Source organism: Enterobacter sp. UPMP2060 (assembly GCF_053709655.1).
The window spans coordinates 115,344-171,301 of record NZ_JBSKJQ010000002.1; the positions used below are offsets into that span (position 1 = coordinate 115,344).

Below are 55,958 nucleotides of genomic sequence, written 5' to 3' on the forward strand. Positions count from 1 at the left end.
CGCATGTTTTTGCTGCGGGCGAAAATCAGCATCGCAATCACCAGCGACAGCGTGGCCCCCGCGCCGCCCATCCAGATCATGTCAAAAAACTGTTCGGTGATAATGTGAGGCGGCGTCGTGCCTGCCTGAATCGCGGCGATGTTGTCGGTCTGGTTCTCCATCCACAGCGGGCGAATGATGCCGTTGATCATCGAGCCGGAGTTAATGCCCACTGACCACAGAATGGTGATGCTGAACACCGTCATCAGCGCGCCAAAGTAAGAGGTGCCGTAGTGGCGCACCGGCGTGGCAACCACTTCGTAAATAAACTGGTGGATGGTGTTGTAGTGGGTGTTTTCAAAAACGATGCGGATACCCAGCACCAGAATCATCACCAGCAGGGCCGGGATCAGCGCGGCGAACGACTCCTGCACCGCCGGAGGCACGCCGTCCGGCATTTTGATCACCAGTTTTTTGCGCTTGAGCCAGCAGAACAGTTCCGTCCACAGCAGGGAACCGATCATCGCCACGAACAGCCCTTTGCTGCCAATCCACTCCACCGGAATGACGGTAATACCGCCGTTTTCCGCCACTTTGATAAAGGGCGTCAGGATGAGAAAGGCGACCAGCGCCAGGATACCGCAGGAAATGCGGTCTTCACCGTAGTGTTCCGCCAGGCGGAAGGCCACCAGGAAGCTGATGAACAGCGACATGGTGGAGAACACCGCGTTGAACGGGATTTCAATAATGGCGCTCCAGCTCTCACCAAAGGCCTGAGACATAAACTGCTGATAGGCTTGATTCGGGAACGACGAGATCACCAGCAGAATAGAGCCGACGATGATAAACGGCATGAATGACACGTAGGCGCCACGAATGGCCCCGAGATGACGCTGCTGGGCCGTTTTGGCCGCCAGCGGCATCAGTTTTGCTTCAAGAAATCCCAGAACATTGTTCATTGTGAACTCCGTACAAGATTGAGGGGTGTTGTTTGTGTTATGTCTGGGGATTATCAGTGAAGCGCGGCGAGCGAAAGGTGAAATCGGTCACAAAGCAATCGCTGGCGTAGTATAAATCTCATAAGATTGGTTCTGGAGGATTCTGCGATGGAAATTAAACTGCATGCTAATGCCACCACGACGCCGCGCATCCGTCGCTATCTACAGCAGTCAGATAAAAGCGACAGGGAGCTGGCTACCGAGCTGGGTATTTCGGTCACTACCGTCAGGCGCTGGCGCAACCGCGAGCAGGTTTCGGATAATCACACGACGCCAAAAGTGATACACAAAGCATTGAGACAGGAGCAGGTTGCGCTGGTCAATGCCCTGCGGGATAACACTGGCGCCCCGCTGGACGAACTGCTGCAGATGGTCAATAGCGAACTCGGGATCGCCGTGTCCCGCGCGACCCTGAACCGCTATCTCAAACCGGCTTCGATAAAGCAGAAGGGCGCGACGTTGCAGGGAAAAAAGGCGCTGAAGGCAGGTATCGTGCCGCAAAAACTCCTGTTACATCATCAGCCTCTGTCGCTGCATATGGACGATGGCGGGGAACTGCATCTGCTGTGGGCGCGTGAACCCGTGAGCGGCTGGTGCTACGCCCGGCTGTACGCGGGCATTTCTCCGCAGCTGCTGGCCCACTGGGCGAACGACGCGCTGGCAGCCTGTCCGGCTGATATTCAATCTGTTGAGACTTTTGGTTTTGAGGTGAAGCTTGAGGAGCGCAATGCCACCGTAACGGCGCATCCACAGCAATACCGCGTCGTTCAGGTTGATCTACCGCTATGTGAAATCATCCCACGTCTGAACAGTGAACCGGCAGGCGAGCTGTTGATCCAGCTGTGCGAATTTTACAACCGGGGAAAAGCGCAGAAAAAGCTGGGAGAGAGTACGCCGCAGGCCTTTCTGGAAGCGCTGCGGCATAAGGACTAGAGGATCTCGAGCACGTCTTCCGGCGGGCGTCCAATGCGCGCCTGGCCGTTCGCCACCACTATCGGGCGCTCAATCAGCTTTGGATTTTCAACCATCGCCTGGATCAGCTCAGCCTCGGTGAGACGGCTGTCATCCAGGTTAAGCGACTTATACAAATCTTCTTTCTGACGCATCAGCTCTCTTGCACTGCCCATTCCCAGCATGTGCAGCAGCTGGCGGAGGGTTTGCGCGTCAGGTGGGGTGTCGAGGTACAGCACCACTTCCGGCTCAACGCCGTTAGACTTCAGCAGGCTAAGGGTATCGCGGCTCTTGGAGCAGCGAGGGTTGTGATAAATTTTTACGGCGTCTGTCATGACGTGAATTCTCCTTTATTACATCTTTTCGTACGGCTTAAAGCGCTGCTGCAGGCCGCGCAGCTGATCGATACGCGCGTCGTAACGGGCCTGCTGGATGCTGCCGAGCTTGACCTGCGCGCTGGCGCTGCTGAGCGTGGAAATCGCCTGATCGAGGCGGCCCACCAGGGCAAAACCTTCGGCACGCGCCGCCAGCTCCTGATCGCGGTTGCCGAGCTGGGCTTCCGCCTGAGCGAGCAGATCCCAGCCGTTTTGATCGTCTTTATTGTTAAAGGTATAGCGGTTCAGAATGGTCGCCGCTTCGCCAGGCTGACCGCCCTGTAAGTAAGCGTTCGCCAGGTTAAGCTGCAGCACCGGGTTGGTACGGACGTCTTTCGCCCCCTTCAGACGGTTAATCGCATCGGCCGTTTTCTTCTGGCCCAGATCGATATCCGTCGACAGATCGAGGTACCACGGGTTGTTAGGGTCGGCAGCCAGAAGCGGTTGCAGCGCTTTGCGCGCCTCGTCGTATTTGCTGGCTTCCATCGCCTGGAGCGCCTGACCATACTGCGCGGCGTTTTTCTCACGCACGTTGCCTTTCGCCAGGGTATCCAGCAGATCGCTGGTGAGCTGGTTACGCCCGGAGTTGTACATCCCCAGCGTTCTCACCTTCGCCATGTAGAAATCCTGCGAAGACTGGACCACCACCGGACGCATCTGGTTGGCACGGTTACGCGCGTCCGACAGGCGACTTTCCGGCAGCGGGTGGGTCAGCAGAATTTCCGGCGGACGGGAAGAGTAACGCGCCTGATCGAGCAGTTTTTCGAGGAAGCTCGGCATGGCCTGCGGGTCAAAGCCCGAACGCTGCAGCACCTGAATCCCGATGCGGTCCGCTTCCTGTTCGTTTTGCTGGGTAAAGCTGATCATCCCCTGGCGCGTTCCCGCCAGCGTACCGGTCAGGGCCGCCATCCCGGCCTGCGGGCTGGCCATCGCCAGCAGAATGGAGCCCAGTGCGCCCACCCAGGTGAGGGGGGCGTTACGTTTCTGGTCTTCCATGGCGCGCGCCAGGTGACGCTGGGTGACGTGCGAAATTTCGTGCGCCATTACCGAGGCCAGCTGGCTTTCGTTGTCGGAATAACGGAATAACGCCGAATGCAGCACCACGTTTCCGCCAAAGAAGGCGAAGGCGTTGATTTCGTCATTATTGATTAAATAGAAATGGAAGGGCGTTTTTACCGAGTCGGCGTGCGAAACCAGACGCATCCCCAGCCCGTTAATGTACTGTACCAGCAAAGGATCGTTGATCAGCGGGGCGCTACCGCGCAGTTGGCGAACATAGTAATCCCCCATTTGCATCTCTTGCCCAATAGAGAGCGTGCTTCCTGCTGTGGTGCCCATGTCCGGCAATGAATCGGACGAGTCAGCAAAAGCGGGCAACACCTGACCGACCGTCACCGCGGCAATCAGTGTTGCAACCAGTGTTTTTCTCAACTGCCTGAACATAACCACTGTCCTGTATGTTGGATGTGCTAATTTGACCGATGAACCGGCATAACGTTCATCTCTGCTGCTCTGCGAGTGTAGCCGTGTTACAGCATGAAGAAAATCCCATTCATCAGGCTTTTGCGGATTGCGATCGGGATACAAAAAGCGAAAGTCTTTTTTGTGACAGTTAGATACAATTCACCGTCTCACTCCCGCCATTCGATTCAGGGAAGGGTTGTATGCTCGAAATGTTAATGCAGTGGTACCGGCGTCGGTTCAGCGACCCGGAAGCCATTGCTTTGTTGGTTATTCTGGTTGCCGGGTTCGGTATTCTGTTCTTCTTCAGCGGCCTGCTCGCGCCCCTGCTGGTGGCGATTGTGCTGGCATACCTGCTGGAGTGGCCGACGGCGCGCCTGGAACACATCGGCTGTTCCCGCCGCTGGGCGACCAGCATCGTGCTGGTGCTGTTTGTCGGCATCCTGCTGCTAATGGCCTTTGTGGTGATGCCGGTCGCCTGGCAGCAGGGAATTAACCTGATCCGCGACATGCCCGGCATGTTGAACAAGCTGTCTGATTTTGCCGCCACGCTGCCGCGCCGTTACCCGGCCCTGATGGATGCCGGGATTATTGACGCGATGGCCGAAAATATGCGCGCCCGCATCATGACGATGGGCGATTCGGTGGTGAAGTACTCTCTGGCCTCGCTGGTCGGACTGCTGACGCTGGCGGTTTACCTTGTGCTCGTGCCGCTGATGGTCTTCTTCCTGGTGAAAGATAAAGATCAAATGCTCAACGCCGTGCGCCGTATTCTGCCGCGCAACCGCGGGCTGGCAGGGCAGGTCTGGGAAGAGATGAACCAGCAGATCACAAACTACATTCGCGGCAAGGTGCTGGAGATGATTGTCGTGGGGGTAGCCACCTGGATTGGCTTCCTGATTTTCGGCCTGAACTACTCGCTGCTGCTGGCGGTGCTGGTGGGGCTGTCGGTCCTGATTCCGTATATCGGCGCGTTTGTGGTGACCATTCCGGTTGTTGGGGTCGCGCTGTTCCAGTTTGGGCTGGGGACAGAGTTCTGGAGCTGCTTTGCGGTGTACCTGATTATTCAGGGCCTGGACGGTAACCTGCTGGTACCGGTGCTGTTCTCCGAAGCGGTGAACCTGCATCCGCTGGTGATTATCTTATCCGTGGTGATTTTCGGCGGGCTGTGGGGATTCTGGGGCGTGTTCTTTGCGATTCCGCTGGCGACGCTGATTAAGGCCGTGGTCCACGCGTGGCCGGATGTGCCGGCGGTGGAAGAGAAGTAGTCTTTGTGCGGCCTGATGCCCTCACTCCGACCCTCTCCCACGGGGAGAGGGGGAAAACATTAAAAACGGCAACCTGGGTTGCCGTTTTGCTGTTTATCAGGCGCTTGCTTTCAGCCAGTTCAACACCACGTCGTGGTGGTTGCTGGTTTTGAAGTCGTCAAACACATGTTCAACTTTACCGTCAGCGTCAATCAGGAAGCTAATGCGGTGAATGCCGTCGTAGGTTTTACCCATAAACGTCTTCTCGCCCCAGACGCCGAACTGCTCGCACACCTGATGATCTTCATCAGAAAGCAGCGTGAAGTTCAGCAGCTCTTTTTCAGCAAATCGTGACAGCTTTTCTGGTTTATCCGTGCTGATACCCAGCACTTCCACACCGACTTTTTTCAACTCGTCCATGTTGTCGCGTAAGCCGCAGGCCTGTACGGTGCAGCCGGGGGTCATGGCTTTCGGGTAGAAATAGACCAGAACACGCTGTCCCTGGAAGTCGGTCAAATTTACTTGCTCGCCGTCTTGATCCGGTAAGCTAAATTTCGGTGCGATGTCACCGGCTTTCAGTGGGTTCATTACTCAACTCCATCCTGTTCGTGCTGCGAATAATTGACGACGCTTATACTGCCCTGCGCGTTTAATTCTGTACAGAGGGCTTTGAACGCTTGCTCGATATTTGACGCATCCTGTGAGGCAGGGCTGTGCGCGGTAATTTGAATAAACAGCACCGGAAGACCCTGGTCATCGCTTGTCTGCGTACGGGAAACCAGTTCGGCAATATTCATCTGATGATTGTCAAAAAGCGCGGTGAAACGCTCAATCAGATGGGGTGAATCAGGCACTTCAACCTGTACCCAGACGGTAGAAGGCAGTGCCGGACGCGGACGCGCAGTGGTGCGCTTCATGACAATCAGCAAATCCAGTTCGGCCCCCTTCAGCGGCAGGGTCGATTCAATCAACGTAATGGCGTTCCATGTCCCGGAAAGCAACATAATAAATGTGAACTCTTCGCCAAGCATCGCCAGACGGCTGTCTTCGATATTACAGCCGCAGCTGCTTACGTGACGGGTGATGGTGTTCACGATACCCGGCCTGTCGGCACCCAGCGCAGTGATAACCAGGTAATGTTGTGATGAGGTTGTCAAACCTGTTCTTCCTTTGCATGGTTAAGTCTTCCTAAGGAAAGCATAAAAAAAACATGCATACAACCGCCTGCGAGCCTCAGGTCGCTTGCTTTTATTACAGTTCCAAACGTAACATTGAGGCTCTTGTTCGCACAGAGGATGGCTCATGTTCACGGGAAGTATTGTCGCGCTTGTTACACCGATGGATGAAAAAGGTAATGTCTGCCGGTCAAGCATGAAGAAGCTCATTGATTACCATGTCGCCAACGGAACCTCGGCGATCGTTTCGGTAGGGACTACCGGTGAATCCGCAACGCTGAGCCACGACGAGCACGGCGATGTGGTGATGCTGACCCTGGAACTGGCGGACGGACGTATTCCGGTCATCGCGGGGACAGGGGCTAATGCAACCGCAGAAGCTATCAGCCTGACCAAACGTTTTAACGACAGCGGCATCGTGGGCTGTCTGACGGTGACCCCTTATTACAACCGTCCTACTCAGGAAGGTTTGTTCCAGCACTTCAAAGCCATCGCTGAACATACTGACTTGCCACAAATTCTGTATAATGTGCCGTCCCGTACCGGTTGCGATATGCTGCCGGAAACCGTTGGTCGTCTCTCGGAAGTAAAAAATATTATCGGTATTAAAGAGGCGACAGGGAACTTAAGCCGCGTTCATCAGATCAAAGAGCTGGTTTCAGACGACTTTATCCTGTTGAGTGGTGATGATGCGACCGCGCTGGACTTTATGCAGCTCGGTGGTCATGGCGTGATCTCCGTAACGTCAAACGTTGCGGCGCGCGATATGGCTGAAATGTGCAAACTGGCCGCAGCCGGTCACTTTGATGAAGCGCGCGTCATTAATCAGCGTCTGATGCCGCTGCACAATAAATTATTTGTCGAACCCAATCCGATCCCAGTGAAATGGGCATGTAAGGAGTTGGGGCTTGTAGCAACCGATACGCTGCGTCTGCCAATGACACCGATTACCGACCACGGTCGTGACATCGTCAGGGCGGCGCTGAAGCATGCCGGTTTGCTGTAGAGTTTAGGGAGATTTGATGGCTTATTCAGTACAGAAGTCGCGCCTGGCGAAGGTTGCGAGTGTTTCGCTTGTTATGCTGCTCGCTGCCTGTAGTTCAGATTCGCGCTACAAGCGCCAGGTGAGCGGTGATGAATCCTATCTGGATGCGACCCCGCTTGCTGAACTTCACGCACCGGCTGGTATGATCCTGCCGATTCAGAACGGCGATTATAATATTCCCGTGACCAACGGCAGCGGCCTGGTCGGTAAAGCGCTTGATATTCGTCCGCCAGCACAGCCTCTGGCGCTGGTGAGCGGGGCGCGTACCCAGTTCACCGGTGATACGGCGTCTCTGATGGTTGAGAGCGCGCGCGGTAGCACGCTGTGGCCGCAGGTTGTCAGCGTCATTCAGTCGAAGAACTACACCATCGATAAACGCGATGACGCCAGCCAGACGTTAACCACCGACTGGATCGAATGGAACCGTCTGGATGAAGACCAGCAGTACCGCGGTCGTTATCAAGTCTCCGTTAAACCACAGGGTTACCAGCAGGCGGTTAACGTTAAGTTGTTGAACCTGGAGCAGGCGGGTAAACCGGTTGCGGATGCCGCGTCCCTGCAGCGTTACAGCACCGAAATGCTGAACGTGATTGCCGCAGGTCTGGATAAGACCGCTACCGATGCCGCCAACGCCGCGCAGAGCCGCAACGGCGCGACCTTCGATGTGCAAAGCGGTGCGGATGATACCGGCCTGCCAATGCTGGTGGTGCGTGCACCGTTTAACCAGACCTGGCAGCGTCTGCCAGCGACGCTTGAAAAAGTGGGCATGAAAGTGAACGACAGCACGCGTTCAACCGGCAGCATGACGGCAACGTATAAGCCGCTCTCCGACAGCGCATGGCAGGAACTGGGCGCGAAAGATCCTCAGCTTGCCTCCGGTGACTACAAGATTCAGGTAGGCGACCTTGATAACCGCAGCAGTCTGCAGTTTATCGATCCAAAAGGTCATACGCTGACCCAGTCGCAGAACGATGCGCTGGTCGCTGTCTTCCAGGCAGCATTCAGCAAATAAATACGAGGGCTGGTGAATCCAGCCCTTTTTATTTTAGTGCTACGCAAACGTGTGCGTGGCATAATATCCCCAGTTTTGAACACAAATCATCACACCAGGAGTAATGAAGATGCAGAAGCAAGCTGAGTTGTATCGTGGCAAAGCGAAGACCGTATACAGCACGGAAAACCCGGATCTGTTGGTGCTCGAGTTCCGCAATGATACGTCAGCAGGGGATGGCGCACGCATTGAGCAGTTCGATCGTAAAGGCATGGTGAACAACAAGTTCAACCACTTCATTATGACCAAACTGGCCGAAGCGGGCATCCCGACCCAGATGGAAGCGTTGCTGTCCGATACGGAATGTCTGGTGAAAAAACTGGATATGGTTCCGGTTGAGTGCGTTATTCGTAACCGTGCGGCGGGCTCCCTGGTGAAGCGTCTGGGCATTGAAGAAGGTATCGAACTGAATCCACCGCTGTTCGACCTGTTCCTGAAAAACGATGCTATGCACGACCCGATGGTCAACGAATCCTACTGCGAAACCTTCGGCTGGGTGAGCAAAGAGAACCTGGCGCGTATGCAGGAGCTGACCTACAAAGCCAACGACGTGCTGAAAAAACTGTTTGATGACGCGGGCCTGATTCTCGTCGACTTCAAGCTGGAGTTTGGTCTGTTCAAAGGCGAAGTGGTGCTGGGCGATGAGTTCTCACCAGACGGTAGCCGCCTGTGGGATAAAGAAACCCTGGATAAAATGGACAAAGACCGTTTCCGTCAGAGCCTGGGTGGCCTGATTGAAGCGTACGAAGCGGTTGCTCACCGTTTAGGCGTTAAGCTCGACTAACTCCCTCACTTGCCAAAGGATGTTCCCATCCTTTGGCGTCTTACCTTTGTTTCCTATGGTAATCTTGCCGTTAACCGCCTACGATCATAGCTATTATAAATGGAATAGTTCGAGGTGGTTATGCGCTGGCAAGGGCGTCGTGAAAGTGACAATGTAGAAGACAGACGCAGTGATGGCGGCGGCGGTCCTTCAATGGGTGGGCCCGGCTTCCGGTTACCCAGCGGCAAGGGCGGTATCATCCTGCTGATTGTGGTTTTAGTCGCGGGTTACTACGGCGTTGACCTTACCGGGTTGATGACCGGTCAGCCGCTGCAGCAGCAGGAGCATTCTCAGCGCTCCATCAGCCCGAATGAAGATGAAGCGGCCAAATTTACCTCCGTTATTCTCGCCACAACAGAAGACACCTGGAGTCAGCTGTTTGAGAAGATGGGGCGTACCTACCAGCAGCCGAAGCTGGTGATGTACCGGGGGGCAACCCGCACCGGATGCGGTACCGGGCAATCTGTGATGGGGCCGTTCTACTGCCCGGCAGACGGCACCGTCTATATCGATCTCTCTTTTTACGATGACATGAAACGCAAGCTTGGCGCTGACGGTGATTTTGCCCAGGGCTACGTGATCGCGCATGAAGTCGGTCATCACGTGCAAAAACTGCTGGGGATTGAGCCCAAAGTGCGCCAGCTCCAGCAAAATGCGTCTCAGGCTGAAGTGAACCGCCTTTCCGTTAAAATGGAGCTGCAGGCGGACTGCTTCGCGGGCGTCTGGGGCCACAGCATGCAGCAGCAGGGCGTGCTGGAATCCGGCGATCTTGAAGAGGCGTTAAATGCCGCTCAGGCTATTGGTGACGACCGTCTTCAGCAGCAGAGCCAGGGACGCGTCGTGCCGGACAGCTTCACTCACGGTACCTCACAGCAGCGCTATAGCTGGTTCAAACGCGGCTTCGACAGCGGCGATCCGGCGCAGTGTAATACCTTCGGCAAAGCGATGTAATGCTGGAGTTTGAACAGCTGATAAGCGAGCTTGAGCGCACCGGCCATCGTCGGCTGGTGGTGCTCAGCGGTGAGGCGCAGTGGACGTTAACCCAGGCGCTTGCCCTGCGTGACGCCTTGCCCGGAGACTGGGTAAGGCTTGACGAACATCCTTCAAAAGCCATCAGCGGCCTGCTGGGACGCGAGTTCCGGCATGCCGTTTTTGACGCCAGCGCCGGGTTTGATGTCGCCGCGTTTGCCGCCCTGAGCGGAACGCTGAGCGCCGGAAGCCTTCTGGTGCTGCGGGTTCCGCCGCTCGATGCGTGGCCCGGGTTGCCAGACAGCGATTCACTGCGCTGGAGCGACGGCGCCGAAGCGATAGCCACGCCGCATTTTGTCCACCATTTCTGCCGGACGATTGACGCCGATCCCGACGCGATTGTCTGGCTTCAGGGCCGCGGGTTATCCCTTCCGCCTTTACCCGACGCGCCAGACTGGCAGCCTGCCAGCGGCGCCCCGCAGCGCGAGCAGGCTGAGATCCTGGATGTGCTGCTGGGGATGCCGGAGGGCATCGTGGCCGTCACCGCCGCGCGCGGGCGCGGAAAATCAGCCCTGGCGGGAATGCTGCTGAACCGCATTGCCGGCAGCGCCGTGGTTACCGCGCCGTCGAAGGGGGCGACGGATATCATCGCCCGCTTTGCCGGAGAGCGTTTTCATTTTATAGCCCCGGACGCGCTGCTTGCCTCTTCACGCCAGGCTGACTGGCTCATTGTCGATGAAGCCGCTGCGATCCCCGGTCCGCTGCTTGAAAAGTTAGCTGTCCGTTTCCCTCGCGTGCTGTTGACCACCACGGTGCAGGGATATGAGGGGACGGGCCGGGGATTCTTGCTTAAATTCTGCGGTCGGTTTGCCGGGCTGCAGCGCTACAGCTTATCTACACCGGTACGCTGGGCGGCGGGCTGCCCGCTTGAGCGGGTTGTTGCCAGCGCGCTGCTGTTTGACGATACGCTGATTGACCGACGCCCGGAAGGGGAGGTGCGTTTAACGTCCCTGACGCCGACGGCATGGAAAAGCCGCCCGGCGCTTGCAGCGGGCGTATACGAGCTTCTCTGCGCGGCGCATTATCGTACCTCGCCGCTCGATTTACGCCGCATGATGGACGCGCCCGGGCAGCAGTTTGCCGTTGCCGAAACGGACCCGGATATCGCCGGGGCGCTCTGGCTGGTGGAGGAGGGCGGGCTCTCCCCCGAGCTTAGCCGCGCCGTATGGGCAGGGTACCGGCGTCCGCGCGGTAACCTGGTGGCGCAGTCTCTTGCGGCGCACGGCGGCTCTCCGCTGGCGGCGACGCTGAGAGGACGACGGGTGACCCGCATTGCCGTACATCCTCACCGTCAGCGGGAAGGGATTGGCCAGGCGCTTGTTCGCGGCGCCAGCGGCGAAGACTATCTGTCGGTGAGCTTTGGTTATACCGATGAGCTGTGGCGTTTCTGGCAGCAATGTGGGTTTGTGCTGGTGCGGATGGGCAGCCATCGTGAAGCCAGCAGCGGCTGCTACACCGCGATGGCCTTGCTGCCCCAGAGCGAGGCCGGGCGTCAGCTGTGTGAACAGGCGCAGCGTCGTCTGAAGCGCGATGCGCGGGTGCTATCGGCCTGGAACGGTGAAAAGATCCCCGTGGAAGACGGCTGGGAAGCTACCCTTAATAATGACGACTGGCTGGAGCTGGCGGGGTTTGCTTTTGCTCATCGGGCGTTTTCAACCTCGGTTGCCGCACTGACGCGGCTGTTGTTAACCGTGGATATGCCGCTTCCGGCCCTGCGCGGGAAAATGGACGGAAAAACGGAAGACGTCGGGCGAAAAGCGTTGCTGGCAACGTTGCGAAATGAAACCGCGCAAGCGATTGAAAGTCTTGATTATCTCCGTAGCCAGCAGTTGAAAGAAGACATTTTGCAATGGCAATTTTTTCAATGACTTCTTCAGTAAAGTGGCATGGTCATTCACGTCGGGAGGCGTAGAATCCAGGTCATCTATTAAGGAGACCACCATGAAACACGACCATTTTGTTGTTCAAAGCCCTGACAAACCGGCTAAACAGTTACTGCTTCTGTTTCATGGCGTTGGCGATAATGCCGTCAATATGGGTCAGATTGGCAGTTGGTTTGCGCCCGTGTTTCCGGAGGCATTGATTGTCAGCATCGGTGGCGTAGAGCCATGTGGTCCGAACGGACGCCAGTGGTTCTCTGTTCAGGGCGTGACGGAAGAGAATCGTCAGGCTCGCATCGACGCCATCATGCCTACCTTTATCGACATCGTCCGCTACTGGCAGCAGCAGAGCGGCGTGGGTGCTGACGCGACCGCGCTGATTGGCTTCTCGCAGGGGTCAATCATGTCGCTGGAAAGCGTAAAAGCGCAGCCGGGTCTGACGTCACGCGTCATTGCGTTTAACGGCCGTTTTGCGACGTTACCGACAAGCGCGACCACGCAGACCACGATCCACCTGATCCACGGTGGTGAAGACCGGGTGATTGAGCTCTCGCATGCGGTTGCCGCTCAGGAAGCGCTGATTCGCGAAGGTGGGGACGTGACGCTGGATATTGTTGACGATCTGGGCCACGCGATTGACGACCGTAGCATGCAGTTCGCGCTCGATCGTTTGCGCTATACCGTACCAAAGCACTACTTTGATGAAGCGCTCAGCGGCGGCAAGCCGGATAACGATGATATTGTAGAGTTTATGTGAGGTTTCCCCCTCTCCCGGGGAGAGGGGAAACTTAACGATTACTTCTTCTGGTCCTTCTTCGGCCAGTCGTCGTCATCGTCCCACTTGTCGTTAAAATCACGGTGCGGGGGAAGATCCGGTTTGTTGGCGAGAAATTTTTTATGGTCAACGCGCTTAAGATCTTTAATCACGTTAAGCAATACGCCAACCAGAAAAACTAACACCAGAATCCACCAGTACTTTGAAAGCCAATCCATTCGCTATTCCTCTCAGAGCGTTCGTCAGGCGACGAGTTGCTCCATAATACGTTGATACATACGGGCCAGCAGTTGCAAATCTGCCGCATTAACACACTCATTGATTTTATGAATGGTTGCGTTCACTGGACCCAGTTCGACAACCTGGGCGCCCATACGGGCGATAAAGCGTCCGTCTGAGGTGCCACCCGTTGTCAGCAGCTGTGGCTTAATTTCATTATAGTGCTCGATGGCGTTCACCACCGCATCCACCAGCTTACCGCGCTGCGTCAGGAACGGCTGGCCGGAAAGCCACCACTCCACGGTGTAGCGCAGGTGATATTTTTCCAGCAGCGCGATAACGCGCGCCTTGATCATCTCATCGGTCAGTTCGGTGCTGAAGCGGAAGTTAAACTGGACGAAGTAATCACCCGGGATCACGTTGTTGCTGCCGGTCCCGGCCTTGACGTTCGCGATCTGCATGCTGGTTGGCGGGAAGAATTCGTTGCCTTTATCCCACTCGATGCCCACCAGCTCGCTCAGCATTGGCGCAGCGCGATGGACCGGGTTATCGGCCAGATGCGGGTATGCAACGTGCCCCTGAACGCCGTGAATGGTCAGGTTACAGGTCAGCGAGCCACGGCGCCCATTTTTGACAACATCACCCACCACTTCGGTACTGGACGGCTCACCGACCAGGCAGTAGTCGAGACGCTCGTTACGCGCCATCAGCGCTTCAACGACCTTCACGGTGCCGTTATGGGCGCTGGCTTCTTCGTCGGAGGTGATTAAAAACGCCAGACGGTTTTTGTGGTTTGGATGCTGAGCCACAAAGCGCTCTGCCGCCACGACCATCGCCGCCAGGGAGCCTTTCATGTCTGCCGCGCCGCGACCAAACAGCATGCCGTCGCGGATGGTCGGCTCAAACGGCGGGTTAATCCAGCGATCCGCGTCACCGGCGGGAACGACGTCAGTATGCCCGGCAAAGGCCAGCGTTTCACCCTGGCCGCGCCACGCCCAGAAGTTCTGGGTATCGCCAAAATCCATGCGTTCAACGGTAAAACCGATGGCACGCAGGCGCTCAATCATAAGTGCCTGACAACCTGCGTCGTCCGGGCTAAGGGAAGGACGGCGAATAAGCTGCTGAGTCAGCTCAATGACCGGGCATGACATAAACTACACCTCAACGAAAAAAGTCGGAATAAAGGGTTTCACTGAAACCCAGCAGCATAGGCTGCCCTGGCGCGCAGAGCAATGGGCGTTTGATAATTGCCGGCATGTCGAGCATCAGTTTTGCCGCGCTGTCGGCGTTGTTGATGCTGGCGCGCAGAGATTCATCCAGCTTACGCCAGGTGGTGCCGCGCGTGTTCAGCAGGGCTTCCCACCCCAGTTCGCCGATCGCGCTATGCAGAAATTCTGCATCAAGCCCGTCGGCTCGGTAATCGTGGAAACGGTACTCCACGCCGTTTGCTTCCAGCCAGCGACGGGCTTTTTTTATGGTGTCGCAATTTTTAATGCCGTACATCACAACCATGGTGAATCCTTTTGACCTAATGATGATTAAATGTTCAGTAAATTCGAAGATATATCCTTAAGTGGAATATAACACATTCAGGAATCGTCTGGATTTACGCTTCTTCTTAATTCAACTCACATCTGTACGCTGAATATTCTTTCACCCTTTAAGCATAGATGTCCATAAAGTTTAAATTTCGAATAAACTCAGCGGGTAAAATAAAACTCACCCGTTCGGAGGGTTATTTCAAAATATTGCCAGCCGTCACAAAAAATTGAGGCCTCTCCGTTCATATTTATCATAAATCCCCGCAGGACGTGGGGTACAATCACAGCAATTGGTTAAATAGTCTTCACAATGATGGTCCGTTTTTGTAGAATGCGCATAATAATAAGAGAGGTTGTTATGATTGAACGTGAACTGGGGAACTGGAAAGATTTTATCGAAGGCATGCTTCGTAAATGACATTCAGTAAGAATTGCAAGAGCACTAAAATAAGTAAAATAACCATAGTGTGAATTAATCACACAATAAAAAGGCGGCCGATAAAGCCGCCTTTTTTTATTTCAATCACTTACTCAGCGCGTTCCTTTAACGGGAAGCGACGACGCACCAGCACAAAGAACAACGGCACGAAGTAAATGGCCAGGATGGTTGCCGAAATCATGCCGCCCATCACCCCCGTCCCGACGGCATGCTGGCTGCTGGAGCCTGCACCCGTACTGGTTGCCATCGGCAGTACGCCAAAGACAAACGCCAGCGACGTCATCAGGATCGGGCGTAAGCGCTGACGGCAGGCGTGCAGCGTGGCGGCCATCAGCTCGTGGCCTTTGGCATTCATCTCGTTGGCAAATTCAACGATCAGAATGGCGTTTTTCGCCGATAGCCCAATCACGGTGAGCAGACCCACCTGGAAGTAAACATCGTTCTCGAGGCCGCGCATCCAGGTCGCCAGCAGCGCACCGATGACGCCAAGCGGCACGACCAGCATGACCGAGAACGGTACCGACCAGCTTTCATACAGTGCGGCTAGGCAGAGGAAGACCACCAGCAGAGAGAGCGCGTAAAGTGCGGGAGCCTGTGCCCCGGAGAGACGCTCCTGGTAGGACATGGCCGTCCACTCCAGACCAAAACCGGCGGGCAGCTGCTGGACCAGTTTTTCCATGGTATCCATAGCGGTACCGGTACTGACGCCCGGCGCAGCTTCCCCGACGATTTCAACCGCAGAGTAGCCGTTATAGCGCTCCAGACGCGGCGAACCGCTCTCCCAGTGCGAGGTGGCAAACGCGGAGAACGGCACCATGCCGCCAGCGTTATTCCTGACAAACCAGCGGTTTATATCATCCGGCAGCATGCGGAACGGCGCGGCGGACTGGACATACACTTTTTTCACGCGGCCGCGATCCATAAAGTCATTCACATAGCTCGAGCCCCACGCCGTTTGCAGGGTGTCGTTGATATCGTTGATCGAGACGCCCAGCGCCTGCGCCTTACGCTGATCGATATCCACCTGCAGCTGCGGGCTGTCGTCAAGACCGTTATGGCGAACGCGGGTCAGGTCAGGATCGTTGCCCGCCAGCGCTAACAGCTTATCGCGTGCCGCCATCAGCGCCGTGTGGCCCGCACCGGCGTGATCCTGCAGCTCCATATCAAACCCGGCGGAACTGCCCAGACCGCTTATCGCCGGCGGGCTGCTGGCGAAGACGCGCGCCTCTTTAATATGCGCAAAGGCTTTGGTCGCACGTTCAATAATGGCAAATGACGTTCCCGTTCGGGTATCGCGCTCGTCCCAGTCCTTCAGGCGGACGAACATGCGGGCGACGTTCTGCCCGTTTCCGCCTGGGCCAGAGCCCACGGTGGAGAAGACCGACACAACGTTATCTTTCTCTTTGGTGAAGAAGTACTGCTCCACTTTCTGGACCACTTTCAGCGTCTGCTGCTGCGTTGCGCCGCTCGGGAGCTGCACCGAGGTGGTGAACATGCCGCGGTCTTCCATCGGCAGAAAAGAGGTGGGGAGATGCATAAACAGCCAGACCATGCCGCCCAGCAGCACAACGTAAATCATCATCCAGCGCAGGCTGCGATGGAGCACGCCACCGACGGCAGATTCATACCGCGCGGCATTGCGGTTGAACATCCGGTTAAACCAGCCGAAGAACCCTTTTTGCCCGTGCTGCTCCCCTTTGTGCAGCGGTTTCAGAATGGTGGCGCACAGCGCGGGGGTGAGGATCAGCGCCACCAGCACGGAGAGCACCATCGCCGAGACGATGGTTATCGAGAACTGACGGTAAATCGCCCCGGTGGTGCCGCCAAAGAAGGCCATCGGGATAAAGACGGCCGACAGCACCATCGCGATACCGACCAGCGCCCCCTGAATTTGCCCCATGGATTTGCGCGTCGCCTGGCGCGGGGAGAGTCCTTCTTCGCTCATGATGCGTTCGACGTTTTCAACCACCACGATGGCATCATCCACCAGAAGGCCAATCGCCAGCACCATCGCAAACATCGTCAGGGTATTAATGCTGTACCCGAACGCGTAAAGCACCGCAAAGGTCCCCAGCAGCACCACGGGAACGGCAATGGTTGGGATCAGCGTCGCGCGGAAGTTTTGCAGGAACAGATACATCACCAGGAACACCAGCGCGATGGCTTCCAGCAGGGTCTTCACCACGTCCTCGATCGACGCTTTAACGAAGGAGGTGGTTTCGTAGGCGACTTTGTACTCCAGCCCGTGCGGGAAATACTGTGAAAGCTCGTCCAGACGGTCCAGCACCAGTTTCGCCGTGGCCATTTCGTTTGCGCCCGAGGCAAGCTTTATCCCCAGACCGGAGGCCTGATTGCCGTTAAAGCGGCTCAGGTAGTCATATTTTTCCGCCCCCATTTCCACCGTGGCGACATCGCCCAGACGCACTTCCGACCCATCCTGATTCACGCGCAGGGTGATGTTGCGGAACTGGTCCGGCGTCTGCAGCAGGGATTGCGAATTGATAGTGGCGTTCAGGGCCTGCTTATCGACGGACGGCGTTCCCCCCAGCTGCCCCACCGCAATCTGGGCGTTCTGGGCCTTGATGGCATTCGTCACGTCGGTTGCCGTCATCTGGACGCTGTTCAGCTTGTTGGGATCGAGCCAGATGCGCATAGAGTATTGTGAGCCATAGGCGTCGATATCCCCGACGCCGTTGATACGGCTGATGGGATCCTGAATATTACTGGCGACGTAGTCCGCAATGTCCTGTTTATCCATCGAGCCATCTGTCGAGACAAACGCGATGGTTAAAATGTTGGTATCACCGGTTTTACGCACGGTCACGCCCTGATTCTGCACCGCCTGGGGCAGCTTGCGCATGGCCGACTGCAGCTGGTTTTGCACCTGCTGCACCGCTTCGTCCGGGTCCGTGCCCGCCTTAAAGCTCAGGGTAACCGTCGCCTGGCCCGTGGCGCTACTTTGTGAGGACATGTACATCAGGTTATCCAGACCCGTCATGTTCTGCTCGATAACCTGCGTCACGGTGTTTTCCAGCGTTTGTGCGGAAGCGCCGGGGTAGTTTGCCGTTACGCGCACGTTAGGCGGTGCCAGATCGGGGTATTGCTCAACAGGAAGTGAAGTAATCGCCAGGACACCTGTCAGACACAACAGGATGGCAAGCACCCAGGCAAAAATGGGGCGATCGATGAAAAAATTCGCCATGAAAGAGTGACCTCGTTTTGCTGCACGTCATTATTGTTTATTGCCCGCATAACTTTAGCGGTAAGGCCCAGGCCAAACGTGGAGAAATAAAGGAGATAATGTAAATTATCATGCGCTTTTTCCCGCGCGTCCTCCTTTACCGTTATTTACCCGTTAACGGCGCGGGCGCCGGGAACGTCACGCTGACCAGCGTGCCGCCGTTTTGCGGCTGCGAGAAGTGCAGCATTCCTCCGAGCCGTTGCGCGCGTTCGCGCATAATGTTCAGGCCGTAATGGCCCGGCGGCTCGCTGGCTTCGCCAATCCCGATGCCGTTATCGCGAATGCTGACGCTGTGCGTACCGTCCACGGCGGTCACGCAGCTGACGGTGATCTCGCTGGCCTGCGCGTGCTTAATGGCGTTCAGCACGGCCTCACGCACGATCTGCAGCAAATGCACCTGCTTTTGCGCGTCCAGCGCCAGCGAGGAGAGGCGGCAGTCGAGATGCAGCTTCGCCTGCGTCTGGCTCTGCAGGACGTCGAGGGACTCCTGCAGCGCCGCGGGTAAGTTCGCGTGGTTCAGCGTCAGGCGGAAGGTGGTAAGCAGCTCGCGCAGCTGCTGCCAGGCATTGTTCAGCTCGCGGGAGAAGTCGGTGATGATGGTCTGCGCCGGGGTATTTTCCTCGGGCACGGCGCGTTTGAGCAGCGCAAGCTGAATGCGCAGATACGACAGCACCTGCGCCAGCGAATCGTGCAGCTCGCGTGCAATGGTGGCGCGCTCTTCCATCAGCAGCAGCTGCTGGTAATGTTTTTGCGCCTGGTTAAAGTACAGCCCGCGCCCGAGCATGGTCGCCACGCTTCTCATCAGCGGAAGGGGGACGCTGTCCGTCTCGCTTTGCCAGCGCAGCTCGCCGTAAAGGGTGTCCTGCATCAGTACCGGCAGGTGCTGCAGAGGAATGCCATGTGACTCCGTCCCTTCAGACAGCCGCCAGTCGTCGCTGGTGCGCAGTTCGAGATAATTCATCTGCGTATAGTCATGGACAATCTGCAGGATATGCCGAAAGCAGTGGCTGTCTATCTGGCCGGTATTCAGCGCCTGAGAGCATTTGAACAGCATGTCGAGCTGCTGGTGGGCTTCATGCAGATGCCGAGTCTTTTCCGCGACCGAGGCTTCGAGCGAACGGTAGAGCGTAGCCAGCTCGGCGGACATGTGGTTGAAGGCGCGGGAGAGTTGGCCCAGCTCGTTCGGCAGGGCGGTATCCGGCGCCGGGGTTGCAAATTCCCCTCGCTCAATCCGTTCGCTGGCCGCCACCAGATTGTTAAGCGGCAACACCACCTGGCGACGGATGCGTCGCAGGGTAAATAGCGTCAGGAGCAGGATCCCGAGGGCGCCCGCCAGCGAGAGCAGGGTCACCGTCTGAATTTTATGTTCGGTGTAGTGCTGGAGGGCGAGCACAAAGGCATCAATGCGGCCAACAAAATCCTCAATGTGGGTTTGATACCACGCGCTGTCGCCGCGGGCGATGTGTGCATCCATCTCCAGCCAGGCCACGTGCAGCTGCTGGTAGCGCGCTTTAACATTGTCCGGGACGTACCAGCGGTTCAGCTTCTGCAGGGCAGGCGCGCTCAGCGTCCGTTGCCAGCTGTCGCGATGCGCGGCAAGGGCAGGGCTGTTGCGCTGCATCTCGTAGCCCAGACGATAGCTCTGCATGCGCAGCGAACCCGCGATATTAATGGCTTCGGCGTCACGCTGGCTGCTGGCTAGCGTCAGCAGCGCGACGGTACTTGTCAGCACCGATAAGGCAATTATCGAAAAGAAAGCCCAGGCAAGGCTTCCGGAAACGGGTCGTTTAACGGTCACAGAACGGCTCTCTGAATAAAATTGATCTGCTACAGGTTCACTGTAAATAATTCGGCATTCCGGGCATTTGAACATTGCCCGATCGCGCCGTGATGCGTAAATACCATATTCATACAAAGAATAAGGTTATTGAACCAAAAACAGGTGTGGTTATGAATCGTTTTATTATGGCTAACAGCCAGCAGTGCATCGGGTGTCGCGCCTGCGAAGTGGCCTGCGTGATGGCGCACAACGATGAGCAGCACGTCCTGAGCGAGCGCCATTTTCATCCCCGCATTACGGTCCTGAGGTCCGGCGAGAAGAGTAGCCCCGTCACCTGCCATCACTGTGAAAATGCGCCCTGCGCGCAAAGCTGTCCGAACGGCGCCATCAGCAAATGCGATGACAGCGTACAGGTGAATCAACAAAAATGCATCGGCTGTAAGGCCTGCGTGGTGGCCTGCCCGTTTGGCACGATGGAGATTATCGTCACCCCGCTCGACAGCGGCGGCGTGAAGGCCTCGGCGAATAAATGCGATCTCTGTCTGACGCGGCCACACGGCCCGGCCTGTATCGAAAATTGCCCGGCAGATGTCCTCTCACTGGCGACGCCTGCTGTCCTTGATACTCTGGCGAAATCGCGCCGCCAGCGCACGGCCTGCCTGGAGGCGCAGCCCTGGCACGCGGAAGCCGTCAGAGAAGACGCTTCGCGCACCAAACTGCATCAGATGCAAACAACCCCGCCACGCGGCGAGCCCGACAAGCTGGCTGCCGCAGAACGCGTGAGCCATTTTAACGAAATTTACCTGCCGTTCCGGGACGAGCAGGCCGCCCGCGAGGCGTCGCGCTGCCTGAAATGCGGAGAGCACAGCATTTGCGAATGGACCTGCCCGCTGCATAACCACATCCCGCAGTGGATCGAGCGTATCAACGCGGGCGATATCGCCGGCGCGGTCGAGCTTTCACATCAGACCAACTGTTTACCTGAAATTACCGGCCGCGTCTGTCCGCAGGACCGATTATGCGAGGGTGCCTGCACAATACGTGAAGAGGCGGGATCCGTGACCATCGGTAACATTGAGCGCTATATCTCCGATCGGGCGCTGGCGATGGGCTGGCGGCCGGATATGTCCGCCGTCACGCCGACAGGTAAACGTGTTGCGATCGTCGGCGCGGGCCCCGCCGGGCTGGCGTGCGCCGACGTGCTGGCGCGCAGCGGCGCGAGTGTGACGGTCTATGACCGGCATCCGGAAATTGGCGGATTGCTGACCTTTGGCATCCCGGCATTCAAGCTGGACAAATCGCTGCTCGCGCGGCGCAGAGAGATATTTACCGCGATGGGGATCCGCTTCGAGCTGAACTGCGAGGTGGGCCAGGACGTGTCGATGTCGCAGTTAAAGCACGAGTACGACGTCCTGTTTATTGGCGTGGGAACCTACCGCTCGATGAAGGCGGGTATCCCGCATGAAGACGCGCCTGGGGTTTATGACGCGCTGCCTTTCCTTGTAGGTAACACGCGCCACGTTATGGGGCTGGAGTCGACGGCCAGCGAACCGTTTATCGATACCCAGGGCTTAAACGTGGTGGTGCTTGGCGGGGGCGATACCGCGATGGACTGCGTCCGCACCGCGTTACGCCACGGTGCGGCAAAGGTGACCTGCGCCTATCGTCGGGATGAGGCCAATATGCCTGGCTCGAAGAAAGAGGTGAAGAACGCCCGAGAAGAGGGTGCGGCGTTTGAATTTAACGTCCAGCCGGTTGAGCTGACGCTGGATCCGAACGGTAAGATCAACGGTATCCGGATGCTGCGTACCGAGCTCGGTGAACCGGACGCGCAGGGACGGCGTCGACCGGTTCCCGTGGCGGGCAGCGAGTTCGTGATGGCGGCTGATGCGGTCATCATGGCGTTTGGTTTTAACCCGCACGCGATGCCGTGGCTGCAGGCGCAGGGTGTCGAAACGGACGACCGGGGGCGGATCGTTGCCTCCGTCGAGAGCCGCTACCGTTACCAGACGACTAACCCACAAATCTTCGCCGGGGGCGATGCGGTACGCGGCGCGGATCTGGTGGTGACCGCAATGGCGGAAGGGCGACATGCGGCGCAGGGGATACTGGACTGGCTTGGGATTAACGCCCTAAAACATCATTAAACCGGCGGGCGACAAAGCGGGATTCACGGCGTAGTATAGGACGACTCATTGTGTTGTGGAGCCCGTATGACCCTGAAAATTGACGTTATCAAAGACAAAATTCTCTCTGAAAACTACTTTGTCCTGCGTAACATCACCTATGACCTTACGCGTAACAACGGTGAGGTGATCCGCCACAAGCGCGAGGTCTACGACCGCGGCAACGGGGCAACCATTCTGCTCTATAACCGTGAAAAGCAGAGCGTGGTGCTGATCCGTCAGTTCAGGGTGGCGACATGGGTTAATGGCAACCCTGACGGACGTCTGATTGAAACCTGCGCGGGCCTGCTCGATGATGATGAGCCGGAAGTTTGTATCCGCAAAGAGGCCGTGGAAGAGACCGGCTTCGAAGTGGGCGAGGTCAAAAAGGTCTTCGAGCTGTTTATGTCGCCGGGCGGCGTAACGGAAATTGTGCATTTCTTCATTGCGGAATACAGCGACGCGCAGCGCACTCACCGCGGCGGTGGCGTGGAGGATGAAGATATCGAAGTGCTGGAGCTTCCCTTTACCCGGGCGCTGGAGATGATGCGTTCAGGCGAAATCAGGGATGGTAAAGCGGTGATATTACTGCAGTATTTACAGACAACCGGGCTGATGAACACCACTTTCGAACGGATATAGCCTGTTTTTCGGGTATATCTGATAAATCCGATTGAGCAACCCCGGCGGGAACACGAAGATACTGCCCAGTTAAGCGTTTTCGTTCCGGGATTGTGTCATTCATGCGCTACAGCGTCTTTTTGTTTTACCTGTTTTGTGTGCTCCTCGCGCCGCAGGTGCGGGCTGCACCTGCCCAGCAAGCCTTCTCCGACTGGCAGGTAACCTGCAATAACCAGAATTTTTGCCTCGCACGCAACACGGGTGAACACCGTGGTCTGGTCATGACGCTCACCCGTAGCGCCGGGGCGAAAACGGACGCCACGCTGCGTATCGATCTCGGCGGCCTTGATACGCCCTCGGTAAAAGAGCCAGAGATTGCCCCCCGGCTGCTGCTGGATAACGTTCCCCTGAAGCTGGACAAACAGCGCTGGCAGCTCACGCCCTGGCATCTTAAAACGGACGATGCGGCCACCATCACCGCCTTTCTGAAAAACATCCAGGAAGGGAAGGCTCTGACCCTGCGCGACGGTAAGCAGGTTATTTCACTGACCGGGCTTAAGGCCGCGCTGCTGTTCATTGATGCGCAGCAAAAGCGCGTCGGCAGTGAAACCGCGTGGATCAAGAAAGGTGACGATCCGCCGTTAAGCGTTCCGCCTGCTCCTGCCCTTAAAAAGGTGGCGGTCGTCAACCCGACCCCGACGCCGCTCTCCCACGCCGAACTGAACGACCTGCTGGATTATGGCACCGGGCGGATGAACACCAGCCAGTGCTCGCTGGATCCTAACCGCCGGGAAGTACGCGTCACCGCGTTAACCGATGACAAAGCGCTGCTGATCGTCAGCTGCGAGGCGGGGGCCTATAACACGGTCGATCTGGCGTGGCTGGTATCGCGTAAAAAACCGTTCACCGCGCGCAGCGTCAGGCTGCGTCTGCCGTTTACGCCGTCAGGCGACGGGAGCGAAATGGAGTTGATGAACGCCAGCTTCGATGAAAAGACGCGCGAGCTGACAACGCTCGCGCTGGGGCGCGGTTTGGGCGATTGCGGGATCCAGACGCGCTGGCGTTTTGACGGCCAGCGCTTCCGCCTGGTGCGCTACGCCGAGGAGCCCAGCTGCGACAACTGGAACGGGCCAGATGCCTGGCCCACGCTGTGGATCACGCGGTAAAACACTACAGTACGCTCAGCGCCTTCTCCACCACGTTCTCAACGGTAAAGCCGAAGTACGGGAACAGCTTATCGGCAGGGGCGGACTCGCCGTAGCCCCGCATGCCGACAATCGCCCCTTTGAGCCCGACATATTTGTACCAGTAGTCGGCAATGCCGGCTTCCACCGCTACGCGAGCCGCGACGCTGGACGGCAGGACCGATTCCCGGTACGCCTCGTCCTGGGCGTCAAAAATATCCGTTGAGGGCAGGGACACCACGCGCACCGCGTGACCTTCGGCAGTCAGTTTCTCCGCCGCTTTCACCGTGATTTCCACCTCGGACCCGGTCGCAATCAGGATCACGTCCGGCTTGCCGCCGCTGTCCTTCAGGATGTAGCCGCCGCGGGCGATGTTTTTCACCTGCTCCGGGGTTCGCTCAATCTGCGCCAGGTTCTGGCGTGACAGGATCAGTGCCGTTGGGCCATTGTGGCGTTCTACCGCCAGCTTCCAGCCCACAGCCGCTTCGACCTGATCGCACGGACGCCAGGTGCTGAAGTTCGGCGTCAGACGCAGGCTTGCCAGCTGTTCAACCGCCTGGTGCGTAGGCCCGTCTTCCCCCAGCCCGATGGAGTCATGGGTGTAAACCATAATCTGCCGCGCCTTCATCAGTGCCGCCATGCGCGCCGCGTTGCGGGCGTACTCGACGAACATCAGGAAGGTGGCGGTGTACGGCACAAACCCGCCGTGATGGGCGATGCCGTTGGCAATGGCGGTCATCCCAAACTCGCGCACGCCGTAGTGGATGTAGTTCCCGGCAATGTCCTCTTTCAGCGATTTTGAGCCCGACCAGATAGTCAGGTTACTGGGCGCCAGATCCGCCGAGCCGCCGAGCAGTTCGGGCAGAAGAGGGCCGATTGCGTTCAGGGTATTTTGCGACGCCTTGCGGGTGGCGATTTTCGCCGGGTTGGACTGCAGGTTTTCAATCAGCGCCTGGGTTCTATCGTCCCAGTCCTCCGGCAGGCCACCGCTCATGCGGCGGGAAAACTCGGCGGCGAGATCCGGGTGCGCTTTTTTGTAGGCGGCAAACTTCTCGTTCCAGGACTGCTGGGCCTTTTCACCCGTCTCACGGGCATCCCAGGCTCTGTAGATCTCTTTCGGGATCTCAAACGGTGGATGTTTCCACCCCAGCTTTTGCCGGGTCAGCGCGATTTCCTCCTCGCCCAGCGCCGCGCCGTGCGCCTCCTCTTTGCCCGCCTTATTCGGCGAGCCGAAGCCGATGACCGTACGGCAGATAATCAGGGACGGTTTATCCTTCACGCTCTGCGCTTCCTGAATCGCTTTTTTCACCGCCTCAGGATCGTGGCCGTCGATCTCGTGCACCACGTGCCAGTGGTAGGCTTCAAAGCGTTTTGCCGTGTCGTCGGTAAACCAGCCTTCGGTCTCCCCGTCGATGGAGATGCCGTTGTGATCGTAGAAGCCAATCAGCTTGCCGAGCCCCAGCGTGCCCGCCAGGGAGCAGACCTCATGGGAAATCCCCTCCATCAGGCAGCCGTCACCCATAAACACGTAGGTGTAGTGGTCGACAATCTCGCGGTCCGGCTGGTTAAACTGTGCCGCCAGCGTGCGTTCAGCAATCGCCAGCCCGACCGCATTGGCCAGCCCCTGACCGAGTGGTCCGGTCGTCGTTTCCACCCCCGGGGTATAGCCAATTTCCGGGTGCCCCGGCGTTTTGGAGTGCAGCTGGCGGAAGTTTTTCAGCTCCTCAAGCGGCAGATCGTAGCCGGAAAGGTGCAGCAGGCTGTAGAGCAGCATTGAGGCGTGACCGTTGGAGAGAATAAAGCGGTCGCGATCGTACCAGGTCGGGTCATTGGGGTTGTGCTTCAGAAAGTCGTTCCACAGCACTTCGGCAATATCAGCCATGCCCATCGGCGCGCCGGGGTGGCCGGAATTGGCTTTTTGCACGGCATCCATGCTGAGGGCGCGAATGGCATTGGCTAGCTCTTTACGGGACATAGTTCACTCCGTGGCAAGGTTAAAGTTTGGCGGCGAGAAGATCTTCAAGTTTGCGCTGGTCGACGGCGAACTGGCGGATGCCGTCCGCCAGTTTTTCCACGGCCATGGCGTCCTGATTGTGCTCCCAACGGAACTCCGCTTCGGTCATGGCTTTCGGTTTTGGCAGAACGGTGGAGGTCGGCACCAGCTTGCGGATCACCGTTTCTTCTTTGTCCTGTAGCTCCTGAAGCAGGTTAGGGGAGATGGTCAGACGGTCGCAGCCTGCCAGGGCGAGGATCTGCTCGGTACGGCGGAAGCTGGCCCCCATCACGATGGTTTCATAGCGGTGCTGTTTGTAGTAGTCGTAGATATTACGGACCGATTTCACGCCCGGATCCTCATCCACCACGTACGGATCCATCGGCTGTTTCGCCTGATACCAGTCGTAGATGCGCCCGACAAACGGCGAGACGAGGAACACGCCCGCTTCAGCGCAGGCGCGCGCCTGGGCAAACGAGAACAGCAGGGTCAGGTTGCAGTGGATGCCTTCTTTTTCCAGCACCTCTGCCGCACGGATGCCTTCCCAGGTGGAGGCCAGCTTGATCAGAATGCGTGATTTATCGATCCCCTGCTCCTCGTACAGTTCCACCAGGCGACGCGCCTTATTAATGCTCTTTTCTTTATCGAACGAGAGGCGGGCGTCGACTTCGGTCGAGACGCGGCCCGGGATGCTTTTAAGAATTTCCGCACCAAAATTAACCGCCAGCTTGTCGCTGGCTTCGGCGACCTGCTGCTCCTGCGTTTTCCCGCGCTGTTTACCGTAGGCAATGGCGTCATCAATCAGATGACTAAAATGGGCGAGCCCTGCAGCTTTGAGCAGTAGCGAAGGGTTAGTGGTCGCGTCCTCCGGCTGATAGTGGCGAATCGATTCGATATCGCCGCTGTCTGCAACCACGGTGGTGAATTTTTTGATGCCGTCTAGCTGGTTCATAAATAATTACTCCTTGGAAATAAAAGAGTTAGATGAGTGCGTTAGTTCACACTTCTGGAAAAATCATGATGGACTTAACAAAAAAGCATAGCAGACGGGGGAGGCATTGCTTTTGAGACGGGTAACATGGCTGTTATAAATTGATAACAATTTTTAATGTGTGATGGTGAGAGTTTGGCTGCCTTCAAAGTTTAGGAGGCGGCCTGAGGCGATACTAGGCGGCACACCAGGGTGTGCATCAGGATCGCTTACGTCACCCTTTTGACCGATACGTGAAAGGAAAAATAAGATGGATGAGCAGTTGAAACAGAGTGCCCTCGATTTTCACGAGTTCCCTGTCCCGGGCAAAATCCAGGTCTCCCCAACCAAGCCGCTGGCAACCCAGCGCGATCTGGCGCTGGCCTATTCGCCGGGCGTCGCAGCCCCGTGTCTGGAAATCGAAAAAGACCCGCTGGCGGCCTACAAATACACCGCGCGCGGCAACCTTGTCGCCGTGATCTCTAACGGCACGGCGGTGCTGGGGCTGGGCAACATCGGCGCGCTGGCCGGTAAGCCGGTGATGGAAGGGAAGGGGGTACTGTTCAAGAAATTCGCCGGTATCGACGTGTTCGATATCGAGGTGGATGAACTCGATCCTGACAAATTCATCAACGTGGTGGCCGCGCTGGAGCCGACATTCGGCGGGATCAACCTGGAAGACATCAAAGCGCCGGAATGTTTCTATATCGAGCAGAAGCTGCGCGAGCGTATGAACATTCCCGTGTTCCATGATGACCAGCACGGAACCGCGATTATCAGCACCGCCGCGATCCTCAACGGCCTGCGCGTGGTAGAGAAAAATCTCTCCGACGTGCGCATGGTGGTCTCTGGCGCAGGCGCCGCGGCCATCGCCTGTATGAACCTGCTGGTGGCGCTGGGTATGCAGAAACACAACATTGTGGTCTGCGACTCCAAGGGCGTTATCTATAAAGACCGCGAGCCGAACATGGCGGAAACCAAAGCGGCGTACGCGGTCGACGACGACGGTAAGCGCACCCTGGACGACGTGATCGACGGCGCGGATATCTTCCTCGGCTGCTCGGGTCCGAAAGTACTAACCCAGGAGATGGTGAAGAAGATGGCGCGTGCGCCAATGATCCTGGCCCTGGCGAACCCGGAACCGGAAATCCTGCCGCCGCTGGCGAAAGCGGTGCGCGAAGACGCCATCATCTGTACCGGCCGTTCGGACTACCCGAACCAGGTCAACAACGTGCTCTGCTTCCCGTTCATCTTCCGCGGTGCGCTGGACGTCGGCGCAACGGCGATCAACGAAGAGATGAAGCTTGCCGCCGTTCACGCCATCGCGGAGCTGGCGCACGCCGAGCAGAGCGAAGTGGTTGCGTCCGCGTACGGCGATCAGGATCTGAGCTTTGGTCCGGACTACATCATTCCAAAACCGTTCGACCCGCGTCTGATTGTTAAGATTGCACCAGCGGTGGCCAAAGCGGCGATGGACTCCGGCGTGGCGATGCGTCCGATTCATGATTTTGACGCGTACGTCGATAAGCTCACCGAGTTTGTCTATAAAACGAACCTGTTCATGAAGCCGATCTTCTCCCAGGCGCGCGCCGACGCGAAGCGCGTGGTGCTGGCGGAAGGGGAAGAGGCGCGCGTGCTGCACGCCACCCAGGAGCTGATCACCTTAGGCCTGGCGAAGCCGATCCTGATTGGTCGTCCGAGCGTGATTGAAATGCGTATCCAGAAGCTGGGCCTGCAGATTAAGCCGGGCGTCGACTTCGAGATCGTTAACAACGAATCCGATCCGCGCTTCAAAGAGTACTGGAGCGAATACTACGCGATCATGAAGCGCCGGGGGATCACCCAGGAACAGGCGCAGAAAGCGGTGATCAGCAACACGACGGTGATCGGCGCGATCATGGTGCATCGCGGCGAGGCGGATGCGCTGATCTGCGGCACAATTGGCGATTACCACGAGCACTTCAGCGTGGTGCAGGAGATCTTCGGCTATCGCGACGGCGTCCATACCGCCGGGGCGATGAACGCGCTGCTGCTGCCAAGCGGCAACACCTTTATTGCGGACACCTACGTTAACGACGATCCGACCCCGGACGAGCTGGCGGAAATCACGGTGATGGCCGCCGAGACCGTGCGTCGCTTTGGTATCGAGCCGAAGGTGGCGCTGCTGTCGCACTCTAACTTTGGTTCGTCTAAATCCGCGGCGGCCTGCAAAATGCGTCAGACGCTGGAGCTGGTGCGCGAGCGTGCGCCGGAGCTGATGATTGACGGGGAAATGCACGGCGATGCCGCGCTGGTGGAAAGCATCCGTAACGAACGTATGCCGGACAGCCCGCTGAAGGGATCGGCCAACATTCTGATTATGCCGAACGTGGAAGCGGCGCGTATCAGCTATAACCTGCTGCGCGTCTCCAGCTCTGAAGGGGTGACCGTAGGGCCGGTACTGATGGGCGTGGCGAAACCGGTGCACGTGTTAACGCCGATTGCCTCTGTGCGTCGTATCGTGAATATGGTGGCGCTGGCGGTGGTTGAGGCGCAGACGCAGCCGCTGTAATTTTTACCCTCTCCCAAAGGGAGAGGGCATAAGGGCTACACCCAGTCCCGAACCTGAATAAACTCACGCAAGGCAGCCTCCGGGCTGCCTTCTTTTGGCTCGTAGCAGTACTCCCAGCGCACCAGCGGCGGCATCGACATCAGAATCGACTCCGTGCGCCCCCCGGTCTGCAGACCGAACAGCGTCCCGCGATCCCACACCAGATTGAACTCCACGTAGCGCCCGCGGCGGTAAAGCTGGAACTCGCGCTCGCGCACGCCGTAGTCGGTATTTTTACGGCGCTCGACGATGGGCAGATAAGCGTCGGTATACCCTTCGCCTACCGCGCGCATAAAGCTGAACGCGGTATCAAAATCAGGCGCGTTGAGATCGTCAAAGAACAGCCCGCCGATGCCGCGCTGCTCGTCGCGGTGCTTCAGGTAAAAGTAGTCATCGCACCACTTTTTAAATTTCGGGTAGACGTCTTCGCCAAACGGTAGGCAAAGATCCCGCGCGGTGGTGTGCCAGTGCACGGCATCTTCTTCGAAGCCGTAGTATGGCGTTAAATCGAAACCGCCGCCGAACCACCAGACCGGGTCGGCGCCCGGTTTTTCCGCAATGAAAAAGCGCACGTTGGCGTGGCTCGTCGGCACGAACGGGTTGTGCGGGTGCACTACCAGCGAAACGCCCATCGCCTCGAAGCTACGGCCCGCCAGTTCAGGACGATGCGCCGTCGCAGATGCGGGCATGGCGTCGCCGTGAACGTGGGAAAAATTCACGCCTGCCTGTTCGAAGATGCCGCCGTTTCGCAGCACGCGGCTGCGCCCGCCGCCTCCGGCCTCGCGCTGCCAGTTATCTTCCTGAAATTCACCGCCGTCTGCGGCAGCCAGTTTCTGGCAGATCTCATCCTGCAGCTGCAGCAGGAAGGTTTTGACCAGTTGAGCATCGGGTTTCATCAACGTTTCCTGGAGTGCGCTTTTTGGTTATCGAACCAGTTGAAGTAACTGATAATGCCGGAGGCGATAGCGTTGGCGATCTTCTGACGAAACGCCGTGGTGCCGAGGAGCCGCTCTTCTTCCGGGTTGGTAATAAAGGACGTTTCCACCAGCACGGACGGGATGGACGGCGATTTCAGGACCACGAACGCCGCCTGCTCGGTGCCTTTGCTGTGCAGACGATGCACCGGCTTAATCTTCTTCAGAATATGCGAGCCGAGCGTCAGGCTGTTTTTAATCGTATCCGTCTGCACGAGGTCGAACAGCACCTGCTGTAGCAGATGATCTTTGTCGGTGGCTTTTTTCCCGGCGACTTCATCCGCGCGGTTTTCGCGGTCGGAGAGGTATTTTGCCATGGCGCTACTGGCGCCACGGTTAGAGAGTGCAAACACCGAGGCGCCGGCCGCAGAAGGGTTGGTAAAGCCGTCGGCGTGAATCGACATAAACAGATCTGCACCGTGCTGGTGGGCGATCTCAACGCGGTCATACAGCGGAATAAAGGTGTCGCCAGAGCGCGTCAGACGGGCGTCAATGCCGTTGCTGCGTAAAATTGCGCGCACATTTTTTGCAATTGCCAGCACGACGTGTTTTTCTTTTGACCCGTTTTTGCCGATGGCGCCGGTATCAATACCGCCGTGGCCCGGGTCGAGCATTACCAGACGCTTCGCGCCCGGCTTTTTGGTTTTCGGTTTGCTGTGTCCGTTACTGGTTTTGAGCGTGCTCTCGTCTTTCGCCTGAGCCTGCTTTGCGATGCCCGTTAACGTTAAGGCCGCCAGCCCCGCTTTGAGAACCTGACGACGCGATGTGAGTGCTTTTAATGGTTTGAATGTGCTCATGCGGCCTGAATACTAAAAAATGGGGTCCTGGTGTTATATCGTATCGTGTTTCCCGTTACGACAGTCCATGTTGAGAATTGTTTTACTTTTCATTTCAATACGTGACAAAGTGACATTATGCCAAATTTTGGCGAGATTTTCCCCGGTTATTGGCGAAAGGCGAGCTTCGCGCCATAATCACTGTTTTTAAACCCGAAAAGGCGGTTAATACCATGGAGATACGCGTTTTTCGCCAGGAAGATTTCGAAGAGGTGATCACCCTTTGGGAGCGCTGCGATCTGCTGCGTCCGTGGAACGATCCGGAAATGGATATCGAACGTAAGGTGAATCACGACGTCAGTCTGTTTCTGGTCGCGGAAGTCAATGGCGAGGTTGTGGGCACGGTCATGGGCGGTTACGACGGCCACCGCGGCTCGGCCTATTATCTGGGCGTCCACCCGGAATACCGTGGCCGCGGCATTGCCAATGCGCTGCTGAACCGGCTCGAGAAGAAGCTGATTGCCCGCGGCTGCCCGAAAATCCAGATCATGGTGCGGGAAGATAACGACGTGGTGCTGGGCATGTATGAGCGTCTGGGTTATGAACACGCTGACGTGCTGACTCTGGGCAAGCGTTTGATTGAAGATGAAGAGTACTGAGATCCATCCGGCTGACTATGACGCGCAGGGCCGCGTCAGGCTGCCCTTTTTATTCTGGTGCGTTCTGCTGCTCCAGGCCCGAACCTGGGTGCTGTTTGTGATGGCCGCCGCGTCTCGCGGGCAGGGCGACACGCTGCTGAATCTCTTTTATCCCGATCACGACGCCTTCTGGCTCGGCTTACTGCCGGGCGTACCGGCGGTGGTCGCTTTTTTGTGCAGCGGACGACGGCATGCGATCCCACGTTTCTGGCGCGCGCTTCGCTGGCTGCTGATCCTCGCCCAGGTTACGCTGCTCTTCTGGCTGCCGGTACTCTGGTGGTACGGTGAACCGCCGACGGGCACCGGCGTTGCGCTGGTGGTTGCCGATATTGTGGCGCTGCTGTGGCTGCTGACCAACCCGCGTCTTCGCGCCTGTTTTGCGCATCAGGATGATTAATCCGGCACTTTTTGCCGATGTCGCACTCCAACAAGCGTTGATTTAACAAGAAAGGACGTTTCAATGAAATCGCTGCGTTTACTTTTATGCGCTCTCCCGCTGGCGTTGACCGGCTGTTCGACGCTCTCCTCCATTAACTGGTCCGCCGCGTATCCGTGGAACTGGTTTGGCTCATCAACGGAAGTGACCGAGCAGGGCGTGGGGAAAATTACCGCCGCGACGTCGCTGGATCAGGACGCCATTCAGGATGCGCTCAGCAGCGATTACCGCCTGCGAAGCGGCATGAAAACGGAGAATGGCAATATTGTTCGCTATTACGAAGCGCTGAAGGGCGACAAGCTGGCGCTGGTGATTAACGGTGACAAAGGCACCGTAAACCGTATCGCTGTAATGGATGACGATATTCCGACGGCGAGCGGTGTGAAGGTGGGTACGCCGTTCAGCGACCTTTATAAGCAGGCCTTTGGCAACTGCACCAGCCTGCCGTCTGACGACAAGGTCGCGGTGGAATGTAAGGCTGAAGGCAGCCAGCACATCAGCTATGTCTTCACCGGAACCTGGAGCGGCCCAGAAGGTCTGATGCCGTCTGACGACACGCTCAGGAGCTGGAAAGTGAGCAAAATATTCTGGAAGCAGTAATTTGCGCCTGAACAAACCGCCTCGCTGAAATCCGGGTATAATAGCCGCCATCAATGCCACGCTGACGTGGCATCTTTATTTCAGGAGGAGCGATGTCTCAGGTTCAGAGTGGCATTTTGCCAGAACATTGCCGCGCGGCGATTTGGATCGAAGCCAATGTTAAAGGGGACGTGGATGCCCTGCGTGCGGCCAGTAAAGCGTTTGTTGATAAGCTGGCCACCTTCCAGGCCAAATTCCCGGAAGCGCACCTCGGCGCCGTTGTTGCCTTTGGCAATAACGTCTGGCGTCAGCTGAGCGGTGGCGAAGGGGCGGAAGAGCTAAAAGACTTCATCCCTTACGGCAAAGGTCTGGCTCCGGCAACCCAGTACGACGTGCTGATCCACATTCTCTCCCTGCGTCACGACGTGAACTTCTCCGTTGCCCAGGCGGCAGTAGCGGCCTTTGGCGACAGCATTGAGGTGCAGGAAGAGGTTCACGGCTTCCGCTGGGTGGAAGAGCGCGATCTGAGCGGCTTCGTCGACGGCACCGAAAACCCGGCGGGTGAAGAGACGCGTCGTGAAGTCGCGGTAATCAAAGACGGCGTGGACGCGGGCGGCAGCTACGTGTTCGTGCAGCGCTGGGAGCACAACCTCAAGCAGCTTAACCGCATGAGCGTGCACGACCAGGAGATGATGATTGGCCGCACTAAAGAAGCCAACGAAGAGATCGACGGCGACGACCGTCCTGTGACCTCTCATCTGACCCGCGTTGACCTGAAAGAAGACGGTAAAGGGCTGAAGATTGTTCGCCAGAGCCTGCCGTACGGCACGGCAAGCGGCACGCACGGCCTCTACTTCTGCGCGTACTGCGCGCGGCTGTATAACATTGAGCAGCAGCTGCTGAGCATGTTCGGCGATACCGACGGCAAGCGCGACGCCATGCTGCGCTTCACCAAACCGGTGACCGGCGGCTACTACTTTGCGCCGTCCGTTGAGCGTCTGCTGGCGCTGTAATGTCCTTTCTCCCTCTCCCTGTGGGAGAGGGCCGGGGTGAGGGCATCAGGCCTCCCCCTTATTCCCTTTTCTGCTTCTAAATCACCAAACGGTATATAAAACCGTTACTCCTTTCATCCCCGTTATAAATATTATGACTATAAGATAGTCATCACATTTATAAGGGTGCGCAATGGCCGTTACTGTACTGAAAAAAGGAACTCTGGCGCTGGCAGGTTTACTGCTGGTGGCACAGGCGCAGGCGATTGAACTGTTAAACAGTTCGTATGACGTCTCCCGCGAGCTGTTTGCCGCCCTTAATCCACCGTTTGAACAGCAGTGGGCGAAAGACAATAACGGCGACAAGCTGACCATCAAGCAGTCCCACGCCGGGTCGTCCAAGCAGGCGCTGGCGATTTTGCAGGGCCTGAAAGCGGATGTGGTGACCTACAACCAGGTGACTGACGTGCAGATCCTGCACGACAAAGGCAAGCTGATCCCGGCAGACTGGCAGAGCCGATTGCCGAACAACAGCTCCCCGTTCTATTCCACCATGGGCTTCCTGGTGCGTAAGGGTAACCCGAAGAATATCCATGACTGGAGCGACCTGGTGCGTTCCGATGTGAAGCTGATTTTCCCGAATCCAAAAACTTCCGGTAACGCGCGTTATACCTATTTAGCCGCGTGGGGCGCGGCGGACAAGGCTGACGGTAACGATAAAGCCAAAACTGAGCAGTTCATGACCCAGTTCCTGAAAAACGTCGAAGTGTTTGATACCGGCGGCCGCGGGGCGACAACGACCTTCGCGGAACGCGGTCTTGGCGATGTTCTGATCAGCTTTGAATCGGAAGTGAATAACATCCGCAAACAGTACGAAGCGCAGGGCTTCGAGGTCGTTATCCCGAAAACCAACATCCTGGCCGAGTTCCCGGTGGCGTGGGTGGATAAAAACGTGCAGGCGAACGGTACCGAGAAAGCGGCAAAAGCCTATCTCAACTACCTGTACAGCCCGCAGGCGCAGACCATCATTACCGATTACTACTACCGCGTGAATAACCCGGACGTAATGAACAAGCTGAAAGATAAGTTCCCGCAGACCGATTTGTTCCGCGTGGAAGATCATTTCGGCTCCTGGCCTGATGTGATGAAAACGCATTTTGCCAGCGGCGGTGAGTTAGACAAACTGCTGGCGGCGGGGCATAAGTAATGTTTGCAGTTTCGACAAAACGCGTGCTGCCGGGTTTTACCTTAAGCCTCGGGACCAGCCTGCTGTTCGTCTGCCTGATCCTGCTGTTGCCGCTCAGCGCGTTGGTGATGCAGCTTGCTCAGATGAGCTGGGCGCAATACTGGGACGTGGTCACCAACCCGCAGGTGGTGGCGGCCTATAAGGTGACGCTGCTGTCGGCGTTTGTTGCCTCCATTTTTAACGGCGTGTTTGGCCTGCTGATGGCGTGGATCTTAACCCGCTATCGCTTCCCGGGCCGCACGCTGCTTGACGCCCTGATGGATCTGCCGTTTGCGCTGCCGACGGCGGTGGCAGGCTTAACCCTCGCGTCGCTCTTCTCCGTGAACGGGCTGTACGGCGAGTGGCTGGCGAAATTTGACATCAAAGTGACCTATACCTGGCTCGGTATCGCGGTGGCGATGGCCTTTACCAGCATCCCGTTTGTGGTCCGTACCGTGCAGCCGGTGCTGGAAGAGTTGGGTCCGGAATACGAAGAAGCGGCGGAAACGCTGGGCGCCACGCGCTGGCAGAGCTTCCGCAAGGTGGTTCTGCCGGAGCTCTCTCCGGCGCTGATGGCGGGCGTCGCGCTGTCGTTTACCCGCAGCCTCGGTGAGTTCGGCGCGGTGATTTTTATCGCCGGGAACATCGCCTGGAAAACAGAAGTCACCTCGCTGATGATTTTCATCCGTTTGCAGGAGTTTGATTATCCGGCGGCGAGCGCGATTGCCTCGGTGATCCTGGCGGCCTCGCTGCTGCTGCTGTACTCGATTAACACTCTGCAAAGTCGCTTTGGTCGACGTGTGGTAGGTCACTGATGGCGGAAGTTACGCAATTGAAGCGATACGATGCACCCCGCATTAACTGGGGTAAATGGTTTCTGATTGGGGCGGGCGTGCTGGTTTCCGCCCTCATTCTCGTCGTGCCGACGGTTTATATCTTCGTTCAGGCATTCAGCAAGGGCCTGATGCCCGCGCTGGAAAACCTGGCGAACCCGGATATGCTGCATGCCATCTGGCTGACCGTGCTGATTGCGCTGATCACCGTGCCGGTGAACCTCGTGTTCGGGACCCTGCTGGCCTGGCTGGTAACCCGCTTTAACTTCCCGGGACGTCAGCTGCTGCTGACCCTGCTGGACATTCCTTTCGCCGTATCGCCGGTGGTGGCGGGTCTGGTGTACCTGCTCTTTTACGGCTCCAACGGCCCGTTGGGCGGCTGGCTGGACGAGCATAACCTGCAGATCATGTTCGCCTGGCCGGGCATGGTGCTGGTCACCATCTTCGTGACCTGTCCGTTTGTGGTGCGTGAGCTGGTGCCGGTGATGTTAAGTCAGGGGAGCAACGAAGACGAAGCGGCGGTGCTGCTGGGCGCTTCCGGCTGGCAGATGTTCCGTCGCGTGACGCTGCCGAATATCCGCTGGGCGCTGCTTTACGGCGTGGTGCTGACCAACGCCCGCGCGATTGGTGAGTTCGGTGCCGTTTCCGTCGTCTCCGGCTCCATCCGGGGTGAAACCCTGTCGCTGCCGCTACAGATTGAGCTGCTGCAGCAGGACTACAACACCATCGGCTCGTTTACTGCCGCAGCGTTGCTGACGCTGATGGCCATCTTGACCCTGTTTTTGAAGAGTGTGGTGCAGTGGCGTTTAGAAAATCAGGAAAAACGCCAGCATCAGGAGGGAAATCATGAGCATTGAGATTGCCAATATTAAGAAGTCTTTTGGTCGCACCCAGGTGCTGAATGATATCTCGCTGGATATCCCTTCCGGACAAATGGTGGCGCTGCTGGGGCCGTCCGGCTCGGGTAAAACCACGCTGCTGCGTATTATCGCCGGGCTTGAGCATCAGACCAGCGGGCACATCCGCTTCCACGGCACCGACGTGAGCCGTCTGCACGCCCGCGATCGTAAAGTAGGCTTTGTGTTCCAGCACTACGCGCTGTTCCGCCACATGACCGTGTTCGACAACATCGCGTTTGGCCTGACCGTGCTGCCGCGTCGCGAACGTCCGGATGCGGCAACCATTAAGGCGAAAGTGACCAAACTGCTGGAGATGGTGCAGCTGGCTCACCTGGCGGATCGTTTCCCGGCCCAGCTGTCCGGCGGACAGAAACAGCGCGTGGCGCTGGCGCGCGCGTTGGCCGTTGAGCCGCAAATTCTGCTGCTGGATGAACCCTTCGGCGCGCTGGATGCGCAGGTGCGTAAAGAGCTGCGCCGCTGGCTGCGCCAGCTGCATGAGGAGCTGAAATTCACCAGCGTCTTCGTGACCCACGATCAGGAAGAGGCGATGGAAGTTGCGGACCGTGTCGTCGTCATGAGCCAGGGCAACATTGAGCAGGTTGACGAGCCGGAGCAGCTCTGGCGTGAACCGGCGACCCGCTTCGTGCTGGAGTTTATGGGCGAGGTAAACCGTCTGCAGGGCACTATTCGCGGCGGACAGTTCCACGTTGGCGCGCATCGCTGGCCGCTGGGCTATACCTCCGCGCATCAGGGGCCGGTCGATCTGTTCCTGCGTCCGTGGGAAGTGGACGTGAGCCGCCGAACCAGCCTGGATTCACCGCTGCCGGTGCAGGTGCTGGAAGCTAGCCCTAAAGGTCACTACACCCAATTGGTGGTACAGCCGCTGGGCTGGTATACCGAGCCGCTGACCGTGGTCATGCGCGACGACGTGCCGCCGCACCGGGGTGAGCGCCTGTTTGTTGGTTTGCAGCACGCCCGTATTTATCACGGGAAGGAGCGCATCGAGACGCGCGAGGATATTGCTCTGGCGGAGTCAGCCTGATAGGTTAGGATTACGTAGTTTTGCCGGGTGGCGCTGCGCTTACCCGGCCTACAATATGACGTCTGTAGGCCCGGTAAGCGAAGCGCCACCGGGCTTTTTATTGGACGGCGATCATGAATACATTAGAAAACACCATCGGCAACACTCCTCTGGTCAAGCTTCAGCGCATGGGGCCGGACAACGGCAGCGAAATCTGGGTCAAACTCGAAGGCAATAACCCGGCGGGCTCGGTGAAAGACCGCGCGGCGCTGTCGATGATTGTCCAGGCCGAAAAACGCGGAGAAATTAAGCCAGGCGACGTGCTGATTGAGGCCACTAGCGGCAACACCGGTATCGCCCTGGCGATGATCGCCGCGCTGAAAGGCTACCGCATGAAGCTGCTGATGCCGGACAACATGAGCCAGGAGCGCCGCGCCGCGATGCGTGCCTACGGGGCCGAGCTGATTCTGGTGACCAAAGAGCAGGGAATGGAAGGCGCGCGCGACTTAGCGCTGGAGATGGCCGGACGCGGTGAAGGTAAACTGCTGGATCAGTTCAACAATCCGGACAACCCGTACGCGCACTACACCACCACCGGCCCGGAAATCTGGCAGCAAACCGACGGGCGTATCACCCATTTTGTCTCTAGTATGGGCACCACCGGCACCATTACCGGGGTCTCGCGTTTTCTGCGCGAGCAGGAAAAAACCGTCACCATCGTTGGCCTCCAGCCGGAAGAGGGGAGCAGCATTCCGGGGATTCGCCGCTGGCCGGCGGAGTATATGCCCGGCATTTTTAATGCGCAGCTGGTGGAGCAGGTGCTGGATCTTCACCAGCGCGAGGCGGAAAATACCATGCGTGAGCTGGCCGTGCGCGAAGGTATCTTCTGCGGCGTCAGTTCGGGCGGCGCGGTAGCGGGTGCGATTCGGGTAGCGCAGGCAAACCCGGGGGCGGTAGTGGTGGCGATTATTTGCGATCGCGGCGATCGCTATCTGTCTACCGGCGTCTTTGGTGAAGAGAGTTATTCGCAGGGGGCGGGGATTTAAGCGTCATGGAGATGATTCTATTCCGGGATAACACCCGGGCGCAGCAAACCGACATTGTCGCCGTGCAGTCGCAGGTGGTTTACGGCAGCGTGGGGAACAGCATTGCGGTACCGAATATTCGTACCCACAGGCTGAACGTTACCGCCGTGCCGACGGTTCTGTTTAGCAACACGCCGCATTACGACACGTTTTATGGTGGGGTGATCCCCGACGAGTGGTTCAGCGGCTATCTTAAGGCACTGGAAGAGCGCGAGATCCTGCGCGAGCTTAAAGCGGTCACCACCGGCTATATGGGCAGCGCCAGCCAGATCGTCCTGCTGGCTCAATGGCTGAAGGCGGTCAAAGCGCAGCATCCTGACCTGCTGGTGCTGGTCGACCCGGTTATCGGCGATATCGACAGCGGTATGTACGTCAAGCCCGAGATCCCGCAGGCATATCGGGAACACCTGCTGCCGCTGGCGCAGGGGATCACACCAAACGTCTATGAGCTGGAGGTGTTAAGCGGCAAACCGTGCCGTACGCCGGAAAGCGCCATCGCGGCTGCGCAGGGACTGCTCTCCGATAGCCTGAAATGGGTGGCTATCACCAGCGCGCCGGTGGCCGATGACCCGGAAAACATCCACGTGGTGCTGGTGACGAATGAAGGCGTGACCGTCAGCGCGCATCCGCGCGTAGAAACCGATCTGAAAGGGACGGGCGACCTGTTCTGTTCAGAGCTGGTGAGCGGAATTGTTGAGGGGAAAACCGTTGCTGATGCCATTCGCATGGCCGGCGATCGGGTGACTGATGTGATGCTTTATACCCAGTCGAAAGGCTACGACGAGCTTATCCTACCGGCATAAACAAAAATGGCGCCCGAAGGCGCCATTTTTCTGTGCGGCAAGAATTACTTCTTGATGCGGATAACCGGGGTTTCACCCACGGTGACGCTGCCAGACAGTTTGATCAGTTCTTTGATTTCGTCCATGTTGGAGATAACAACCGGCGTCAGGGTAGACTTGGCTTTTTCTTCCAGCAGTGGCAGATCGAATTCAATTACCGGGTCGCCAACTTTAACACGCTGGCCTTCTTCCGCGATACGTTTGAAGCCTTCGCCTTTCAGTTCAACGGTGTCGATACCGAAGTGAACGAACAGTTCGATACCGCTATCAGATTCGATAGAGAACGCATGGTTGGTTTCAAAAATTTTACCGATGGTGCCGTCAACTGGAGCAACCATTTTGTTGCCAGTTGGTTTGATAGCAATGCCATCACCAACGATTTTCTCAGCAAACACTACATCCGGCACGTCTTCGATGTTGACGATCTCGCCGGAGAGCGGAGCAACAATCTCAATAGTTCCGGAGTCTTTCTTATCATCAGAAACCAGAGATTTCAGTTTATCGAACAAACCCATGATCTTCTCCTAAGCAGTAATTTGGGCCGCATCTCGTGGATTAGCAGATTGTTTTTTCTTCAATGAACTTGTTAACCAGCGTCATTAACTCGTCCGTTGTCGGTTGAGCAAGAGCCTGCTCTGCTAACACCTTCGCATCTTCGAAGTTCGTGTTACGGATAATCTTCTTAATGCGCGGGATGGAAATGGCGCTCATAGAGAATTCGTCCAGACCCATACCCAGCAACAGAAGTGTAGCACGTTCGTCGCCTGCAAGCTCACCACACATGCCAGTCCATTTACCTTCTGCATGAGAAGCATCAATAACTTGCTTGATCAAGTTCAGTACGGACGGTGACATTGGCTGGTAGAGATGTGAAATCATATCATTACCACGGTCAACTGCCAGGGTGTACTGCGTTAAATCATTGGTGCCGATACTAAAGAAATCAACTTCTTTGGCTAAATGACGCGCAATGGTCGCCGCCGCAGGTGTTTCCACCATTACGCCGATCTCGATTGACTCGTCAAACGCTTTACCTTCGTCGCGCAGTTCCTGTTTGTAGATTTCGATCTCTTTCTTCAGTGCACGCACTTCTTCAACAGAGATGATCATCGGGAACATGATGCGCAGTTTACCGAAAGCAGAGGCACGCAGGATCGCGCGAACCTGGTCACGCAGGATCTCTTTACGATCCATCGCGATACGGATTGCACGCCAGCCCAGGAACGGGTTCTCTTCTTTCGGGAAGTTCATGTACGGCAGCTCTTTGTCGCCGCCGATGTCCATGGTACGGACGATAACCGCCTGAGAACCACACGCTTCAGCCACGGCTTTATAGGCAGCAAACTGCTCTTCTTCCGTTGGCAGCGCGTCGCGGTCCATGAACAGGAATTCTGTACGATAGAGACCTACGCCTTCCGCACCGTTGCGCTCAGCGCCATCAACGTCGCGGACGGTACCGATGTTTGCGCACACTTCTACCTGATGGCCGTCCAGGGTGATGGCTGGCAGGTCTTTCAGCTTAGCGAGTTCAGCTTTTTCAGTCGCAACCTGCTCCTGAACCGCGCGCAGTTTATCGATCTCTTCATTGGTTGGGTTGACGTAAACCAGATTGTTTACGGCATCCAGAATCAGATAGTCGCCGTTTTTCACCTGAGAGGTGACGCTACCGGTACCCACGATGGCAGGCAGTTCCAGAGAGCGCGCCATGATAGAGGTGTGCGAGGTACGGCCACCCGCGTCGGTGATGAAACCGAGGACCTTTTTCAGGTTCAGCTGTGCAGTTTCAGACGGGGTGAGGTCAGCGGCAACCAGGATCACTTCATCCTGAATCGCGCTCAGGTCGATAATGGCCAGACCCAGAATGTTGCGCAGCAGGCGCTTACCGATGTCACGTACGTCAGCCGCACGCTCTTTCAGGTATTCATCATCCAGTTCTTCCAGGGCAGTTGCCTGACCTTCGATAACTTCATGCGCAGCCGCGTCGGCCGTCATGCCTTTATCTTTAATCAGGGCTATGATTTCCTGCTCCAGCTCCTCATCTTCGAGCAGCATGATGTGCCCTTCGAAGATGGCTTCTTTTTCTTCACCGAAAGTTTCGCCAGCTTTAGTTTTGATTGCTTCCAGTTGCGCAGATGCCTTGGCACGACCGCTCAGAAAACGTTCAACTTCCTGATCAACCTTGTCGGCAGAAATTTTTTTCCGGTCGATGACGATCTCGTCTTCTTTCAGCAGCAGTGCTTTGCCGAAAGCGATACCCGGGGATGCTAAAATGCCTGAAATCATAACCCTACCTTACTTGTGACTGATATTTAAAAGAACCCGGAAACTTACTCGAGCTCAGCCATCAGTTTTACCAGATGCTCAACTGCTTTCTGCTCGTCTTCACCTTCTGCAGAGATGGTGACAACGGTGCCCTGAGTCAGGCCCAGAGTCTGCAGTTTGAACAGGCTTTTTGCGCTCGCGCTTTTGCCGTTGGAAGTCACAGTGATTTCAGAAGTGAAGCCTTTTGCTTCTTTAACAAACTGAGCAGCAGGGCGGGTGTGCAGACCGTTCGGAGCGGTAATGGTAACTTCTTGCTGGAACATTGTATTTCCCCAACTTATAGGTTTAGTGTTGTGGAACTAAAGTCTAGCCTGGCGACTGAACTTTAGCCTGTATTGTTAGCGCTGACGTTTCGATCGTCATTAAACATTATGCAGCGAAAGCAAGACTTGAACCAAATCATAAAATCGATTCAGCAAGGCTATTTCATTCACCGATTAATTTCACGCATCAAAATAATTGCTGGTTTAAATACCAGACCCAACGGGGTGAAGCAATGCCAGGAGGGGCAAAAGTTTGAAGCAGGCCACAAAAAAGCACCTGAAAAGGTGCTTTTTTACGCGTTATTAACATGCTGGCACTACTGTTGCAGTTCTTTTTCGGTAAACAGATCGGCAAACAGTGCGGTGCTCAAGTAACGCTCGCCCGAAGAAGGAAGGATAACCACAATATTCTTGTTGGTAAAGGCTTCATCTTCCTGAAGCTTGAGCGCTGCCGCAACGGCTGCACCGGAAGAGATACCCGCCAGAATGCCTTCTTCATCCATCAGGCGACGCGCGGTAGAAATGGCTTCTTCGTTAGTGATAGTCACCACTTTATCGATCAGCTTCAGATCCAGGTTGCCCGGAATGAAGCCTGCGCCAATACCCTGAATTTTATGCGGGCCTGGCTTAAGCTCTTCACCCGCCAGTGCCTGGGTGATAACCGGTGAGTCAGTTGGCTCAACGGCAACGGTGATCAGGTCTTTTTTACCCTTTGTGCCTTTAATATAGCGTGACACGCCGGTCAGCGTACCGCCGGTACCTACGCCGGAGATAAAGACGTCAACCTGGCCGTCGGTATCTTCCCAGATTTCCGGACCGGTGGTCTTCTCGTGAATTTCCGGGTTAGCCGGGTTGCTGAACTGCTGCAGCAGCAGATATTTCGCCGGATCGCTGGCCACAATCTCTTCAGCTTTCTGAATGGCGCCCTTCATGCCCTTCACGCCTTCGGTCAGCACCAGGTTCGCGCCCAGCGCTTTGAGCAGCTTACGACGCTCAATGCTCATGGTTTCTGGCATGGTCAGCGTCAGCTTGTAGCCACGCGCGGCGGCCACATAGGCCAGAGCGATACCGGTGTTACCGCTGGTCGGTTCCACCAGCTCAACGCCAGGCTTCAGTACGCCACGTTTTTCAGCATCCCAAATCATGTTTGCACCGATACGGCATTTTACGCTGAAGCTCGGGTTACGTGATTCGACCTTCGCCAGAATGCGTCCATTACCGATACGGTTCAGTCGAACCAGGGGCGTATGACCGATAGTCAGCGAGTTGTCTTCATAAATCTTACTCATGGCCTGTCCTTAACTGTATGAAATTGGGATACCGACCCAGCATACCTGTTGAGCAGGTAGGGGGAAGTAAGGAATTCGCATATCTATATACTGCAAGGAAATAATGGGGATCAGTATGGAATAAGGGGCGGCATAAGCCACCCCTGCTTTACACATTTTTGCATTATTTCCATAACGCGTGCTTAGCACGGTAGCAGTCGACCCACATCGCCGTCGCGCCGCAGACGGCGACGGGCATGATGAACAGATTCAGGAAGGGAATCATGGTGAACAGGCTGGTCAGCGCGCCAAACTGCATGTTGGCGACCTTCTGGCTTCGCAGGGCAGTGCGCATCTCTTTAAACGGCACCTTGTGGTTATCGAACGGATAGTCGCAGTACTGGATGGCCAGCATCCAGGCGCTGAACAGGAACCACAGCACCGGCGCCACCGTCTGGCCAATGCCTGGCACAAAATAGAGGATAAGCAGCACGACCGCGCGGGGCAGGTACCAGGCAAACTTCTGCCACTCGCGCTTCATGATGCGTGGCAGGTCTTTCATGATCCCCAGCACGCCCGTGTCCGGTGGCGTCGCACCGGTAAGCCGCGCTTCCAGCTGTTCCGCCAGCAGACCGTTAAACGGTGCGGCTATCCAGTTGGCAATCGTCGAAAAGAAGTATCCAAACACCAGCAGCACGGAGATCACCGCCACCGGCCAGAGCAGGTAGTTAAGCCACTGCAGCCAGTCCGGAACGTAACTCATCAGCAACGGGATCCAGCTCTCCAGCTTTGTGAATAGCCACCAGAACGCGCCGCCCATCAGAATAATGTTGATCAACAACGGCAGAATCACGAAGCGTCGAATCCCCGGCAGGGAGACCAGTTTCCAGCCCTGAGAAAAATACCAGACGCCGCTTCGCGGGGGAGAAGAAGATGTTGAAACCATAGCCAGGCTGTACTCCTTTTTACACAACCAGTGGAATTGCCCGCCTATATTATCCACTTACGGAGCAATGACCAGTTCGGAAATGTTCGAAAAACCAGCAAAAAGCACGATTTCCTTCATCTTTATGCTGTGAATGCTCTGCACACACTTGCACTTGACGTAAACGGCAAATACTCTTAGTGAGTAAATGTTTGCCGTGGTGGCAAGGTGTTAGAACAACAGAGAATATAATGATGCAGGATTTGCGTCTGATATTAATCATTGTTGGCGCGATCGCCATAATCGCTTTACTGGTACATGGTTTCTGGACCAGCCGTAAAGAGCGTTCCTCGATGTTTCGCGATCGCCCACTGAAGCGCATGAAGTCCAGTCGTGACGACGATGACAGTGAAGATGACATCGACGGCAGCGATGACGACGGCGTGGGTGAAGTTCGTGTTCATCGGGTCAATACTGCGCCCGGCGCAGGCCATGGGGAGCATGAAGCGCCTCGTCCTTCGCAGCACCAGTATCAACCGCCGTATGCTTCTGCACAGCCGCGCCAGCCAGCGCCGCAGCCTGTGGAAGAACCGGTGCGCCAGCCGCCGCAACAGCCTGTCTATCAGCAGCCTGCTGCGCCACAGCCGGTTCAACAGCAACCGGTGCAGCAGCCCGTGCAGCAACAGCCTGCTCAGCCGGTACAACAACCGCAGCAGCCTGTTCACGTACAGCCTGCGTCTCAGCCTGCTCCGGCTCCACACGTTGAGCCTGAGCCCGTTGTAGAACCAGAGCCGGTTGTTGAAAAACCGCAGCGTAAAGAAGCGGTGATCATCATGAACGTGGCCGCGCATCACGGCAGCCATCTTAACGGTGACGTGCTGCTCAACAGTATTCAACAGGCAGGATTCAAGTTTGGCGATATGAACATTTTCCATCGCCATCTGAGCCCTGACGGTAGCGGTCCGGCGCTGTTCAGCCTGGCCAACATGGTTAACCCTGGCACCTTTGATCCGGAAATGACCGGTGATTTCGTGACCCCGGGCGTCACTATCTTTATGCAGGTGCCTTCTTACGGCGACGAACTGCAAAACTTTAAGCTGATGCTGCAGTCCGCTCAGCACATCGCTGACGAAGTCGGCGGCGTGGTGCTCGACGATCAGCGTCGAATGATGACCCCGCAGAAGCTGCGCGAGTATCAGGACCGCATCCGCGAAGTTAAGGAAGCTAACGCGTAATCGTCGCGTTTACTTCAACTCCTCCTCAACCCCCGCCTGTCGGGGGTTTTTTCTCATTGATGGTGCGATATGGACTCAATCGAACAACAACTCACTGAACTGCGAACCACGCTTCGCCATCATGAATACCTCTATCATGTTATGGACGCGCCGGAAGTCCCGGATGCGGAATATGACCGCCTGATGCGCGAGCTGCGCGAATTAGAGGCGCAGCATCCGGAGCTTATCACGCCGGATTCCCCTACCCAGCGCGTCGGCGCTGAGCCGCTGGGCGCTTTCAGCCAGGTGCGCCATGAGGTGCCGATGCTGTCGCTGGATAACGTCTTCGATGAAGAGAGCTTCCTCGCGTTTAACAAGCGCGTGCAGGATCGCCTGAAAAGCAGCGACTCCCTCACCTGGTGCTGCGAGCTCAAGCTGGATGGCCTGGCGGTCAGTCTTCTCTATGAAAACGGCGTGCTGGTGCGTGCCGCAACGCGTGGCGACGGTACGACGGGCGAAGACATCACCACCAACGTGCGTACCATCCGCGCGATCCCGCTGAAGCTGCAGGGTGACAACATTCCCGCGCGTCTGGAAGTGCGCGGCGAGGTGTTCCTGCCCCAGGCGGGCTTCGAGAAAATTAACGACGAGGCGCGTCGCACCGGCGGGAAGGTGTTTGCTAACCCGCGTAATGCGGCGGCAGGCTCTCTGCGCCAGCTTGACCCGCGTATTACCGCGAAGCGACCGCTTACTTTCTTCTGCTACGGCGTCGGTATTCTGGAGGGCGGCGAGCTGCCGGATACGCACCTCGGACGCCTGCTGCAGTTTAAAGCGTGGGGCCTGCCGGTGAGCAACCGCGTTCAGCTCTGCGACTCGCCGGAAGCGGTGCTGGCGTTCTACCACAAGGTGGAAGATGACCGTCCGACGCTCGGTTTTGATATTGATGGCGTCGTCATCAAGGTGAATTCACTGGCGCTGCAGGAGCAGCTAGGCTTTGTGGCGCGCGCGCCGCGCTGGGCGGTGGCGTTTAAGTTCCCTGCTCAGGAGCAGATGACCGTCGTTCGCGATGTGGAGTTCCAGGTTGGCCGTACGGGGGCGATTACCCCGGTCGCCCGTCTGGAGCCCGTGCAGGTTGCGGGCGTGCTGGTGAGTAATGCCACGTTGCATAACGCCGATGAAATCGAACGCCTCGGCCTGCGCATTGGTGACAAAGTGGTGATTCGCCGCGCGGGCGACGTTATCCCGCAGGTGGTTAACGTCGTGGAGTCGGAACGTTCTGCCGATACGCGCGAGATCGTCTTCCCGACCCACTGCCCGGTGTGCGGCTCCGACGTTGAGCGTGTGGAAGGTGAAGCGGTGGCGCGCTGTACTGGGGGCTTAATCTGTGGTGCGCAGCGTAAAGAGTCGCTGAAGCACTTCGTCTCCCGTCGGGCGATGGATGTCGACGGCATGGGCGACAAGATTATCGATCAGCTGGTTGAGAAAGAGTATGTCCATACGCCAGCGGATCTCTTCAGGCTGACGGCAGGTAAACTGACCGGTCTGGATCGCATGGGGCCAAAGTCAGCCCAGAATGCGGTTAACGCGCTGGAAGCCGCCAAAGAGACGACCTTTGCCCGCTTCCTGTACGCGCTGGGCATTCGTGAAGTGGGTGAGGCGACGGCAGCGGGCCTGGCGGCGTACTTTGGTACGCTGGAGGCGCTGGAAAAGGCTAGCATCGACGAGCTGCAGAAAGTCCCTGACGTAGGCATTGTGGTCGCCACGCACGTCTTTAACTTCTTCGCCGAAGAGAGCAACCGTGAAGTTATCGGCAAGCTGCTTGAAGAGGGCATCAGGTGGCCCGCGCCGGTGGTGGTTAACGCCGAAGAGATCGACAGCCCGTTCGCCGGTAAAACGGTAGTCCTGACCGGCAGCCTGAGCCAGCTTTCACGCGACGATGCGAAAGCGCGCCTGGTGGCGCTGGGGGCCAAAGTGGCTGGCAGCGTGTCGAAGAAAACCGACCTGGTGATCGCCGGGGAAGCGGCGGGTTCAAAGCTGGCGAAAGCCCAGGAGCTCGGCATTGAGGTTATCGACGAAGCGGAAATGATGCGTCTGTTAGGAGAGTAACGTGGAGAAAGAACAGCTCGTTGAAATAGCCAATACGGAGATGCCGTTCGGTAAATACAAGGGCCGCAGGCTGATCGATTTGCCGGAGGAGTATCTGCTGTGGTTTGCCCGTAAGGATGAATTCCCGGCAGGGCGACTGGGCGAGCTGATGGCTATCACGTTACTGATCAAAACCGAGGGGCTGACCCAGCTGGTTCAGCCCCTGAAACGTCCTTAAGCCTTCGCGGCGCGGGTCTCTTCCTGCGCCAGCTTTTCGGTCTGACGCTTGTAGCGACGCGCCAGCACCGCGCAGACCATCAGCTGGATCTGGTGGAAAATCATCAGCGGCAGCACCATCATCCCAATCACCGAGGTCGGGAACAGAATATTGGCCATCGGGATACCGTTAGCCAGGCTCTTTTTCGAACCGCAGAACACAATGGTGATTTCATCCGCTTTGCTGAAGCCGCACCTGCGTGCCACAAAGACGTTTACCGCAATCACAATCGCCAGCAGGACGATGCTGACCACCACGATAAACAGCAGCGAACCTGCGCCCACCTTATGCCAGATCCCGTTCACAACTGCTTCACTGAAGGCGGAATAGACCACCAGCAGAATCGACGACTGGTCGGTTTTTGAGATCCATTTCTTGTGCTTAGCCACGAACGCCCCGGTCCATGGACGGGATAGATGCCCCAGGACAAACGGCAGCAGCAGCTGCAGGCAAATTTTTCCAACCTGCTCGAGATTGCCTTCCGCGCCGTGCATGTTCATCAGCAGGCCCACCAGCAGCGGGGAAACGAAAATCCCTAACAGGCTGGATGCCGATGCCGAGCAGACCGCGGCCGCAACGTTCCCTCCGGCGAGAGAGGTAAAGGCAATGGCGGACTGTACGGTAGCCGGCAGAATACAGAGATACAGGAAACCGGTGTAGAGCGCCGGGTCGACGTTAACCGGCGCCCACCAGGCAAACAGCACTCCGAGGATTGGGAACAGAATGAAGGTGCTGCACATCACCCAGAGATGCAGCCGCCAGTGGCTACCGCCGGCAATAATCGCTTCGCGCGAGAGCTTTGCGCCGTGCATAAAGAACAGCAGTGCGATGGCGGCCGTCGTCAGCCCTTCAAAAAACGGGACGAAGCCCCCGCGGGCGGGGAAGAACGAGGCCAGTAAAACGGTAACCACCAGGGTGAGCGTAAACGGATCAACAATACGAAATAGTTTCATAATGACTCCTGAAAACAGATGTCGCTATTGTGCTTTTTTCCATTTGAGAAATAAAATTGATTTATTGCATCCATTCATGAATGAAACAGATGAATTACTCCTTACGCCAGCTTCGTATTTTCGTCACCGTCGCTCACGCCCGCAGCTTTAGCCGGGCAGGGGAGATGATTGGCCTGAGCCAGTCGGCGGTCAGCCACAGCGTGAAAGAGCTGGAGAATCAGACCGGGGTGAAGTTGCTTGACCGAACCACGCGCGAAGTGGTGTTGACCGAAGCAGGGCAGCAGCTGGCCCTGCGCCTCGAACGGCTGCTGGATGAGCTAAACAGCACGCTCAGAGACGTGGGGAGGCTGGGGCAGCAGCTTTCGGGGACCGTGCGCGTCGCGGCCAGCCAGACAATCTCTGCGCACCTTATCCCTCAGTGTATTGCCGAGGGAAGCCACCGCTACCCGGACATTGATTTTGTCCTGCATGACAGGCCGCAGCAGTGGGTGCTGGAGAGCATCCGTCAGGGTGATGTGGATTTTGGTATCGTTATCGATCCCGGCCAGGCGAGCGATCTGGCGTGTGAAAGCGTACTTTCCGAGCCCTTTTTGTTGCTCTGCCGTGACGACGACCCGCTGGCTACGTTGCCGGAAGTCAGCTGGCAGTCCCTGACGGGCGCGAACCTGGTTTTACAGGATTATGCCTCGGGCAGCCGTCCGCTGATTGATTCCGCGCTGGTGAATCAGGGCGTAAAGGCAACGATCGTGCAGGAGATTGGTCACCCGGCGACGCTTTTTCCCATGGTAGAAGCCGGCATTGGCATCAGCGTGTTGCCCGCCCTGGCGCTTCCCCTGCCGCAGGGAAGCCGGCTGGCCGTCAAGCGATTAACGCCCGTTGTTGAGCGAAAGCTGATGCTGGTGCGGCGAAAAAATCGCTCACTCTCGGGGGCGGCGCAGGCTATCTGGGAAGTGGTGCGTATCCAGGCACAACGATTAACCGAAGCCCGCATACGCGACCCACTGTTTAACGCATCAGAAGATTAGATGTAGATATCAATCTGATTATTGTCTGAAGGGTTATTTACACCTTCCACTTTGCCCAGCTTTTGATCCTGCTTCTTCTGGGCTTCTTCGGCCTGCTGGCGCTGCAGCGCGGCGAGCTGTGCCTGCAGCACTTTGAGCTGGGTCTGAATAAGTTCCTGCTGCTTCTTCTTCTCATCGGTGCTGATGGGGCTGTTCGCCAGCTCTTTTAACTGCTGAGTCAGCTTTTTGATCTTGTCGAGAATGCGGGTGATTTGCGTAGCGATATCGTTGCTGCTGGAAGTTCCACTCGCGCCGCTGGTTTGAATCTGTTGGGTTGAAGCCTGAATGGTCGTCATACTTTTTCCTCGCGTTATAAAACAGAGGTATCGGCACTAACGGGATTAGCTTGAGCAAAACTGCCATATCTGGCAGGGAGTTACATCGATACACAATCAGTATTGATGATGCGGTGAAAGTGTACTGGAAGGCGGAAGTAGACAAACTGCAGATAGCAAAAAGGCGCCTTTAGGGCGCCTTTCTACATTGGTGGGTCGTGCAGGATTCGAACCTGCGACCAATTGATTAAAAGTCAACTGCTCTACCAACTGAGCTAACGACCCGAAATGGTGGGCGATGACGGGCTCGAACCGCCGACCCCCTCCGTGTAAAGGAGATGCTCTACCAACTGAGCTAATCGCCCATTTCGGAACTGGTGCGATAAGGTGAGAATGGTGGGCGATGACGGGCTCGAACCGCCGACCCCCTCCGTGTAAAGGAGATGCTCTACCAACTGAGCTAATCGCCCAATCTCAATTCTTATCTACACTGCGGGCCTACCGAAGTAGATGGTGGGTGATGACGGGCTCGAACCGCCGACCCCCTCCGTGTAAAGGAGATGCTCTACCAACTGAGCTAATCACCCCCGCTGTGTGGAGTCGCATTATAGGGAGAGTTGAAAATGAGTCAACGCATTTTCTAAAGTTTTTATTCGTTCGTCGTAAAATTAAACAAAACGATCGCGAAACGGGCAATGACGCATGATTTCTAAACAAAAATCGCAAACTCGGTCACGATAAAGGGATCAACATTGAGGAATCCCCCCACAGTGATAGAATATTGCCCATCGTTTTTTCCCCAGGATTTGCCGATTGCCGGCATCTTTATAACGTAAGGCCATTTCATGAAAATCAAAACTCGCTTCGCGCCGAGCCCGACAGGCTATCTGCACGTCGGTGGTGCACGTACCGCTCTCTATTCCTGGCTTTTCGCACGCCACAACAAAGGTGAGTTCGTGCTGCGTATTGAAGACACCGATCTTGAGCGCTCCACGCCGGAAGCAATTGAAGCCATTATGGATGGGATGAACTGGCTGAATCTGGAATGGGATGAAGGTCCTTACTTCCAGACCAAACGCTTTGACCGCTATAACGCTGTCATTGATGAGATGCTGGTCGCGGGCACGGCGTATAAGTGCTACTGCTCTAAAGAGCGTCTGGATGAACTGCGTGAAGCGCAGATGGCGAACGGTGAAAAGCCGCGTTATGACGGCCGCTGCCGCCACGACCATAGCGAGCATGCTGCAGATGAGCCTTGCGTGGTGCGTTTTGCTAACCCGCAAGAGGGCTCGGTGATCTTTGACGACCAGATCCGTGGCCCAATTGAATTCAGCAACCAGGAGCTGGACGATCTGATCATCCGTCGTACCGACGGTTCTCCAACCTACAACTTCTGCGTTGTGGTTGACGACTGGGATATGGAAATTACTCACGTTGTCCGTGGTGAAGACCATATCAACAATACGCCACGTCAGATCAACATCCTGAAGGCGCTGAACGCCCCTGTGCCAGTTTATGCGCACGTCTCCATGATCAACGGCGATGACGGGAAAAAACTGTCTAAACGTCACGGTGCGGTAAGCGTTATGCAGTATCGCGACGACGGTTATCTGCCGGAAGCACTGCTGAACTATCTGGTGCGTCTGGGCTGGGCCCACGGTGACCAGGAGATCTTCAGTCGCGAAGAGATGATCGAACTATTCTCTCTGAGCTCTGTAAGCAAATCAGCGAGCGCCTTTAATACCGACAAGCTCCTGTGGCTGAACCATCACTACATCAACACCATGCAGCCAGAATATGTGGCGACGTATCTGCAGTGGCATATTGAGCAGGCAAATATTGATACCCGCACTGGCCCTGAGCTGGCGGACCTGGTGAAACTCCTCGGCGAGCGCTGCAAAACGCTGAAAGAGATTGCCGAAAGCTGCCGCTACTTCTATGAAGAGTTTGAAGAGTTCGACGCGGACGCCGCGAAGAAACACCTCCGTCCGGTTGCGCGTCAGCCGCTGGAAGTGGTGCGCGACAAGCTGGCGGCCCTTACCGAGTGGACCGCTGAGAATGTGCATCACGCCATTCAGGCGACGGCAGACGAGCTGGAAGTCGGTATGGGTAAAGTCGGCATGCCATTGCGCGTTGCGGTGACCGGGGCGGGTCAGTCTCCGGCACTGGATGTGACGGTTCACGCCATCGGCAAGTCACGCAGCGTAGCGCGTATTAACAAGGCGCTGGACTTTATCGCTGAACGTGAAAATCAGCAGTAATTAGGCCTCAGATAAAAAACGGCAGGTTACCCTGCCGTTTTTTTTATGCCTTTTATTCCGTGAGACCGAGCCGCGTCAGAAAGCCGTGTATGCCTTCGCGTTTCAATAAGGCGTCCAGACGCCTCTGCTCTGGCTGAGTCATACTCTCCAGCGTCTCAATAATGCCCGGAGACAGGTTTGAAGAGGGTTCACTGTATGAAGCGGTGACCTCAGCGAGATGGTAAACCGCCTGACGGTTACGGATCGCCGGAAGGCTCATAATATGTTCCTTCACGCGCGCATCAATATGAATGAGCCGCGCGCGACCACCCTTCACGCCGTTGAGGCCTTCGGTTTTCCATCCCTGCTGGCGTATCCAGCGATTAACCGTTTGTCTGGCAACGCCCAAACTCTCCGCCAGCTCTTCCGTGGTCATTTTGCTGCGTAATTTTTTCATATCAGTTCTGATCGCGAATTCCTAAACGTTGCAACAATCCGGTAATCCCTTCCCGCATTAACAGCGATGTCATCTGCTTCTGCTCTTCCGGCGTCATTTCATTGGCCAGCGTCAGGAGCAGCGTGTGAAGCGAACTATCATGACTGACGCCTTCTGGCAGTTCGGACGTTTCAGTTGCCCGACGTGCGCTGCGGATAAAGTCACGGACTTTTTCGTTCACATGTACGAGGCGAGCTTTCCCGCCCTGGACGCCTGGTTTTGGTGATGTAATCCAACCCTCTTTGCGTACCCATTTATTGATGGTCTGGCGGCTATAGCCAGTGAGGAGGGCTAACTCTTCTGGCGTCATTCGTTCCTTGATCATGCAATTTCCTGAATATCAGTGGGGTTAATTAACGGCTCATTTTATAGCACCGTTTTACGTGAAAACGTGACAGGCTTAACTCCTGACTGCGAGCAGGCTCGCAAAGTGATTCATTTGCATGATTTTTCGGCGATTGAATGGCTGGGATTGATTTTGCCGTTGACACTCCGCGGTGGAATTCATATTATGCCGCCCGTCAACATGACAGCTTTACGATGGGGCTATAGCTCAGCTGGGAGAGCGCTTGCATGGCATGCAAGAGGTCAGCGGTTCGATCCCGCTTAGCTCCACCAAACTCTGAACCCAACAGATTGCGGTCAGTAAAGTCACATGTGGGGCTATAGCTCAGCTGGGAGAGCGCTTGCATGGCATGCAAGAGGTCAGCGGTTCGATCCCGCTTAGCTCCACCAAAATTGTAAACCCTCGTCGAAAGACGAGGGTTTTTTTTATGTGTTTGTAACACTCGCCACCGTATTTTGTTATCAAAAAGAAGGTATTCCCGTACCTCACCTCAATCGACATCAATAAACCAGTCTAAAAATAGACTTGAACTTGATTCGCGCAATTAATAAACCTATTATCCATCCGGTCAATAATTCTCTCGGAAAATAACGCCCAGGTTAATGAATAGAAAAACTTACAATAATGTAAAGATATTTATGATTGCTCTGGCTTTATGCCTGATTGCGGTACCTGTCTCCCGTTATCTCTCTCCCCGCGCAATTGTTAATGGTCACGACGTTTATTTAGCATGGTTACCTTTAAGCGTAATGCTGGCGGTAATTCTGCTATTTGGGCGCAGGGCTATTCTTCCCATTTTGTTAGGTTTTACTGTCACTAATTTATTCTATGTAAATTTAGCCCCGCTACAATATTCAGCATTACTGTTCTGTCAGACCTTTGCGTTGTTCGCGGCGTGCGGCCTTCTGCGCATCATGCTGGGTAAGCGTTGGCGCTACTCCATCCCTAACAAGCACATCGGATTGCGGATATTCTGGCTCGGTTTTATGGTGCCAATAGGGATTAAGCTGTCGATGTATTTGGCGGGCTATTTGTTTGATTTTCCGGTGACAATTTCGACCTTTTTCGGCGAAGGGACGGTAATTTATAACGTTGTGGATATACAAAGCCTGATATGCGCGGCATTGATTTTTACCATGATGTTCTATTACCCGTTAAGAATGATAATTAATCCCCGTTATGCAATAAGTTTCTGGCGACGAAGCGTGAAGCCCGTGTTTTTTCACAAGAATTCATTATATATTTTTGCCTGGCTGGTGCTATTAAGTTTCATTCTCGTCATTTTATGTGGTCCTTTTGAATCTCCCGTCATTGCGGGCTATTTGATGCCGCTGATTTTTATTCTTTTTACCTTAGCGATAAGCCGACTGACCTATGCGTTGATTTCTCTGCTGTGGGCTGTATCTGCGCTCCTGCTGTTGACCTACAACTACAATTTCCTTAACGGGGTGGAATCGGGCCATTCGCTCTCTTTTATTCTGTCCGTGCTTATCTCATTCGCGATCTGTCTGCTTTACATGTCGCGCATTTACCAGCGCAGCGAGTGGCTTAAGCGGGGCTGGCAGGGGAGGGCGCTCACCGATCCGCTGACCGGATTGCCCAATATTCGTGCGCTGGAGGATTATCTTGAGATTCACCCGGATGCAAAAGTGAGCATTCTGCGTATGGATAACCTGGAATTTTTGAGCCGCCATTATGGGATCCTGATGCGGGTCCATTGCAAACGTACGATCGCCACGTCGCTGCAGCCTCTCCTGCAAAAAGATGAGACGCTCTTCCAGCTTCCCGGAAGCGAGCTTGTGCTGGTATTACTGGGCCCGGGAACCGCTGAGCGCCTCCAGCATATGGTTGATCGACTGAACAGCCGTAAGATTTTTTGGAACAACACCGGGCTGGATATTGAATTCGGTGCGTCCTGGGGAATGGTCGAAAACGGCGAAAAACTGCACCACACGCTGGGGCAGCTGAGCTGGCTGGCCGAGCAATCCTGCGGAGCAGCAAACAACGTGCTTGCGCTCACGAATAGCCTCGAGGCGGCATCAGGGCAAACGACAGAGCGAGTCCTGATGCTGGCGCGGATTAAGCATGCCCTGGAGGCGGGCCAGTTCCATTTATACGCGCAACCGATCCAGAAGGCGGACGGGAGCGGCTACTACGAAATTCTGGCGCGTATGGAGAGCGAGGGCGAGATCTTCACTCCTGACCGCTTTATTCCGTTGATTGCCCAGTTCAACCTTAGCCACCGGTTTGATATGTGCGTCATGGAGAAATTACTGCTGTGGCTGCGCGATCACCCTTCAACGCAGGCTGGCGCTCGTTTCTCCGTTAATCTGATGCCG

General features: G+C 56.4%; 52 protein-coding genes and 6 tRNA genes (2 of these 58 cut by a window edge). 31 read left to right on the forward strand and 27 right to left on the reverse strand.

The window, feature by feature from the left end; genetic code table 11:
* Positions 1–938 carry the 5' portion of a PTS cellobiose transporter subunit IIC gene (celB, locus tag ACWKXN_RS05955; protein WP_024907562.1) on the reverse strand. The gene continues 382 nt to the left of window position 1, outside the view, so the window shows 938 of its 1,320 coding nt (coding positions 1–938); it begins with the start codon at positions 936–938; its stop codon lies off the left edge, out of view.
* 147 nt (positions 939–1,085) lie between these two features.
* Between celB and ACWKXN_RS05960 the strand changes: the two genes are divergently transcribed.
* Positions 1,086–1,910 carry an XRE family transcriptional regulator gene (locus ACWKXN_RS05960; protein WP_454543470.1) on the forward strand — a complete coding sequence of 275 codons (825 nt, stop codon included), beginning with the start codon at positions 1,086–1,088 and terminating at the stop codon, positions 1,908–1,910.
* Here the strand turns inward: ACWKXN_RS05960 and arsC are convergent.
* Positions 1,907–2,263: an arsenate reductase (glutaredoxin) gene (gene arsC / locus ACWKXN_RS05965; RefSeq protein WP_023308762.1), complete on the reverse strand. Its 357-nt coding sequence runs from the start codon at positions 2,261–2,263 to the stop codon at positions 1,907–1,909. The two genes, ACWKXN_RS05960 and arsC, sit on opposite strands and share 4 nt — an antisense overlap.
* Positions 2,264–2,281: 18 nt before the next feature.
* Complete coding sequence (gene bepA / locus ACWKXN_RS05970; protein ID WP_454543471.1) at positions 2,282–3,745, reverse strand: beta-barrel assembly-enhancing protease; 1,464 nt, start codon at positions 3,743–3,745, stop codon at positions 2,282–2,284.
* Positions 3,746–3,966: 221 nt separating this feature from the next.
* Between bepA and ACWKXN_RS05975 the strand changes: the two genes are divergently transcribed.
* Positions 3,967–5,031: an AI-2E family transporter gene (locus ACWKXN_RS05975; protein WP_033146172.1), complete on the forward strand. Its 1,065-nt coding sequence runs from the start codon at positions 3,967–3,969 to the stop codon at positions 5,029–5,031.
* A gap of 96 nt (positions 5,032–5,127) precedes the next feature.
* Here the strand turns inward: ACWKXN_RS05975 and bcp are convergent, their stop codons facing one another.
* The gene (bcp, locus tag ACWKXN_RS05980; protein ID WP_032659360.1) at positions 5,128–5,598 is read right to left on the reverse strand and encodes a thioredoxin-dependent thiol peroxidase; all 471 of its coding nucleotides are present in this window, start codon (positions 5,596–5,598) and stop codon (positions 5,128–5,130) included.
* Positions 5,598–6,167 (reverse strand): glycine cleavage system transcriptional repressor, encoded by a 570-nt coding sequence (locus ACWKXN_RS05985; RefSeq protein ID WP_045888584.1) that lies wholly within the window; start codon positions 6,165–6,167, stop codon positions 5,598–5,600. The genes bcp and ACWKXN_RS05985 overlap by 1 nt, the downstream gene beginning before the upstream one ends.
* A gap of 145 nt (positions 6,168–6,312) precedes the next feature.
* Here ACWKXN_RS05985 and dapA point away from each other — a divergent pair, with 145 nt between their 5' ends.
* The 6 genes from dapA to ypfH all read left to right on the forward strand — a co-directional run bounded on the left by dapA (position 6,313) and on the right by ypfH (position 12,770).
* Positions 6,313–7,191, forward strand: coding sequence for a 4-hydroxy-tetrahydrodipicolinate synthase (gene dapA / locus ACWKXN_RS05990; protein ID WP_033146170.1), 879 nt, complete (start codon positions 6,313–6,315; stop codon positions 7,189–7,191).
* A 16-nt stretch (positions 7,192–7,207) separates the two neighbouring features.
* Positions 7,208–8,242, forward strand: coding sequence for an outer membrane protein assembly factor BamC (gene bamC / locus ACWKXN_RS05995; RefSeq protein ID WP_454543472.1), 1,035 nt, complete (start codon positions 7,208–7,210; stop codon positions 8,240–8,242).
* A 109-nt stretch (positions 8,243–8,351) separates the two neighbouring features.
* Complete coding sequence (purC, locus tag ACWKXN_RS06000; protein WP_023332985.1) at positions 8,352–9,065, forward strand: phosphoribosylaminoimidazolesuccinocarboxamide synthase; 714 nt, start codon at positions 8,352–8,354, stop codon at positions 9,063–9,065.
* Between the two features lie 120 nt (positions 9,066–9,185).
* Positions 9,186–10,055: a KPN_02809 family neutral zinc metallopeptidase gene (gene ypfJ, locus ACWKXN_RS06005; RefSeq protein WP_029739971.1), complete on the forward strand. Its 870-nt coding sequence runs from the start codon at positions 9,186–9,188 to the stop codon at positions 10,053–10,055.
* The gene (locus ACWKXN_RS06010; RefSeq protein WP_454543473.1) at positions 10,055–12,001 is read left to right on the forward strand and encodes a tRNA(Met) cytidine acetyltransferase TmcA; all 1,947 of its coding nucleotides are present in this window, start codon (positions 10,055–10,057) and stop codon (positions 11,999–12,001) included. The genes ypfJ and ACWKXN_RS06010 overlap by 1 nt, the downstream gene beginning before the upstream one ends.
* Before the next feature lie 73 nt (positions 12,002–12,074).
* Positions 12,075–12,770, forward strand: a complete 696-nt coding sequence (ypfH, locus tag ACWKXN_RS06015; RefSeq protein WP_047060714.1) for an esterase — start codon at positions 12,075–12,077, stop codon at positions 12,768–12,770.
* Between the two features lie 38 nt (positions 12,771–12,808).
* Here the strand turns inward: ypfH and ACWKXN_RS06020 are convergent, their stop codons facing one another.
* From ACWKXN_RS06020 to ACWKXN_RS06030, 3 genes are read right to left on the reverse strand one after another with little or no spacing between them, the layout of a single operon-like run.
* The gene (locus ACWKXN_RS06020) at positions 12,809–13,006 is read right to left on the reverse strand and encodes a YpfN family protein (protein ID WP_014171111.1); all 198 of its coding nucleotides are present in this window, start codon (positions 13,004–13,006) and stop codon (positions 12,809–12,811) included.
* 24 nt (positions 13,007–13,030) lie between these two features.
* A complete protein-coding gene (gene dapE, locus ACWKXN_RS06025) occupies positions 13,031–14,158 on the reverse strand; it encodes a succinyl-diaminopimelate desuccinylase (protein ID WP_039263709.1) in 1,128 nt (375 codons plus the stop codon).
* A 10-nt stretch (positions 14,159–14,168) separates the two neighbouring features.
* Positions 14,169–14,519, reverse strand: a complete 351-nt coding sequence (locus tag ACWKXN_RS06030; protein WP_033146164.1) for an ArsC family reductase — start codon at positions 14,517–14,519, stop codon at positions 14,169–14,171.
* Positions 14,520–14,906: 387 nt separating this feature from the next.
* Between ACWKXN_RS06030 and ypfM the strand changes: the two genes are divergently transcribed.
* Entirely contained in the window at positions 14,907–14,966 is a 60-nt protein-coding gene (gene ypfM / locus ACWKXN_RS06035) for a protein YpfM (RefSeq protein WP_015572204.1), read from the forward strand.
* A gap of 109 nt (positions 14,967–15,075) precedes the next feature.
* Here the strand turns inward: ypfM and acrD are convergent, their stop codons facing one another.
* Positions 15,076–18,189: a multidrug efflux RND transporter permease AcrD gene (acrD, locus tag ACWKXN_RS06040; RefSeq protein WP_454543474.1), complete on the reverse strand. Its 3,114-nt coding sequence runs from the start codon at positions 18,187–18,189 to the stop codon at positions 15,076–15,078.
* Between the two features lie 142 nt (positions 18,190–18,331).
* Positions 18,332–20,026, reverse strand: coding sequence for a nitrate/nitrite two-component system sensor histidine kinase NarQ (gene narQ, locus ACWKXN_RS06045; RefSeq protein WP_454543475.1), 1,695 nt, complete (start codon positions 20,024–20,026; stop codon positions 18,332–18,334).
* A 152-nt stretch (positions 20,027–20,178) separates the two neighbouring features.
* Between narQ and aegA the strand changes: the two genes are divergently transcribed.
* The 3 genes from aegA (at position 20,179) to ACWKXN_RS06060 (ending at position 23,960) form a co-directional block, all read left to right on the forward strand.
* Entirely contained in the window at positions 20,179–22,155 is a 1,977-nt protein-coding gene (gene aegA / locus ACWKXN_RS06050; RefSeq protein WP_454543476.1) for a formate-dependent uric acid utilization protein AegA, read from the forward strand.
* A gap of 66 nt (positions 22,156–22,221) precedes the next feature.
* The gene (gene nudK / locus ACWKXN_RS06055) at positions 22,222–22,815 is read left to right on the forward strand and encodes a GDP-mannose pyrophosphatase NudK (protein ID WP_182071346.1); all 594 of its coding nucleotides are present in this window, start codon (positions 22,222–22,224) and stop codon (positions 22,813–22,815) included.
* A 101-nt stretch (positions 22,816–22,916) separates the two neighbouring features.
* A complete protein-coding gene (locus tag ACWKXN_RS06060) occupies positions 22,917–23,960 on the forward strand; it encodes a DUF1176 domain-containing protein (RefSeq protein WP_096150412.1) in 1,044 nt (347 codons plus the stop codon).
* Between the two features lie 4 nt (positions 23,961–23,964).
* Here the strand turns inward: ACWKXN_RS06060 and tkt are convergent, their stop codons facing one another.
* The gene (gene tkt, locus ACWKXN_RS06065; RefSeq protein ID WP_454543477.1) at positions 23,965–25,953 is read right to left on the reverse strand and encodes a transketolase; all 1,989 of its coding nucleotides are present in this window, start codon (positions 25,951–25,953) and stop codon (positions 23,965–23,967) included.
* A 19-nt stretch (positions 25,954–25,972) separates the two neighbouring features.
* Complete coding sequence (gene tal / locus ACWKXN_RS06070) at positions 25,973–26,923, reverse strand: transaldolase (RefSeq protein WP_033146157.1); 951 nt, start codon at positions 26,921–26,923, stop codon at positions 25,973–25,975.
* A 289-nt stretch (positions 26,924–27,212) separates the two neighbouring features.
* Between tal and maeB the strand changes: the two genes are divergently transcribed.
* On the forward strand, positions 27,213–29,492 hold the full coding sequence (gene maeB / locus ACWKXN_RS06075) for an NADP-dependent oxaloacetate-decarboxylating malate dehydrogenase (protein ID WP_454543478.1): 2,280 nt from the start codon (positions 27,213–27,215) through the stop codon (positions 29,490–29,492).
* A 35-nt stretch (positions 29,493–29,527) separates the two neighbouring features.
* Here maeB and hemF read toward each other — a convergent pair whose 3' ends face one another.
* Complete coding sequence (gene hemF / locus ACWKXN_RS06080) at positions 29,528–30,427, reverse strand: oxygen-dependent coproporphyrinogen oxidase (RefSeq protein ID WP_039263704.1); 900 nt, start codon at positions 30,425–30,427, stop codon at positions 29,528–29,530.
* Entirely contained in the window at positions 30,427–31,302 is an 876-nt protein-coding gene (amiA, locus tag ACWKXN_RS06085; RefSeq protein WP_023308739.1) for an N-acetylmuramoyl-L-alanine amidase AmiA, read from the reverse strand. The genes hemF and amiA overlap by 1 nt, the downstream gene beginning before the upstream one ends.
* A 212-nt stretch (positions 31,303–31,514) precedes the next feature.
* Here amiA and ACWKXN_RS06090 point away from each other — a divergent pair, with 212 nt between their 5' ends.
* The 10 genes from ACWKXN_RS06090 to pdxK all read left to right on the forward strand — a co-directional run bounded on the left by ACWKXN_RS06090 (position 31,515) and on the right by pdxK (position 39,852).
* A complete protein-coding gene (locus tag ACWKXN_RS06090; RefSeq protein ID WP_024907604.1) occupies positions 31,515–31,940 on the forward strand; it encodes a GNAT family acetyltransferase in 426 nt (141 codons plus the stop codon).
* The gene (locus ACWKXN_RS06095) at positions 31,927–32,376 is read left to right on the forward strand and encodes a DUF2919 domain-containing protein (RefSeq protein ID WP_454543479.1); all 450 of its coding nucleotides are present in this window, start codon (positions 31,927–31,929) and stop codon (positions 32,374–32,376) included. Before ACWKXN_RS06090 ends, ACWKXN_RS06095 begins: the two co-directional genes overlap by 14 nt.
* A gap of 63 nt (positions 32,377–32,439) precedes the next feature.
* Entirely contained in the window at positions 32,440–33,015 is a 576-nt protein-coding gene (locus ACWKXN_RS06100) for an RpoE-regulated lipoprotein (RefSeq protein ID WP_454543480.1), read from the forward strand.
* A 92-nt stretch (positions 33,016–33,107) separates the two neighbouring features.
* A complete protein-coding gene (locus ACWKXN_RS06105) occupies positions 33,108–34,007 on the forward strand; it encodes a Dyp-type peroxidase (protein WP_039263701.1) in 900 nt (299 codons plus the stop codon).
* 172 nt (positions 34,008–34,179) lie between these two features.
* Positions 34,180–35,193 (forward strand): sulfate ABC transporter substrate-binding protein, encoded by a 1,014-nt coding sequence (locus ACWKXN_RS06110; protein WP_454543481.1) that lies wholly within the window; start codon positions 34,180–34,182, stop codon positions 35,191–35,193.
* Positions 35,193–36,026: a sulfate/thiosulfate ABC transporter permease CysT gene (gene cysT / locus ACWKXN_RS06115; RefSeq protein ID WP_004123378.1), complete on the forward strand. Its 834-nt coding sequence runs from the start codon at positions 35,193–35,195 to the stop codon at positions 36,024–36,026. Before ACWKXN_RS06110 ends, cysT begins: the two co-directional genes overlap by 1 nt.
* On the forward strand, positions 36,026–36,901 hold the full coding sequence (gene cysW, locus ACWKXN_RS06120; protein WP_023308733.1) for a sulfate/thiosulfate ABC transporter permease CysW: 876 nt from the start codon (positions 36,026–36,028) through the stop codon (positions 36,899–36,901). Before cysT ends, cysW begins: the two co-directional genes overlap by 1 nt.
* Positions 36,891–37,985, forward strand: a complete 1,095-nt coding sequence (gene cysA / locus ACWKXN_RS06125) for a sulfate/thiosulfate ABC transporter ATP-binding protein CysA (RefSeq protein ID WP_008501607.1) — start codon at positions 36,891–36,893, stop codon at positions 37,983–37,985. The genes cysW and cysA overlap by 11 nt, the downstream gene beginning before the upstream one ends.
* Positions 37,986–38,098: 113 nt before the next feature.
* Positions 38,099–39,010: a cysteine synthase CysM gene (gene cysM / locus ACWKXN_RS06130; RefSeq protein ID WP_454543482.1), complete on the forward strand. Its 912-nt coding sequence runs from the start codon at positions 38,099–38,101 to the stop codon at positions 39,008–39,010.
* A 5-nt stretch (positions 39,011–39,015) separates the two neighbouring features.
* Positions 39,016–39,852: a pyridoxine/pyridoxal/pyridoxamine kinase gene (gene pdxK, locus ACWKXN_RS06135; RefSeq protein WP_023332955.1), complete on the forward strand. Its 837-nt coding sequence runs from the start codon at positions 39,016–39,018 to the stop codon at positions 39,850–39,852.
* Positions 39,853–39,896: 44 nt separating this feature from the next.
* On the opposite strand, the gene crr is transcribed toward pdxK, so the two are convergent.
* The 5 genes from crr to cysZ all read right to left on the reverse strand — a co-directional run bounded on the left by crr (position 39,897) and on the right by cysZ (position 44,690).
* The gene (crr, locus tag ACWKXN_RS06140) at positions 39,897–40,406 is read right to left on the reverse strand and encodes a PTS glucose transporter subunit IIA (protein ID WP_003861316.1); all 510 of its coding nucleotides are present in this window, start codon (positions 40,404–40,406) and stop codon (positions 39,897–39,899) included.
* A gap of 40 nt (positions 40,407–40,446) precedes the next feature.
* Positions 40,447–42,174: a phosphoenolpyruvate-protein phosphotransferase PtsI gene (gene ptsI, locus ACWKXN_RS06145; protein ID WP_023332954.1), complete on the reverse strand. Its 1,728-nt coding sequence runs from the start codon at positions 42,172–42,174 to the stop codon at positions 40,447–40,449.
* Positions 42,175–42,218: 44 nt separating this feature from the next.
* Positions 42,219–42,476, reverse strand: a complete 258-nt coding sequence (gene ptsH / locus ACWKXN_RS06150; RefSeq protein ID WP_000487600.1) for a phosphocarrier protein Hpr — start codon at positions 42,474–42,476, stop codon at positions 42,219–42,221.
* Between the two features lie 317 nt (positions 42,477–42,793).
* A complete protein-coding gene (gene cysK / locus ACWKXN_RS06155) occupies positions 42,794–43,765 on the reverse strand; it encodes a cysteine synthase A (protein ID WP_454543483.1) in 972 nt (323 codons plus the stop codon).
* Between the two features lie 163 nt (positions 43,766–43,928).
* Complete coding sequence (cysZ, locus tag ACWKXN_RS06160; protein WP_454543484.1) at positions 43,929–44,690, reverse strand: sulfate transporter CysZ; 762 nt, start codon at positions 44,688–44,690, stop codon at positions 43,929–43,931.
* Between the two features lie 230 nt (positions 44,691–44,920).
* On the opposite strand from cysZ, the gene zipA reads away from it, so the two are divergent.
* The 3 genes from zipA to ACWKXN_RS06175 all read left to right on the forward strand — a co-directional run bounded on the left by zipA (position 44,921) and on the right by ACWKXN_RS06175 (position 48,206).
* Positions 44,921–45,904: a cell division protein ZipA gene (zipA, locus tag ACWKXN_RS06165; RefSeq protein ID WP_096150404.1), complete on the forward strand. Its 984-nt coding sequence runs from the start codon at positions 44,921–44,923 to the stop codon at positions 45,902–45,904.
* Between the two features lie 69 nt (positions 45,905–45,973).
* Complete coding sequence (gene ligA, locus ACWKXN_RS06170) at positions 45,974–47,989, forward strand: NAD-dependent DNA ligase LigA (protein ID WP_454543485.1); 2,016 nt, start codon at positions 45,974–45,976, stop codon at positions 47,987–47,989.
* A 1-nt stretch (position 47,990) separates the two neighbouring features.
* On the forward strand, positions 47,991–48,206 hold the full coding sequence (locus ACWKXN_RS06175) for a DUF3820 family protein (RefSeq protein ID WP_003861328.1): 216 nt from the start codon (positions 47,991–47,993) through the stop codon (positions 48,204–48,206).
* Here ACWKXN_RS06175 and ACWKXN_RS06180 read toward each other — a convergent pair.
* Positions 48,203–49,198, reverse strand: a complete 996-nt coding sequence (locus tag ACWKXN_RS06180; RefSeq protein ID WP_033146147.1) for a bile acid:sodium symporter family protein — start codon at positions 49,196–49,198, stop codon at positions 48,203–48,205. The two genes, ACWKXN_RS06175 and ACWKXN_RS06180, sit on opposite strands and share 4 nt — an antisense overlap.
* A gap of 89 nt (positions 49,199–49,287) precedes the next feature.
* On the opposite strand from ACWKXN_RS06180, the gene ACWKXN_RS06185 reads away from it, so the two are divergent.
* A complete protein-coding gene (locus ACWKXN_RS06185) occupies positions 49,288–50,223 on the forward strand; it encodes a LysR family transcriptional regulator (protein ID WP_033146568.1) in 936 nt (311 codons plus the stop codon).
* Here ACWKXN_RS06185 and ACWKXN_RS06190 read toward each other — a convergent pair.
* The 5 genes from ACWKXN_RS06190 to ACWKXN_RS06210 all read right to left on the reverse strand — a co-directional run bounded on the left by ACWKXN_RS06190 (position 50,220) and on the right by ACWKXN_RS06210 (position 51,124).
* Positions 50,220–50,558, reverse strand: coding sequence for a FlxA-like family protein (locus tag ACWKXN_RS06190; protein ID WP_039263694.1), 339 nt, complete (start codon positions 50,556–50,558; stop codon positions 50,220–50,222). The genes ACWKXN_RS06185 and ACWKXN_RS06190 overlap by 4 nt on opposite strands.
* Positions 50,559–50,746: 188 nt before the next feature.
* Positions 50,747–50,822 (reverse strand) — tRNA-Lys (locus tag ACWKXN_RS06195).
* Between the two features lie 4 nt (positions 50,823–50,826).
* Positions 50,827–50,902 (reverse strand) — tRNA-Val (locus ACWKXN_RS06200).
* A 29-nt stretch (positions 50,903–50,931) separates the two neighbouring features.
* Positions 50,932–51,007 (reverse strand) — tRNA-Val (locus tag ACWKXN_RS06205).
* Between the two features lie 41 nt (positions 51,008–51,048).
* Positions 51,049–51,124, reverse strand: a tRNA-Val gene (locus ACWKXN_RS06210).
* A 258-nt stretch (positions 51,125–51,382) separates the two neighbouring features.
* On the opposite strand from ACWKXN_RS06210, the gene gltX reads away from it, so the two are divergent.
* The gene (gene gltX / locus ACWKXN_RS06215; protein ID WP_033146145.1) at positions 51,383–52,798 is read left to right on the forward strand and encodes a glutamate--tRNA ligase; all 1,416 of its coding nucleotides are present in this window, start codon (positions 51,383–51,385) and stop codon (positions 52,796–52,798) included.
* Between the two features lie 52 nt (positions 52,799–52,850).
* Here the strand turns inward: gltX and ACWKXN_RS06220 are convergent, their stop codons facing one another.
* Positions 52,851–53,234 carry a YfeC-like transcriptional regulator gene (locus ACWKXN_RS06220; protein ID WP_033146144.1) on the reverse strand — a complete coding sequence of 128 codons (384 nt, stop codon included), beginning with the start codon at positions 53,232–53,234 and terminating at the stop codon, positions 52,851–52,853.
* Between the two features lies 1 nt (position 53,235).
* Positions 53,236–53,598 carry a YfeC-like transcriptional regulator gene (locus ACWKXN_RS06225; protein WP_033146143.1) on the reverse strand — a complete coding sequence of 121 codons (363 nt, stop codon included), beginning with the start codon at positions 53,596–53,598 and terminating at the stop codon, positions 53,236–53,238.
* A gap of 217 nt (positions 53,599–53,815) precedes the next feature.
* On the opposite strand from ACWKXN_RS06225, the gene ACWKXN_RS06230 reads away from it, so the two are divergent.
* The 3 genes from ACWKXN_RS06230 to ACWKXN_RS06240 form a co-directional block, all read left to right on the forward strand.
* Positions 53,816–53,891: transfer RNA gene (locus tag ACWKXN_RS06230), tRNA-Ala, on the forward strand.
* Positions 53,892–53,932: 41 nt separating this feature from the next.
* Positions 53,933–54,008 (forward strand) — tRNA-Ala (locus ACWKXN_RS06235).
* A 213-nt stretch (positions 54,009–54,221) separates the two neighbouring features.
* Positions 54,222–55,958: the 5' portion of a sensor domain-containing phosphodiesterase gene (locus tag ACWKXN_RS06240; protein WP_211438337.1), read on the forward strand. 456 nt of this gene lie beyond the right edge of the window; the window shows 1,737 of its 2,193 coding nt (coding positions 1–1,737); its start codon is at positions 54,222–54,224; the stop codon falls past the right edge of the window.

Bases quoted from the DNA above. Each gene is read 5' to 3' on its own strand.
- ACWKXN_RS05960 (WP_454543470.1), top strand. From the start codon at position 1,086: ATGGAAATTAAACTGCATGCTAATGCCACCACGACGCCGCGCATCCGT.
- arsC (WP_023308762.1), bottom strand. From the start codon at position 2,263: ATGACAGACGCCGTAAAAATTTATCACAACCCTCGCTGCTCCAAGAGC.
- bepA (WP_454543471.1), bottom strand. From the start codon at position 3,745: ATGTTCAGGCAGTTGAGAAAAACACTGGTTGCAACACTGATTGCCGCG.
- ACWKXN_RS05975 (WP_033146172.1), top strand. From the start codon at position 3,967: ATGCTCGAAATGTTAATGCAGTGGTACCGGCGTCGGTTCAGCGACCCG.
- bcp (WP_032659360.1), bottom strand. From the start codon at position 5,598: ATGAACCCACTGAAAGCCGGTGACATCGCACCGAAATTTAGCTTACCG.
- dapA (WP_033146170.1), top strand. From the start codon at position 6,313: ATGTTCACGGGAAGTATTGTCGCGCTTGTTACACCGATGGATGAAAAA.
- bamC (WP_454543472.1), top strand. From the start codon at position 7,208: ATGGCTTATTCAGTACAGAAGTCGCGCCTGGCGAAGGTTGCGAGTGTT.
- purC (WP_023332985.1), top strand. From the start codon at position 8,352: ATGCAGAAGCAAGCTGAGTTGTATCGTGGCAAAGCGAAGACCGTATAC.
- ypfJ (WP_029739971.1), top strand. From the start codon at position 9,186: ATGCGCTGGCAAGGGCGTCGTGAAAGTGACAATGTAGAAGACAGACGC.
- ACWKXN_RS06010 (WP_454543473.1), top strand. From the start codon at position 10,055: ATGCTGGAGTTTGAACAGCTGATAAGCGAGCTTGAGCGCACCGGCCAT.
- ypfH (WP_047060714.1), top strand. From the start codon at position 12,075: ATGAAACACGACCATTTTGTTGTTCAAAGCCCTGACAAACCGGCTAAA.
- ACWKXN_RS06020 (WP_014171111.1), bottom strand. From the start codon at position 13,006: ATGGATTGGCTTTCAAAGTACTGGTGGATTCTGGTGTTAGTTTTTCTG.
- dapE (WP_039263709.1), bottom strand. From the start codon at position 14,158: ATGTCATGCCCGGTCATTGAGCTGACTCAGCAGCTTATTCGCCGTCCT.
- ACWKXN_RS06030 (WP_033146164.1), bottom strand. From the start codon at position 14,519: ATGGTTGTGATGTACGGCATTAAAAATTGCGACACCATAAAAAAAGCC.
- acrD (WP_454543474.1), bottom strand. From the start codon at position 18,189: ATGGCGAATTTTTTCATCGATCGCCCCATTTTTGCCTGGGTGCTTGCC.
- aegA (WP_454543476.1), top strand. From the start codon at position 20,179: ATGAATCGTTTTATTATGGCTAACAGCCAGCAGTGCATCGGGTGTCGC.
- nudK (WP_182071346.1), top strand. From the start codon at position 22,222: ATGACCCTGAAAATTGACGTTATCAAAGACAAAATTCTCTCTGAAAAC.
- ACWKXN_RS06060 (WP_096150412.1), top strand. From the start codon at position 22,917: ATGCGCTACAGCGTCTTTTTGTTTTACCTGTTTTGTGTGCTCCTCGCG.
- tkt (WP_454543477.1), bottom strand. From the start codon at position 25,953: ATGTCCCGTAAAGAGCTAGCCAATGCCATTCGCGCCCTCAGCATGGAT.
- tal (WP_033146157.1), bottom strand. From the start codon at position 26,923: ATGAACCAGCTAGACGGCATCAAAAAATTCACCACCGTGGTTGCAGAC.
- maeB (WP_454543478.1), top strand. From the start codon at position 27,213: ATGGATGAGCAGTTGAAACAGAGTGCCCTCGATTTTCACGAGTTCCCT.
- hemF (WP_039263704.1), bottom strand. From the start codon at position 30,427: ATGAAACCCGATGCTCAACTGGTCAAAACCTTCCTGCTGCAGCTGCAG.
- amiA (WP_023308739.1), bottom strand. From the start codon at position 31,302: ATGAGCACATTCAAACCATTAAAAGCACTCACATCGCGTCGTCAGGTT.
- ACWKXN_RS06090 (WP_024907604.1), top strand. From the start codon at position 31,515: ATGGAGATACGCGTTTTTCGCCAGGAAGATTTCGAAGAGGTGATCACC.
- ACWKXN_RS06095 (WP_454543479.1), top strand. From the start codon at position 31,927: ATGAAGAGTACTGAGATCCATCCGGCTGACTATGACGCGCAGGGCCGC.
- ACWKXN_RS06100 (WP_454543480.1), top strand. From the start codon at position 32,440: ATGAAATCGCTGCGTTTACTTTTATGCGCTCTCCCGCTGGCGTTGACC.
- ACWKXN_RS06105 (WP_039263701.1), top strand. From the start codon at position 33,108: ATGTCTCAGGTTCAGAGTGGCATTTTGCCAGAACATTGCCGCGCGGCG.
- ACWKXN_RS06110 (WP_454543481.1), top strand. From the start codon at position 34,180: ATGGCCGTTACTGTACTGAAAAAAGGAACTCTGGCGCTGGCAGGTTTA.
- cysT (WP_004123378.1), top strand. From the start codon at position 35,193: ATGTTTGCAGTTTCGACAAAACGCGTGCTGCCGGGTTTTACCTTAAGC.
- cysW (WP_023308733.1), top strand. From the start codon at position 36,026: ATGGCGGAAGTTACGCAATTGAAGCGATACGATGCACCCCGCATTAAC.
- cysA (WP_008501607.1), top strand. From the start codon at position 36,891: ATGAGCATTGAGATTGCCAATATTAAGAAGTCTTTTGGTCGCACCCAG.
- cysM (WP_454543482.1), top strand. From the start codon at position 38,099: ATGAATACATTAGAAAACACCATCGGCAACACTCCTCTGGTCAAGCTT.
- pdxK (WP_023332955.1), top strand. From the start codon at position 39,016: ATGGAGATGATTCTATTCCGGGATAACACCCGGGCGCAGCAAACCGAC.
- crr (WP_003861316.1), bottom strand. From the start codon at position 40,406: ATGGGTTTGTTCGATAAACTGAAATCTCTGGTTTCTGATGATAAGAAA.
- ptsI (WP_023332954.1), bottom strand. From the start codon at position 42,174: ATGATTTCAGGCATTTTAGCATCCCCGGGTATCGCTTTCGGCAAAGCA.
- ptsH (WP_000487600.1), bottom strand. From the start codon at position 42,476: ATGTTCCAGCAAGAAGTTACCATTACCGCTCCGAACGGTCTGCACACC.
- cysK (WP_454543483.1), bottom strand. From the start codon at position 43,765: ATGAGTAAGATTTATGAAGACAACTCGCTGACTATCGGTCATACGCCC.
- cysZ (WP_454543484.1), bottom strand. From the start codon at position 44,690: ATGGTTTCAACATCTTCTTCTCCCCCGCGAAGCGGCGTCTGGTATTTT.
- zipA (WP_096150404.1), top strand. From the start codon at position 44,921: ATGATGCAGGATTTGCGTCTGATATTAATCATTGTTGGCGCGATCGCC.
- ligA (WP_454543485.1), top strand. From the start codon at position 45,974: ATGGACTCAATCGAACAACAACTCACTGAACTGCGAACCACGCTTCGC.
- ACWKXN_RS06180 (WP_033146147.1), bottom strand. From the start codon at position 49,198: ATGAAACTATTTCGTATTGTTGATCCGTTTACGCTCACCCTGGTGGTT.
- ACWKXN_RS06185 (WP_033146568.1), top strand. From the start codon at position 49,288: ATGAATTACTCCTTACGCCAGCTTCGTATTTTCGTCACCGTCGCTCAC.
- ACWKXN_RS06190 (WP_039263694.1), bottom strand. From the start codon at position 50,558: ATGACGACCATTCAGGCTTCAACCCAACAGATTCAAACCAGCGGCGCG.
- gltX (WP_033146145.1), top strand. From the start codon at position 51,383: ATGAAAATCAAAACTCGCTTCGCGCCGAGCCCGACAGGCTATCTGCAC.
- ACWKXN_RS06220 (WP_033146144.1), bottom strand. From the start codon at position 53,234: ATGAAAAAATTACGCAGCAAAATGACCACGGAAGAGCTGGCGGAGAGT.
- ACWKXN_RS06225 (WP_033146143.1), bottom strand. From the start codon at position 53,598: ATGATCAAGGAACGAATGACGCCAGAAGAGTTAGCCCTCCTCACTGGC.